The organism is Marinifaba aquimaris (genome assembly GCF_013328345.1).
Classification (GTDB): domain Bacteria; phylum Pseudomonadota; class Gammaproteobacteria; order Enterobacterales; family Alteromonadaceae; genus Marinifaba; species Marinifaba aquimaris.
Map to the genome: position 1 here is coordinate 1 of NZ_JABULX010000025.1, position 57671 is coordinate 57671.

A 57671-nucleotide genomic window follows, 5' to 3' on the forward strand; every position below is an offset into this window, starting at 1 on the left:
ACAAGCTCTACTGACAGATAGCTTGGTTATGTTTTTTTCTTCAATAACGCGTTGCGTTGCTTTTTTGTGATACGTACTCCGAAATCTTTATCAAGTACATCGACTATCGTTTCAAAGAATTGTGCTTTTATCTTGGTATCTTCTAGCTCTTTTTCGAGGGCTTTGATTTTTTGCTCGGGTGTTAAATCATTGGGTTTAGACATAAGGGGAAGCTCATTCATATGATTGGGAGTACCTTTACTCCAATCTAGTTGACCATATCGGCGAAGCCAAGTTAAAACGGTTGAAGCACCTTGAATACCGTAGTGGTCTTGCGCTTGTTTGTAAGTACATTCGCCTTTTTCTACTTTATCAACGACGGATAATTTAAAGGCAAGTGAATAATCTTTTTGTGTACGCTTAGTTATTGGTTTCATTATCTTCTCCAAATTGAAGTTGGAAAAGTGTCAACCTTATTCAGGACGGGTCAATACAATCAAAAAAGGCTGCTCATCGCAGCCTTTTTTAATTGTATTACTGTACAGGCTCTAAACCTTTTTCCCTATTCATCACTGCATCGGCTAAAGCAAAACCACTGTCAATCCATTGCTTTGCTTCCTCTGCGGTAAACTTTTTGCTTGCCCAAGCTGATGCTTGTTCCAAACTAAAGCCTAAATCTACCCATGACTTTGCCAGTTCAGGCGTAAAACCTACCTTACTCCAATTGAGTATTTGTTGTTGCGCTATAAAACCGTATTCTTGCCAGGATTTAACATCAGGCTGAGACAAATCCGCATTCGTATATGCGCTCACATCTTCAACATTAACCCCGATGTCTTTCCAACTTTTAGCTGATTGTGGAGTGAATTTGAGTTTATGCCAGTCTAATACTTCCAGTTGGTCTTTTATTCCCGCTTCATGCCAAGCTTTAACTAAAGTTTGAGTTAAACCTGATTTATTATAGCGATCGACTTCTTCAACTGAAGCACCTAGCGATTTCCATTGTGCAATTTCGCTTTGTGACATACCTTCCCAAGAGGGCGTACTACCACAAGCCGTGATCAAAAAAACACTCAATACAATAGCGATAACTTTCATTTGTGCGTCCTTATTTTTGTTAGATTTTACAAACTACTTTTAAATACTAGCCAAAAAAGCGGCTTTCGCTAGCTCACTTTTAAGCCTAGCACTATGAATTGCTTTAGCTTTTTTGCAGATATAAAAAAACCAGCCAAAGGCTGGTTTTCAATACGTTGACTGAAATGAAAAGTTTACTCTTCAACTAACTCTTCTTCGTCATCTTCAGTGATAACAGGTTTGGTAAGCAGTTGTTGACGAATTTGCATTTCAATTTCATCAGCAATGTGAGTATTTTCGACTAAGAACTTACTGCAGTTTGCTTTACCTTGACCAATACGCTCGCCGTTATAGCTATACCAAGCACCTGACTTTTCTACAAGTCCTTGCTTCACACCTAAGTCAAGTAACTCACCCGCTTTCGAGATACCCGTACCATACATGATTTGGAACTCAGCTTGCTTAAACGGTGGTGCAACTTTGTTTTTCACTACTTTGACACGCGTTTCACTACCAACAACTTCATCGCCTTCTTTAACTGCACCGATACGGCGAATATCTAAACGAACAGAAGAATAGAATTTAAGTGCATTACCACCCGTTGTTGTTTCAGGGTTACCAAACATCACACCAATCTTCATACGAATTTGGTTAATGAATATACACAAGGTGTTCGACTTCTTGATGTTAGCCGTTAACTTACGCAATGCTTGTGACATTAATCGCGCTTGAAGACCAACGTGAGAATCCCCCATGTCACCTTCAATTTCAGCTTTTGGTGTTAAAGCGGCAACTGAGTCAACAATGATTACATCAACTGCGGCAGAGCGTACTAACATGTCGGCAATTTCTAATGCTTGCTCACCTGTATCAGGCTGAGAAACAAGTAAATCATTAACGTTAACACCTAATCTTTCTGCATAAATAGGGTCAAGCGCGTGCTCAGCATCAACGAACGCACATGTTTTACCCATTTTCTGCGCTTGCGCTATTGTTTGAAGGGTTAAAGTTGTTTTACCTGATGATTCTGGGCCGTAAATTTCTACGATACGACCACATGGTAAACCGCCAATGCCTAAGGCGATATCCAAACCTAGCGAGCCTGTAGAGATGCTTTCAATATCAAGTGATGTATTATCACCTAATTTCATAATTGAACCTTTACCAAATTGACGTTCAATCTGACCTAGTGCAGCATCAAGTGCTTTTTGTTTGTTATCGCTCATTGTGAACTCCGTGTGGATGTGAAACCTGAAAAATTCTCTGTTAGTAACAGTGCAAACATCAAAAACACTGTATTAATTAACAGTTAGTATACTGTAAGGTTTTACAGTATCAAGGAAAAACTTAAATTAATTTATCTTTAGATAAGCTCAATAATACTTTTTAAAGCAAATTCAATAGCTTGATTACGAACCGATGCTCTATCGCCTTTAAAAACACGCTCAGCAAAATGCAGTTCTTCTCCAACTTTAAAAGCAAAATGGACTAAACCAACTGGTTTAGTCGCAGTTGCACCGCCAGGGCCAGCAATACCACTTGTGGCAATACCGACTTGAGCACCTGCACTTAAACAGGCACCAGTTACCATTTCAGCTACAGTCGCTTGGCTTACTGCACCATTTTGTTCAAGTGTTTGAGCTTTTACCTGTGCGAGCTTTTGCTTGGTATCATTGGCATAAGTTACTAAACCTTGATTGAAATAAGCAGAGCTCCCCGCAATTTCAGTAATGGCATAAGCAATCCCACCACCAGTACAGGATTCAACAGTTGTGATAGTTTGGTTATTTTCGATGAGTTTTTTCCCAAGACGGGTGGATAAACTTTGAATAGAAGACCAAGGTATTTGCATTGTCTGATTATCTGAACAATTGAATAACCATAAGATGAGGCTGAGTTGAGCTTTTTCAAGTAAAAAGCCTGAGAGTTTTTACTTCTCAGGCTGTTAATCTCAACACCAAATTAATTGGCTTTAAACCATTTTTGTTGGTATCCCCTTTGATGATATTTATCAGTCTTAGGTAATGACCAAATACTGTTGTTTTGTCCTAACAAAGCTCTTTTTAGTGCCTTTTGTCTCAGCCAATAGAAAAAACTCGCGAATAACAAAGCAATCAGATCAAAACTTATATGGGCGATATCTAATTGGTGATCTAATCCTGCAATCAACAGCGAAGCTAAAGACGTAAAGGGGATGGCCAAACAAGCTAAAAATAACAATTTCAGCAGACCAATGGCGCTTCGCGCTGCACCTTTATAAAAGCTGTATAAAATACACAGCGCAAAACAGCTGTAGTAAATAGTCAGGTAATGACTATTGATTTGTTGGCTAAACAGATACAACCATTTAGTACTGATGAGACAAAGCATAACCGCTAATATCGAGCCCAAGCATACGCTAACCGTTAAGTTTGCCATCACCTTAGTGGACGTTTTTAGCGTACCTGATTTTGCTTGCTTTTTTTGTCGCTTATCCAGCCAAAGTAAATTGCCTGAATAAAACAAATAAGCCCCCAGTAAACCAAATACAAAGTACATCCAGCGACCAAAATCACCCGCATAATTACCAAAGTGTAAAGCAAAGAAGCTATTTACTATTGGGCCATATTCGGAGTTTGGCTCAGTAAAGACACTGGTGTAACCGACTTCGAAAGTAAAGGGGTGCATATAAATGTAATCTGAGTACCCTCCCCTTTGCATTTGTCCCGCTTTTGTGGCCTCTATTGCCAGTGAAGGCGTAGCCGAATTTAAATCGGAAAAGGCTAATGACTGAATTTGATAGCCGGGCGCAATTTTAGCGACGTGTGCGATATAATCTTCAACTTTAGGTAACGATTCGAGTCGATAAACCGCCTCAGTTTGTTCTGTTCGTTCAAATAAAGGTTTATCGCCATATACCTGAGCTAGGCCACCGTAAAGTACGTCGTGAAAAGCAAAAACGACAGCGGTCCAAGCAATAATGACGTGAAAAGGAAAGCTCATCACCCCAACTAAATTATGACTGTCTAACCAAAAACGGCTTGCGCCTTTATCTGCTCGGACAGAAAAAAGTGATTTAGTTAAAGTGGGCAATAAAAAAATTAACCCCGACACGAGTGCCAGAAAATACAAAAATGCGGCTACACCCAAGATCAGTACGCCGAGATCTTCATGCCCTACACTGCCAGGAATACCCGCTGTTCGATGGAGCTGGTCAATTAATGTTCCCAATTCATTAGTACTAGTCGAATGTACAATCAGTTCACCATCCGTATCTAAGCTAGCATGCATTAACTGATCATCTAATCGAATACCTCGGCCGCCGCCTTTTTCAAACCAAGTTAACGGAGATTTATCCGGATCAAACTGCAAAGTAAAACCAATTCGAGCTTTTTCATATTGCTCAGTGGTTCGCTCAATCAATGACTGCCACTGGCTCTGTTCAATTTGTGCTAAATGCTGATAACTTGGTGTTGCCCAATGTTCAATAACGGGTTTAAACATCGTCAGTGCACCAGCGTAAAAGCCGATGAACAGCACTAAGCCAGCAACAATACCTGTCCATGTATGAAGACTTTGATAAGTGCGTAATACATCACTTCTTACTTTCATGACACGCCCCCTAATACAAAGAACAAACCGTAAGCCAATGCATTTGCCAAAAGCATGTATTTAAAAGCAGCCTGAGCCGTTTTAAATAAATAGATAAAAGGTAAAATCAACATCCAAAGCGCAGCGACCATCCACATATTAAATTGCACTTTGACATCGGCATCGATACCACCAGGGCCAAACCAGGCAAAACTGGCAATCAAGCCATAAGCCAATGTCAATCCGAGGAATAAACCGATAAGCGTTTTTCGCCACCAATGAGGCTGAATTTTGTCAGCTTGCTGTAACCTTGCCATCACACTCTCCTATTTTGAAAAATGAAATTAGCAGTGGGTAGCACAATCAAGCTTAAGCTGGTCAGTAACAACCAAGCAAAAAAAGCAGGGGCAGTTGAATAAACGCCAAAATACATCACTAGCGAGACACAAGAAAACACCACACCGACTATGGTCCATTTTGTTGAAAGTGAGCTTTTGAGAATTTGCTGATTTTTATGAGAAAGGTAAATGAGAAGTGCGCCGAAAAAACCAAGAACGGACGCCAAAAATACTGCTGACAACGGTTTAACCCCCTAACTAACTATTAATTGTAGTTCACCGCAAAAACAGTAAATAACAATGATTATCAATTGCAATATCATTTATATTAAGTAGAATGCGCCGCGCTTTCTACCCTTTTACGTCAAATAACCAAAATATAAGGTCCAATCATGAAAACAATGCAGTTAAGCAAACCCCGCTTACTGACCTCTCTTATCGCTTGTGCCATCTCATCTCCTGCACTTGCCGATGATAATCAAATCAAATCGATTGAAGTAATCACTGTTATGGGTGAAAAAATCGAAAAAAGTTTAAAAGACACGACTTCTTCGGTATCTGTTATCAGCGAAGAATTATTATCAAACGGTCAATACCAATCACTTTCAGCAGCCGTTTCAGAAATTCCTAATGTCGTTGTGACATCAGGTGCAGTTGCCAATATTCGTGGTGTATCAGGTAATGGCTCTGCAACGGGCTTTGGCTCATTTACAGGCGGTGCTAAAGCACGAGTTTCAACTATCGTTGATGGTGTAGCTGAACCTTTTGTTGCCGATTTAACTGGTGACACCGGTCTTTGGGATATCGAACAAGTTGAGGTTTTCAGAGGTCCACAATCGACCATTAATGGCCGCAACAGCATGGGTGGTATCATCTTTGTTAAAACAAAAGATCCAACATTCGATTGGACAGGTGCTGCACGCTTAGGTTATCGCGATGAAAGTCGTTATATCGACTCTGCATTTGCTTTATCTGGCCCTGTTTTAGATGATGAGTTGGCATTTCGTGTCAGCGGTGAAGTCATAGATGGCGAAACCTTTAGTGAAGGTTTAGAGTTTGACTCTAACCCAACTAGCTTAGATTTGAATGAAATTAAAACAGAGCGCTTTCGCTCTAAATTATTATGGGAAAGCTCAGCAATTGAAGGCTTGTCTGTTTTAGCTAGCTTCTCTCATAATAACCAAAAAGGTGACACAGGTCGCCAATACTTCTTGGGCCAATCAACAGATAAATTTGTCCCAACGTTCCAACGTTATATCACGACTATTTCCAATACCTCATCAATTAAATTCGACTACGTTATTAATGATGCTTATTCAGTCGATGTATTAGTTGCTCACATGAATTACAGCTGGGGCTTTGACTCATACGAAGCGAATGCCGAAGAGCTACAAGTGGTCGATATGCAAGATGACAGTGATACCTTTGATGCTAAATTTAACTTTGGTTTAAATTCTGAAGTATTAAAAGGTTTTGTTGGCATTGCATACTACGAGCGCGAGCAAGACTTTTTGAGTATTGGTTCTTATCCATACGGTGGTGATGATACCAGTAAATCTACCGCCATTTATGGTGAGGCTTCGTACGCCTTAGATGAGCAATGGAAAATCATTGCTGGTGGTCGTATTCAAAAAGAAGAGCAGAAACGTAATTTTGAAGCTCAATTTGGCCCTATGTACATCAACGAAGATTTAGATAACGACAATACCGTTAATCTACCTAAGTTAGTCGTCCAGTATGCCATAACACCAGATACGACCTTAGCATTAAGTGCACGTCGTGGCTACAACGCAGGTGGTGGTGACTTAACATGGCCAGAAAACATCTATTACTACTATGACGAAGAAACAGTCAATACATACGAGCTCAGTGCTCGAAGTAGCTTTGATGACATCAACTTAAGTGCTAATGCGTTTTACAATAACTTTGCCGGTTATCAAGCATCTGATAAAAACAGAGCAATTAAAAACATTGATAAAGCCGTCACTTATGGTTTAGAGCTTGAAGCAAACACCATGTTAGGCAACAACTGGCAGGCTCGTACCGCACTGGGTTTATTAGAAAGTGAAATCAAAGAAGTCGATGAGAACTTTGGTGACATTAAAGGTAATGAGTTGAATGCGGCCCCGAATTTAACGGCAAGTATTGGTGTAACTTACTGGTTTAACGGTGATTTACAGTTTGCGGTTGATACTACCTATGTTGGTGAGTTTTACGCAGATATCCAAAACTTAGAAAGCCAGCAAGCGGGTGATTACTCTACCACACGCTTTAGCGCAGATTATGTCTTCAACAATTGGCGTATCGCTGCGTTTGTAAATAACGTTTTTGATGATGACACAATGACAGTTAAACAAGAACCTTCACAAAGAAACCCTGAAGGCTATTTTGCTATTTTAGACCCTCGTAACATGGGTGTTTCAGTGACATATAATTTCTAATTTTTTGGGTGTTTGAATTTAAACACATGTAAAAATTTGCAACCGAAAAAGCGACTTAGCACAAAGCTAAGTCGCTTTTTTATTACTTATCCAACAAACAGACTTATATAAGTAAGATTAAGACTTAACAGCAGCGGGGATCATTGCGATAATTCTGTTTTGCTTTTACCCGATAGTTTTTACGGAACGTCTTTTTTATTTTTATGAGCCCAGATATTTACTCAGAACAAAGTCTTAGCCAGCATACTCCTATGATGCAGCAATACCTTCGCATCAAATCTGAATTTCGCGATACCCTTGTCCTTTATCGCATGGGGGATTTTTATGAGTTATTTTTTGATGATGCAAAACGCGCCTCTGAGCTCATTGAAATATCGCTGACACACAGAGGGAAAACAGCTGGTCAGCCTATTCCTATGGCTGGCGTTCCATACCATGCCATTGAAAACTATCTCGCCAAACTGGTACAACTAGGTGAATCCGTCGCTATTTGTGAGCAAGTTGGAGACCCAGCTACCAGTAAAGGGCCTGTCGAGCGAAAAGTAACACGAGTTATCACGCCTGGTACTGTCAGTGATGAAGCCTTATTACAAGAGCGAAAAGACAACTTGCTCGTGGCGGTATCACATGCCAATAACCAATTTGGTGTAGCATGTGTTGAGATCAGTACAGGCCGATTTGAACTTGCTCAAGTCAACTCTGATGAAGCGTTTTCAACGTTGTTAGAGCAGCTATCACCGAGTGAACTACTGTACCCTGAAAGCTTTGAAAAGCTCGATTTATTACAAGCATACTCTACCAATAAACGCCGTCCAGATTGGGATTTTGAATTAACATCTGCTCAGCAACAGTTGTGCCGTCAGTTTAATGTCAAAGATTTAGTTGGCTTTGGTTTAGATAGCAAAAAACAAAGCTTAGCCATCACCGCAGCAGGCTGTGTTTTACAATATTTAAAAGAAACACAAAAAGCAGCCTTACCTCACCTACAGAACCTAAGATTACTAAGACTCGATCGCAATTTAGCGTTAGATGCCATTACGATAAAAAACCTAGAATTAACTCAAACCTTATCTGGTCAAAAAGATACCGCGTTAATTTCAGTTATCGATAAAACGGCAACGGCTATGGGTAGCCGTTTATTACAAAGGTATATCGTACAGCCAAGTCGACAGCTCAGCGAATTGAATTTGCGGTTAGACTTGATTGAATCGTTAATAGAGTCAGGCCTTTATAACGAACTTTATGACGAGTTAAGACAGCTTGGTGATATTGAGCGTATCATTTCACGTATCGCGATGCGAAGTGCAAGGCCAAGGGACTTTTCTAGATTGAGAAATGCGCTCAACGTTATCCCTAACATCAAAGTAACCTTAGCCGATAGTGATTTTGCGTGCCTAAAAAATTATAGCCAAGCGATCGAATATTTTGAGCAACTTCACCTGTTACTGAAAAAAGCAGTGGTTGAAAACCCACCTGTTGTCGTTAGAGACGGCGGTGTCATTGCACCTGGGTACAATGAAGAGCTTGATGAATTAAGAAAACTCAGCCAAGGCGCTCGTGATGTCTTAGATCAAATCGAGCAAAGAGAAAAAGAGCGCACTGGTTTAAATACTCTAAAAGTGGGCTATAACAAAGTGCACGGTTTTTACATTGAAATAAGCCGAGCACAATCAATTGATGCCCCTACAGAATATGTCAGAAGGCAGACACTGAAAAATGCAGAGCGCTTTATCACACCCGAGTTAAAAGAACTAGAAGATAAAGTACTCAGTAGTCAAAGCATGTCATTAGCACTTGAAAAGCGTTTATATGATGAATTATTTGACCTTTTCTCACCTCAAATTGGTGCTCTGCAAATTTGCTCACAACGCTTAGCCAAACTCGATGTAGTTAACAACCTAGCTGAACGAGCAGATACACTCAATTACGTACGGCCAGAGTTTTCTGACCAAGCAGGTCTTTCAATAGAAGCAGGTCGCCACCCTGTTGTAGAAGCACTTTCGAGTGAACCTTTTATAGCCAACCCAGTTCATTTTGACAGTAATCGTCGTATGCTCGTGATTACGGGGCCTAATATGGGTGGTAAATCAACATATATGAGGCAAATTGCGTTAATTACATTAATGGCGCATATGGGCAGTTTTGTTCCAGCACAAAGCGCTAAAATAGGTCCAATCGATCGCATTTTTACCCGTATCGGCGCATCGGATGATCTAGCCTCGGGCCGCTCTACTTTTATGGTCGAAATGACAGAAACAGCCAATATTCTCAATAATGCCACTCAGAACAGTTTAGTATTAATGGATGAGATAGGTCGTGGTACAAGTACTTATGATGGCCTTTCACTCGCTTGGGCATGCGCAGAGAATTTAGCTAATAAAATCAAAGCACTTACTTTATTTGCCACTCACTATTTTGAATTAACTAAGCTTGCAGATGAATTGAAAACAGTCGCTAATGTGCACTTAGATGCAATTGAACACGGCGATACAATCTCTTTTATGCACGCAGTTCAGGAAGGTTCAGCTAACCGATCTTATGGTATTCAAGTTGCTGCTTTAGCGGGTGTACCTAAAAATATTATTGCACAAGCTAAATACAAACTTGATCACCTAGAGTCTCAAAGCTTTGCTGAAAAATCAGAAAATGAGCCAGTGCAAGGTACGTTATCTTTAAGCAGACCTAAACCGCACCCAGTCGTTGATAAGCTAGCAATAATCGACCCAGATGCTTTAACTCCCAGACAAGCTTTGGATATTTTGTACCACTTAAAATCAGAAATGGATTAACCGTTACGATCAAAAAAGCCCAATTCACATTGGGCTTTTTTATTGAAGTTAAGTTGTGTTTTAACGTACTTCTAGTTGGAAAAGAGACTCAATTGATAAACCTTCATGAGTCAGCACTTCGCGTAAACGCTTGAGTGCTTCAACTTGAATTTGACGAACACGCTCGCGTGTTAGGCCAATTTCTTTTCCTACATCTTCAAGTGTTGAAGCTTCATAACCTAATAAGCCAAAGCGTCTTGCTAACACTTCACGCTGTTTAGGGTTTAACTCTTCTAACCAATGAACAATGCTGTGTTTAATATCATCATCTTGCAGGTTTTCTTCCGGGCCTGAGCCTTTCTCATCTGCAATGATATCAAGTAAAGCTTTTTCTGAATCACCACCAATCGGTGTATCAACAGATGTGATCTTCTCGTTGAGGCGCAGCATTTTGCTGACTTCTGCAACAGGCTTATCAAGCTTTTCTGCAATTTCTTCGGCTGTTGGTTCATGGTCGAGCTTTTGAGCAAGCTCTCGTGAAGTACGTAAATAAACGTTTAACTCTTTTACTACGTGAATTGGTAAACGAATTGTACGTGTTTGGTTCATGATGGCACGTTCAATGGTTTGACGTATCCACCAAGTTGCATAGGTTGAGAAGCGGAATCCGCGTTCGGGGTCAAATTTTTCAACCGCACGAATTAAGCCTAAATTACCTTCTTCGATTAAATCAAGTAAGGCTAAGCCACGATTGTTATAGCGTCGAGCAATCTTAACGACTAAGCGTAAGTTACTCTCAATCATTCGTTTGCGGCTAGCTTCACATCCTTTTAAAGCTTTGCGAGCAAAATAAACTTCCTCTTCAGCAGTTAACAATGGTGAAAAACCAATTTCACCGAGATATAGCTGAGTTGCATCGAGGTTTTTATTGAACTCTTCTTGCGTTAAGTTCTCGTCTTTTGCTTCTTCTTCAGCAACTGCTTCAAGCGCTGCATCAGTAGCAACTTCAGCAACTGCAACATCGTTGTCAGCGTTAAGATCTTGAACTACATCATTTTTTTCAGTGCTTTTTTTACGACCCATAATGTTCTCCCCTGCGAATCGTATAAAAGAGCGTACATCACAACTTTGCCACTTACATGCTTATAATTGTAAAATATTGTAAGTCGACAAAATACGATAACGCCTTTCTACCAATGCCGACCTCAGACCATTTAGCATGTACCTAAGGCCAGAAATTGACTAGCGCTTAGGCAAGAACTTCAATGGATCTAAGGTATTTCCCCTGTACCTAACTTCAAAATGTAGCTTGACACCATTGGTGTCAGTGCTACCCATATCAGCGATATGTTGTCCTGCTTTTATCCATTGTTGCTCTCTCACTCGAATCTTATCGTTGTGCGCGTAAGCACTTAAATAATCATCAGAGTGTTTGATAATAATCAGTTTGCCGTAACCTCTAAGCGCATCACCCGCATAAACGACTTTACCTTCAGCAGCTGCTGTGACTTTATCACCGCGATTACCACCGAAATCGAGCCCTTTATTTCCTAACTCTTTGTTAGAAAAGCGAGCAATGATTTTGCCCTTAGAAGGCCATTGCCAAACAATCCGTCCTGAGTTTCCAGACTGTTTCTGACTACTATTTGCACGATACTCTTGTATTTTCGGCTTCTCAAGCGGTTTCTTGATAGGTTTATTAGATGGATTCGATTTAACTGTTTTTCTCTTATTACTTCTGCTCTTAACTGTTTGATTTTTAGTGGTTTTCAAGCTTAGCTTTTGGCCAATACTTAAAATGTAAGGAGGTGTGATTTTATTGACTTTAGCCAGTTTTTGGTAATCAACTCCAGCCTGAAATGCGATTGAAAAAAGAGTATCTCCTTTTTTAACCGTATATTGAGACTGTTTCAGAGAGCCTTTTTCAAAGTCGTGAATTGATTTACCGCGATAGACTTTTTCAACAGGTGCGGGGGTATGAGGAGTATCTGCACAAGCGCTCAATCCAGCAGCAAGCAGACAAAGCAAAACAGCTCGCCAGATACTCATAATATTAGCTGACCTAAACGCTTTGCTCGTTTTCTGCCATACGCTTAGAAACCCACTCTAAACCCAGTACAAGTACTAAGCCTAAAACAGCGCAAGCAATGACAGCCGACAGTTGGTTCGCTTGTCCGGTAATTTCAGTAAAGCGAGCGGGCAAGACGTTAGCTTGCTCCAAAGGTACGGTTTCACCATGGCGATTAACGACACTGGTTAAAACCTCTTTCCAAGGCCAAGTCACATTTAATGAGCCAACGAGAAAGCCAACTAATAATGCGATAGTTACTTGGTGATATTTTTCTAAAAGCCAAGACAGGAATCTAGAAAAAACTAGTAATCCACTGATACAACCTGCACCGAAACTTGCTAATGCAATAAAGTTAAGATCATTTATAGCCGCTAAAAAGACTGGGTATAGACCAACAAGCAGTAAAATAAAGCTACCGGATATACCAGGGAGGATCATGGCACAGATAGCCACAAAACCGCCTAAAAATAACATCCACCAGTCACCAGGCAACTGTGTGGGTTTAGCGACAGAAATAAAGACCACAAAAGCAGTACCGACAATAAAAGCCAAGTAATCGGTTATTCGCCAGCGTTCTTGCTGTTTAACGAGCAGAACAACAGACGCAGCAATTAAGCCTGAAAAGAAGCCCCATATTAGTAACGGCTCATTGGTCAATGCAATGGTGATCAGGGCCGCAAAAGTTTTTAAACTGAGTAGAATGCCGCCAAATACAGCAAGTAAGAAAAAACCATTGATATGTGCCCAAGCAGCAGAAAAACCTTGTTTGAACAAAATTTGTAGCGCTTCAGGGCCAATCTTTTTCAATGAGCCAAGTAGCTCATCGTATATACCGGTAATGAAGGCAATCGTTCCACCAGAAACACCAGGAACAACATCAGCTGCTCCCATCGCCATTCCCTTTGCCGTCAGTAAGGCATATTCTTTTTTTGTTCTTTTAGTTGTCATGATTATTATTCTTTTGCGCTGTTAGTCCAAATCACCAGGGACGAGGGGTACAAACTTCACATTTGCAATATCAGTACTGCTGAAGCTGTCGCCTTGTTTTTTAATTAGTTTGAGCATTTGTTGATCCTCCCCGACTGGAATGACCAAGATGCCACCATCAGATAGCTGGTTGAGTAATTCTTCTGGTACAGATGCTGCAGCTGCCGTGACTATAATGGCGGAATAAGGTGCTTTACTCTTCCAACCTTTCCAACCATCTCCATGTTTCATTGAAACATTGTGCAAATCAATCTGCTGCAAACGACGACGCGCCTGAAACTGTAAAGATTTAATGCGCTCAACGGTATATACGTGATCGTAAAGCTGAGCCAAAATGGCTGTTTGGTAGCCTGATCCAGTCCCTATTTCCAATACGGACTGGGCCTGACCTTGCTCTAGCAGTAGCTCAGTCATATGGGCCACTACCACAGGTTGCGATATTGTTTGACCTTTACCAATGGGTAAAGCTGTATTTTCAAAAGCTTTATGCGCTAAAGCGGGTTCGACAAAACTTTGTCTTGGCGTATTGGCGATGGCTTGTAATACCTTTGTATTACTGATGCCTTGTTGCTGAATTAAGCTCGCTAACTGCTGACCACTTCGCGAAGCAGAGTTGGACATATTCATCTTATAACACTACGTCTTCTATCCATTGGCCTAATACTGACATACTTTTATAAGCAGTCATATCTACCGTTAATGGTGTAATTGAAACATACCCTTGTTCAATAGCATCGAAATCCGTGCCTTCGCCACTATCAGCAATATCACCTATTGCACCATACCAGTAAATGGTTTTACCAAAAGGATCTTGCTGTGCAGTCATGGTTTCAGCACGGTGTCGTGCGCCACACCGGGTTATTCTTATTCCTTTTAATGCCTGATAAGGAAGATCGGGCACATTGATATTAATTATTTGATCATTGCCAAGCGGCAACGACTTTATATTGGCTAGTAATTTACTCAACACTTTAGCAGCCGTTGAAAAATGCGTTTTACCCACCAGTGATATCGCTATGGCTGGCAGGCCCATAAAGCGCCCTTCAATGGCTGCAGCAACGGTCCCAGAATAGACGACATCGTCACCTAAATTACCACCGTGATTAATGCCAGCAATCACAATATCAGGTTCAGATACCAAAAACTGGTTTATGCCAATATGTACACAATCTGTGGGTGTACCATTGACTGAGTGTATATGAGGTTCAATTTCATTCGCCCGCAAAGGGTTAACCAAAGTTAAACTACTACTGGCCCCACTACAATTTCTGTCAGGCGCAATTAAATCAACATGATGGTCTTGTTTAAGTTCAGCAAATAAGGTGCGAATGCCTGTTGCATTAACACCATCATCGTTACTTAACAAAATTCTCATCTGTGTTTCTCTTATTATGTTGAGGTTTTAGCCAAACCTGAAACGTCTTGGTAATCAGCAATTTCACGTAAAATCGACGTGGCAAAACAACCCGTCGGCAAGGCAAACTTAATGATGGTTTGCTCATTTTCGATACGCCATTTGAAAGGCTCTGGCTTTAATATAAGGTTACGCCTCTCTTGCCTTAATCTTAAATCAATTAAGCCTTTAGCTAAATCCTGATGTTTATCCACTACGTTATGTTCTAACTGAGCAACTTGACCAGAAGATTTCAGTTCTCCTTCACCCCACATAGGCGCACTCAGTTGAATATCACCAAAAGCATATCTGGCTAAAATATCTTCATTAATCTCATCTTGAGCAAAGTGAGAGTTGCTTCCCGCGAGAATGAACACATCACCGTCTAATGGTTTAATTAAATCCTGATTAATACGTTCATTAATGACTTCGTTAAATATTAAAGAACGAGCTGCAGAGATATACATACCGCGTTTTTTCTTATCTCGAACCTTAAACTTACCGGCAAAAAGTTCTCGCGCTTTGTCGATATTTTTGCCTTGATGACCAAAGCGTTGTTCACCGAAATAATTGGGAACCCCCAATGCTTGAACTTTAAGTAACCTTTGCTCAAGCGCGTCTTTTTGAGCATCATCTAGCGATGGATGAAGCAGTTTGATTTCAAATAAGTTGGCTTTGTGAGTGCCCGTTTTTAACTTTCTGCCATGGCGAGCCATTTTTAATACCTTGGCGCCAGGGATATCGATATGCTTAGGTAATGGTTTTTTAATTGGATAAGGAACAGCAAACCACTGCTGAGTAATGGCATGGCGATCTTTTTGACCAGAAGTAGCAACAACTTTAGCTTCAATTCCCAATGCCTTGGCTATTTGTTGTGATACAAAGCCTGTGTTTTGGCCGTCTTTTTCTACCCATAACCAAAGGTGTTCACCCTCACCTGAAGGCTCAAACCCCATTACTTCAACTACTTTAAAATCAGCATTTTGGCTGCGAATTTTAGCTGTTAATTCTGGTTTACCGTGTAAGTAAGCAAGATTTTCATTGACCGACATTTAGCTAGTTACCTTTTCCAATAACACAACAGCTTCAACTGCGATGCCTTCTTTTCTTCCCGTAAAGCCCAATTTTTCAGTGGTGGTCGCTTTTACATTGATTTGTTCAATATCTGCACCCAAGTCACTGGATAGCAACTCTCTCATCGGCAATAGATGGGGTGCCATTTTGGGTGCCTGAGCAATAATGGTGACATCAGCGTTACCAAGTTTGAAGCCTCTTTCTGTCGCCAATGACCATACATGTCTAAGTAAAATGCGTGAATCAATATTTTCGTATTCATCATCAGTATCTGGAAAGTGGTTACCTATGTCACCCAGTGCTAATGCACCTAAAATTGCATCACATAACGCATGAATAGCAACGTCTCCATCTGAATGCGCTAAAAAGCCTTGTTCATAGTCAATTTTAATACCAGCCATCACAATCGGGCCTTGACCACCAAACTTGTGAACATCAAAGCCATGTCCAATTCTTATATTCATGCTATTGCCTGCTTAGTTAAAAAGAATTCAGCCAGTGCTAAATCTTCAGGTTGAGTGACTTTTAAATTACAAGGGTCTGCAGAAACAAGCTGTACTAAATGACCTGCTGCTTCTATCGCTGATGCTTCATCTGTGATTACTACTCCAGATTGCAAACCACTTTGAATGGCATGAATAAGCGCAGTTAATTCAAACATTTGTGGCGTTAATGCATGCCAAAGGTGAGCTCTATCGACAGTCGTCAACACTTGAGTTTGTTGTTGACTGTCTGCGCGCTTCATCGTGTCACGAACCGGGACGGCAAGTAATCCACCTGCTTGCTCAGCATTTACTTGCTCTATCAGTTTTTTGATGTCTTGCTTGGGAACACAAGGACGAGCTGCATCGTGTACAAGCGCCCAACAAGCTTGGTTATCGACATGGGATTCTGCAAATTTTAAACCCGCCAATACAGAATCAACACGTTCTGCACCACCGTGACAAACAGACACTCGCTCTTGATGTTTATTGAGAAACTCACCGAGTAAATCATCTAAGTAAGCATCACCTTTTGATACGACTAACACTAAGTGCTCAATTTCATCAACAGATAACAAACGTTCAAGTGTATGCTCTAAAATAGTTTTACCATTGAGCATTAAATATTGTTTTGGCTGGTTAGCCGCCATTCGTTTACCTACTCCTGCGGCAGGCACGATGGCATAGATAGGATCAGACATTTACTTTGTAGGAATAATTCGGTAGAAAATTTCGCCTTCGCGGATCAAGCCGAGTTCGTTACGAGCTCTTTCTTCAATTGATTCAGAGCCAAGTCTTAAATCATCAATATCCGCTTTCATTAATTTATTGCGCTGTAATAAAGCTGCATTCTCTGCTTTTACTTGGCTTAGCTTTTCATTTAATAACACATAGTCGCTTAAAGAGTTTTCGCCAAACCACAAACGGTACTGCAATAAACAAAAAATAATAATAAGGGCAAGCCTAAGTATAGCCACAATGAAATTAAGAACGAGTGAACAATGGCTCTACTATAGCCTAATTTGTTAACCAGTTGTACCAATGCGCACCGAACTCATACGTCATTTATTTTATTAGATTACTTTACAAACCCCATTAAATTAATGATAATCATTCTCATTAGCAATTAATGATTTTAAATTTATGCAAACATGGCAAGACCTAATGTTAAAAGGCAATGACTGTTTTAACGAAAGTAATTGGCAAGATGCCGAGCTTTATTATCAATCTGTTATTAATATGCTGGATGACCAATTGCGTATCGAACCTAAATGTGTAGAGGCAATACAAGGTTGGATTTGCGGTTATCAAAATTTATCAACGTTATTTGCTCAACAAGGACGACTTGAGTTAGCACAAAAGTGTTTACTCATTCCGCATCATTCAATGCTTTATATGGCAAAAGACGCATCGGGCGACCCTGATAGGCAAGTCATAGCCATGCAAGCGCTTAAAATTACATTGATGCCACTTATCGAGTTTGCGCAAAAATATCCTACTTGTAATAGCTGTTACGACGACTTAATTGAACAGTACCAGCTGTTATATGTACCCTCGCAACACTTGCATTAAACCCATGTCTTTTTTCATTTTTGGGAATTAAATATGAATGCCATTTTAGAGAAGTTACTTTTTGTTATTGTCACGATGACTTGGGCTGTTTCAAGCTGGGCCCACCCTGGTCACGATCATCATTCATTTTGGTCAGACTTCATTCATTTTGCTTGGTTAGCGCCCGCTTTAATCGTTGTTATCTGTTTAATTTCATTGTTCAGAAGAACAAGCAGCTCTAAAGGTTAGCAAATAATATGCACACATTAATCAAAAAATTAGACACGCTATTTAAATTCTCTACCGTAAAAGCACATTGTGATATTCCATGCAAAATTTATGACCCAAGTGAAGCGCAAATAGCAGTGTTAACTATGATTCGATTAGTAGATTTGCTCAATGAGTTAAGCGAAAAAGAATCACTTAGTATTAATCAAAAAGCTCAATTTACTCGCTTAATTATGCAAAAAGAAGAGCATGGTTTAAAAGTAAAAGAGGCTATTCGTGTCATTTGGGGTGATTACTTTAAACAACCGCAGTTTGATCAATTTCCAGAGATTCATGAGCTTTCCCATAGCATCATGTTAGCGGCATCATCGGCAAAACAGCACGTCGATAAAGCAGCATGTTTAAATTTACTCAACAAAGTGAACCATTTCGCTGAGATCTTCTGGGCGACAAAAGGGATTGAAACCTACACAGCTACGTGCCCTTACCCACCGAGTCAGCCTGTTATCTATCCTAAATTATCAGTGTAGAGGTAAATATGATGTTAGGTATTAGTATTAATCGTGTACAAGGACACAGTATGTCTCCTGCACTTCCTGATAATAGTTATGCTATCTTTCATCGTTTTTTTCGCGTGCAGAATTTAAAAGTAAAAGATGTGGTTAAAGTTGAGCACCCTAAATTTGGGTTACTGGTCAAACGAATTAAGTTTATTGACCGCAATGGATTTATTTGGCTAGAAGGGCTAGATCCACACAGTATTTCTAGTATGGAAATGGGACCGATTAAGTCACAGCACATTCTTGCAAAGCTCGCTAAAGTGTTTGCCCCAGTTATACAAATCAAAACACAGCTTCAATAACAAATACAAAAAGGCTTAACTGATATGCGTTAAGCCTTTTACCATTTAATATTAGTTATTTTCTCGATTCAGCTAGGCCATAACGATAAGCTAGCCCAGCAATTTCATTACCGTATTCTTCCATTTTTTCATGACCTTGATAATCATCAGTCACGTTAATTTGGAGAATAATGCCAACTTCGGTATGTGGGTTGTAATCAAAATAAGTAAATACCCCCGGATCACCGCCACTGTGACCAATAAAGCTGCCTGTCGTTACCCAAAATAAGCCTTGAGTAGATACTTCTGTATACGCATCCGTTTTCGATGAGAACATAGACTCAACCGTTTCTTCTTCAAGAATCTGCACACCGTTATATTCTCCATCATTTACTAGCATTAGCATTAGTTTAGCTAAATCGGCCGTACTTGACATTAAAGCTCCGTCGTAAACGGTTGGATAGCTATAAGCTGGTAATTCATAGTTAATTAGCTCTTTGTCTTGATCATATCGCAGTGATAATACTCTGCCCTGTTGATTAAAATAATTAGGATCAAAACTCGAATTCATCATATCCAGTGGTAAAAATAAACTTTGTTCTATGTACGCAGCCATATCAATATTGAGCGCTTGCTCTACACTGTACGCAGCTAACCCCGCACCAACATTGGTATAAACTTGCCTTTGACCAAATTCAAAATCACTCGACTGATAAAAGTTTTCAGCTCGGTAGAGATCACTACCAGGAGTAAAGTAAGCAGTTAAAAAAGGTTCAAGTTCGGTATAAACAGCATTATCACACTGTCCTTCCCCCATTAATAACTCAAGTAACGACAAATGCCCTTCAAGTGTATAGTAATTACACAGATAGCTGTTTGAATCGATAATCCAACTCGTATGAGTGACTAAATGATTAAGGGTAAGTGTTTGCTCTGGATAACTTGGGTTAATAACATAGAAAGGTAAATTCATATCAGCTAATGGCATATCGAGTGACAACCTATCTTGCTCAATTAATTTTGCAATAGCGGTACCGACAACCCCTTTAGTTGTTGAGCCTAAGGTAAAGGCAGTATCTTTGGTGACTGGAATTTGATTTTCGATATCAGCATAACCAAAACCTTGTTGATAGATGACCTCTGTTGGAGTAACCACTGATATTGCCAAGCCAGGAATATTAGCCTGCTGCATGACTTGCTCAATTTCCTGTTCCATTTCATTTTTTGAAATTGTTAAATGAGTATTAGTGTCCGTATCATTTAACACATATTCAATGATGGTATCTTGGCTAAAGTGTAAATCCCTAAAAGAATATAAAGGTAAGTGAACATCAGGTATCACGCCTATTGCTTCTAGCTTTTCTCCTTGGGCGCCTAAATAAACCTCATTTGATAAGCCGATTTCCCAACCATTGGGCATGATAACATCTTGAATATCAGAGAAAATACCTTGAGTAGGCTCTCCTAAGTAGTTTACATGTTCTAATGCACTCATGGCCAAAGTAAAAACCTCACCTGCACTATAGGTTTCTTGACCAGCAACTAAATAAATAGGTTTACTGTATGCATTAGGCTGACTTTTAATTTCAATGACTTCAGGGGTTCCCTGCCCTTGAGAGTTATCATAGTACTTACTACCAACGACTTTGTCTTGATTGGTAAAGTATCCTGCGATAGCTAATGACAATGAATCGAAACCACCATCGTTGAACCTAACATCGACAATGATTGCTTTAGTATCTTCAAAATCACTTAACACCTGTGGCATAACCCGCTCAACAAGCGCTACATCGCTAGCATAATCTAAATTGCCTTTTTCTAGCTCAGTGCGGGATAGCCCCATCATTCTGTCGATCGCAAAATAACCTACTTCATTGTTGATCTTGCCCCAAATGATTTGATCAGAGTCAGGGTCTTGTTTTATCGATTCTGGAATTAAATAGCCTATTGCAGCACTTTGATGGGACTCTTTAAGTTGTTCTCTGTATTGTTCAAAATTCTCTGTACTTACACCCATTCGCATTAACTCGGCATTCATGCCAGACAACTTTTGACCGAAGACTTCAAACTCTAGTTCACCATTACCCGTTAAACTGACATGAGCATCTTCAAAATCGAGAATGATATCTGATAAAATTTCAGCTAATTGCTCCGAAGTGGTTTGCTCGGTCACCAAGGGCGAATAGGTATCGTAAACTGCTTGCCAATCGATACCTCTGCGTTCAAAAAAAGCATAGTAGTCGTTAAATGCATGCCAGAAAAATTCGAAATTTTCACGGCTAGTCGCAGCTTCTGTCAGTAAGTTGGTTTCACAACTCTCGGGTAAATCAGCCCGTTTATTCATAACCACACTGCCGCCATAAATTAACTGTTCTCCATCATCAGACAAAGACAGATCATCAGCAAAATCAGGTTCATCAATTAAGGAAATTTGTGCTGTTTTTAGGCAACCATATTGATTGAAGTAATAAGAAGACAGCGATTGCTCTGAGATTTTATGAATTTCACCATAGCCTTCACGATACCAATTACCGGTAAAAGGGCTCTGCTTTACAACGGGCTCAGGATCTTTGTTGACAATCTTTGGTTTTTTACTATCACTACCACAGGCCGCTAATTGGCTTGCGAAGATAGCCGCTAAAATGAGATTTTTCTTTTTACACCACATAAATACATCCTTTGTTTGTACTTGATTAGTGGTTAAAGAGTAATAAGAGTTGTGTTTTAAATACGTAGCACTGTGTAGCTCAGTGTATCGGTTTGTAACGGTTAACGTTTTAGAATAAAGGTTGGTTTAGATGTTTCCAGTTGATCACACTCGTTAATAAAAGCTCTCTTAATGAGAGGGCTCGCTGAAATGTTCTATCACTGGCAATCCATTGATGTCCGCAACAAGCAGCACTAATTATATCTTTGGTCGATTTAAACGCTTTTTTTTGTTGATGCAATCCAAGCTGCTCACCAAACTCAGATTGACTTTGTTCACACTGCTTACCTGAAAAATAAAACCAACCTTGTTCGTTTAAATGAAAACGTTGGTCTTTGTTATTAATTTCATCGACACTGTCTAAACGAAATTGAGTGACGCCTTTTTCAACAATACACACAGGTAAAACTAAGCCCAAACAGACATATTTAGCTAACCAAGCTTGGTTTTCTTGTTCGGTAATTTTATCAGCCGGATGAATTTTTTTTTGTTTGGCCGACCAAGTGCCGTTTTGTGTATCTAACTCTAGCGGATTGTCCAAAGAAATTAGCGACTCAGCCGCTCGTTTAATATAAAACGGTAAGCTCGCCATACGTTTAGCCAACTGTTCAGCAGGTAACTTACAATCGGTGAGTAGTTTAAGCTCTCTTTCATAAAAAACGTTACACAGCTGCGAATAATTAAGCAGCTTATCACTTTCTTCACTTAAGTCTTGCTGTGTAGTTAAGTCAGTCAACAAAGGCACCTTTTGTTATTTCTTTAGAAAACTGAATCGATTGAATTGAGTGTGTATCTATCGAGTATAAAAAAAAACCTGCGGTGAATTCAATCACCACAGGTTTTTTAATTTTAAAAACTAAATTGTTTAATTTAGCTGAGTATCAATTACTGACCTTTAACAGCAGAACGGCCAGCAAATACTGCGCCTTCGCCTAAAGCTTCTTCGATACGTAATAATTGGTTGTATTTAGCAACACGGTCAGAACGGCTCATTGAACCTGTTTTGATTTGACCAGCAGCTGTACCTACCGCTAAATCAGCGATAGTTGCATCTTCAGTTTCACCAGAGCGGTGAGAGATAACAGCCGTGTAACCAGCATCTTTAGCCATTTGGATCGCGTCTAACGTCTCAGTTAAAGAACCGATTTGGTTGAACTTGATTAAGATAGAGTTAGCGATACCTTTGTCGATACCTTCTTTTAAGATCTTAGTGTTAGTTACGAATAAATCATCACCAACGATTTGGATTTTGTCGCCTAAGATCTTAGTTTGGTATGCGAAACCATCCCAATCAGACTCGTCTAAACCATCTTCGATTGAAACGATTGGGTATTCGTCACATAACGTAGATAAGAAATCAGAGAACTCGTTAGACGTGAACGTCTTACCTTCGCCTTTTAAGTTATAGATGTTGTTTTCTTTTTCATAGAATTCAGAAGCAGCACAGTCTAATGCTAATGTGATGTCTTTATCGATTTCATAACCAGCAGCTTTAATTGCTTCTGCAATTACTTCTAATGCTTCTGCATTAGATTTAAGATCTGGTGCAAAACCACCTTCATCACCAACAGCCGTGTTGTAACCACGTGCGTTTAATACTTTCTTTAAGTTATGGAAAACTTCAGCACCCATTTGGATAGCTTGCTTGAATGTTTTCGCGCCAACTGGTTGGATCATGAATTCTTGGATATCAACGTTGTTATCAGCGTGCTCACCACCGTTGATGATGTTCATCATAGGTAATGGTAAAGAGTATTGACCTGAAGTACCGTTGATGTCAGCAATGTGCTCGTATAATTCAACGCCTTTTTCAGCTGCAGCTGCTTTAGCTACCGCTAAAGATACTGCTAATACAGCGTTTGCACCTAAGTTTGATTTAAAATCTGTACCGTCTAAATCAATCATTACTTGGTCGATTGCACGTTGCTCTAGTGCTTCTTTACCGATTAATGCTTCAGCAATTGGACCATTTACGTTAGCTACCGCTTTTTCTACGCCTTTACCTAAGTAACGACCTTTGTCGCCGTCACGTAATTCTAACGCTTCACGAGAACCTGTAGATGCACCTGAAGGTGCTGCTGCACGGCCTTTCGCGCCACTTTCTAATACTACATCTGCTTCAACAGTTGGGTTACCACGTGAATCGATAATTTCACGACCAATAATCTTAACGATAGATGACATGTTTTTTCCTTCCAATATAAATACAGATGCACCTATCTAGGTGCATCTAAAAATAAATTATTTGTTTTTTAACTCGTTAGCCGCGGCTACAAAGCCTTGGAATAACGGGTGACCATCACGAGGGGTCGAAGTAAATTCTGGGTGGAACTGACCAGCAATAAACCAAGGGTGAGATGGGATTTCAATCATCTCCACTAATTTTTTATCTGTTGATAAACCAGAGAATACAAGACCCGCTTGTTCTAATTTATCACGATACGCATTATTTACTTCATAACGATGACGATGGCGCTCATGGATTTCTAGAGAACCGTATGCCTCAGCCGCTTTTGTTCCTTCGATAAGATGACAAAGCTGAGAACCTAAGCGCATTGTACCGCCTAAATCAGAGTTCTCATCACGCGCTTCAACTTCGCCTGATTGGTCTTGCCACTCAGTAATTAAGCCAACGACTGGGTGCGGTGTGTCAGGATTGAATTCAGTCGAGTTAGCATCTTCAAGCTTAGCAACATTTCGTGCGAACTCGATTAATGCCATTTGCATACCTAAACAAATGCCTAAATAAGGTACTTTGTTTTCACGTGCGTATTGCGCTGCAATCATTTTACCTTGCGTACCACGCTCACCAAAGCCGCCTGGGACTAAAATCGCATCTAAGCCTTCAAATTTTTCAACACCTTTTGCTTCCACTTCTTGTGAATCAACGTATTTGATGTTGACCGTTACACGGTTTTTAAGGCCGGCATGTTTTAACGCTTCATTTACTGACTTGTATGCATCTGGTAATTCAACATATTTACCAACCATACCAATTGTCACTTCGCCAACAGGGTTTGACTCTTCGTAAAGTACTTGTTCCCAATCAGATAAATCGGCTTCAGGCGCTTCAATATGGAAACGACGGCAGATTAAATCGTCTAAACCTTGAGATTTTAATAATGCTGGAATGCGATAGATGCTGTTCACATCTGGCATTGAGATAACCGCTTTCTCTTCAACGTTAGTGAAAAGTGCAATCTTAGAACGCTCATTCGCAGGAATTGCGCGATCTGAACGACAAACCAAGATATCTGGCTGAATACCGATTGAACGTAAATCTTTAACTGAGTGCTGAGTAGGTTTAGTTTTCACTTCACCGGCTGCTGCTAAGTAAGGCACAAGTGTTAAGTGCATGTACATAGCGCGCTCGCGTCCTAACTCAACGGCTAGTTGGCGAATAGACTCAAGGAAAGGTTGTGACTCAATATCACCAACCGTACCACCGATTTCGACAATAGCGACATCATGGCCATCGCCACACTCTAGTACGCGACGTTTGATATCGTTGGTGATGTGAGGAATAACCTGAATGGTGGCACCTAGGTAATCACCACGACGCTCACGACGAAGTACGTCTTCAAATACACGACCTTGAGTAAAGTTGTTACCCTTGGTCATTTTAGTATTGATGAAACGCTCATAGTGACCTAAATCTAAATCGGTTTCAGCGCCGTCTTCTGTTACGAAAACCTCACCATGCTGAATAGGACTCATTGTACCCGGATCAACATTGATGTAAGGGTCGAGCTTCATGATTGTGACATTGAGGCCACGAGCTTCAAGAATTGCAGCAAGAGATGCTGCGGCAATGCCTTTACCTAGCGAAGATACAACACCGCCAGTAACGAAGATATAACTAGTCGTCATTTAGAAACCTGAACTTAAGATTTAAGGGAATTTTTGACTTTTCAGACGGGTGGAAATTGTAGCAAAGATGCGATTTACAAACAAATTTTATCTGACGAATTGGGCGTTCTATCGAGGATTAATTTTGTACAAAACGCCGCTATTTGCTCACAATTGATGACACAAGTGTTTATTCTGCGTTTTTAACGCGTTGCCAAAGCACTTCCATTTCATCGAGCTTCATATTTTCTAGACCGTCATTTTCTTCATGCGCCATCATTTCAACCTGGCGAAACCGTCTTTCAAATTTGTTATTTGCACTGCGTAAAACCGCTTCAGGATCTAATTTGAGCTTTCTAGTTAAGTTAACCATGGCAAACATTAAATCGCCCAGCTCTTCAGCTAATTTGTCTTTATTTACATCAACAGCTGTAAGTTCGTCTTCGACTTCAAATACTTCTTCTTTGACTTTGACAAATGCACCATGAGCATCAGCCCAATCAAAACCAACACTTGCACAACGCTTTTGAATTTTATTGGCCCTAGAAAGTGCTGGTAAAACGCGTGGGATATCCTCGAGCACACTTAAGTTAACTTGTTCAGTTTTCTCTTCTCGCTCTTTTTGTTTTTCCTTTTCCCAATTCGCTTTAATTTCCTCATCTGTTGCTAAAGCTAAATCGCCAAAGACATGTGGATGGCGGCGAACCAGCTTTTCACAAATACTCTCAACCACTTGTTCAAATTCAAAACGGCCCTCTTCTTGGGCTAACTGGCAATAAAAAATAACCTGAAATAGTAAATCACCTAACTCGCCTTTTAATTCAGCATAGTCCTCTCGTTCAATCGCATCAGCCACTTCATATGCTTCTTCTAATGTATACGGAACAATGGTTTTATAATTTTGTTTTAAATCCCAAGGGCACCCAGTTTCAGGCGTTCTAAGTGCCTGCATTATTTGAATTAATGATTCGATGTTGTACGGTGGTTTCATATTTATAATTTGATTACTTTAAACGCTCAGCGCTAAATACACCCGGTACTTGTTGCAGGCGGTTCAATACCCTATCAAGCGAGCCGAGGTTATTAACTTCAATATCTAAATCTAAATGAGCTTGCTGAGTTTTATCATTAGTTTGAGTATTCACGGCGTGAACCGAGATTTTTTCATTTACCAATACGGTAGATACATCTCTCAACAAGCCACTTCTATCTGGCGCCATTACACGAATTACGATGCGATAGCCACCTTGTTGTGTTTCTCCCCACTCCACATCAACAGCGCGTTGTGGGTTTTGTTTGAGCTGGTTGTATAATTGATCACAATCGATTCTGTGAACTGCAATACCTTTACCTTGAGTGATGTAACCCTGAATCGCATCACCAGGTAGTGGCTGACAACACTTTGCCATGTAACTGAGTAAGTTACCTACCCCTTGTACCACTACAGCCGATTCTTTATTGTCTGAACCTCTTGGTGCACGGTTAAAGGTTTTAGGATTAATTTCTTGTTGTTGCTGTTTGTGTTCAAGACTTTGAATAAAATTAATCACTTGGCCAATACGCAAATCCCCGCCGCCAATAGCAACGAGTAAGTCATCCAAATGATTCATATTGAAGCGTTTTATAGCAGGCTTAACCTGTTCAAACTTCAAGTCGAATTTATCCAGCTCTTGGTCGAGTATCTGTCTTCCCGCTTCGAGGTTTTTATCCCTATCTTGTAATTTGAACCAGTGGTGAACCTTACTTTTCGCACGACTGGTTTTTAAGTAACCTAAACTTGGATTTAACCAATCTCGTGAAGGGTTAGGTTCTTTACTGGTTAAAATTTCAACCTGATCACCACTCTGTAGGGTGTAAGTAAACGGCACAATTTTGTCGAACACTTTTGCACCAATACAAGAGTGGCCGACATTACTGTGAATGTAATAAGCAAAATCTAACGGCGTTGCACCTTGAGGTAAGTCAATTACTTGGCCACGCGGCGTGAATACATAAACTCGTTCTTCAAATACCTGACTTCTTAACTCATCAACGAGTTCATCAGAATTTGAGACATCTTCTTGCCATTGCAGTAACTTTCGCAGCCAGTTAATTTTTTCTTGGCCACTGTCTTTTCCACCGGTTGTCCCCTCTTTGTAACGCCAGTGCGCAGCAACGCCAAGCTCTGCATCTTGATGCATTTGCTGAGTGCGAATTTGCACTTCAATGGTTTTCCCTTCAGGTCCAACAACGACTGTGTGAATAGATTGATAACCGTTCGCTTTTGGCGTAGCAATGTAGTCAGAGAACTCTTTGCTTATCGCACTCCATTTTGTATGTACCGCACCTAAAGCCGCGTAACAAGCCGGTACGGTATCAACCAAAATACGCAATGCACGAATATCGAATAAACTATCGAATGACAGCTTCTTTTGCTGCATTTTTTTGTAAATGCTGTAAATGTGTTTCGGTCGCCCAATGACTTCACCGACCACTTGCATTCCATCTAATTGCTGTTGTAGCTGCTCAACCACATCTTCGATGTAAGCTTGTCGGGTAACGCGCTTCTCATCCAACATTTTTGCAATTTGTTTGTAGGTTTGAGGATGCAAGAAGCGAAACGCATAATCTTCTATTTCCCATTTGAGCTGACCTATCCCCAAACGATTAGCCAATGGCGCATAAATACTCGCTGCTTCTTTTGCGGTAAGAACCCGGGTCTCTTCATCAGCATCTTTAACGCGTCTCAATTCCAGAATACAAACGGCAAGCTTGATTACAATCGCACGGACATCTTCAACCATAGCCAATAACATGCGGCGAACATTATCAACTTGATCACCATCAATGCCGGTACCCGCTTGGTTTTGAAGAATACGAATCGCATCCATCTTATCAACGCCGAGCATTAGCTTTAAAACATCTAAACCGAAATCTTTTTCAACAGCAGTTGGGGAAATGAGCTTTTCTAACCAAAACGGATAAAGACTGGCTGCGGTTAATGTCTCAGCATCCATGTTCAAGGTTGCTAAGATTTCAATCATCTCTCGACTTTCTTTGAGAATATTGGGGTGCGCACTAACGCCACTGCAATACTCAGTCACCTTCTTGACAGCATCGAGCCGAGTTTCATCAACCAAAGCCAGTTGATTTAACCACGTTTGATAATCAAATAATTGAATTTCCTTGTTATGCGACTGCCTAACCGTAACCATGCCTATTCCTAAAAACGTTTTAGTGGGTTGTTAAAACGTAAAAAACGAAAAAAGAATTCTAACCCGATTTAGTTAGAGCGTTCAAACAGGGCTAAAGTTTCAATGTGCGAAGTATGTGGGAACATATCGAGCACACAAACCTTTTTGACCTGATAGCCTGCCTCGAGCAATAACTTACCATCTCTAGCGAGTGAGTTTGGATTACAAGACACGTAAAGCACTCTGCTCGCTTGCCAGTGTTTTGCAGTTTGACAAACAGCTTCAGCACCGGCTCTTGCTGGGTCGAGCACTATAACATTAGCTGACTTTAAGATAGATAGGTCTATTTCGTTAAATAAGTCAGCATGCAAAAACGCTGCGTTTGATAACAAATTTAACTCTGCATTGGCCTTAGCTTTACTGACCATGGCTTGACTACCTTCAATCCCAGTTACACTTTTTGCACGTTTGGCCATGGGTAAAGTGAAGTTGCCCAAACCGGAAAATAAATCAACGACCGTATCGTCTTTACTTATTGCTAACCATTCAAGAGATTTAGCAACCAGTTTGCCATTTATACTTGGGTTCACCTGAGTAAAATCATCTAAAGCGAAATCGATTGTGACTTCATCTACTTGATAATTGAGTTCTGGCTCTGCGCTTAACCACAAGTAATTGTTGCCATCATTTATGGCTAATGCCCAGCTATTTTCTTTTGCCAACTCGGTTAAGACCTGTTTATCACGTTTAGATAAATCAGCCATAGCGCGAATAGCCACCACAGGCTGTTTGCTAATTTGGTTCAAGTCGATATGACTGATATGCGCTTTACCCTCTAATTGTTTAACCGTTGAGGTCAGCTCACTAAGCCCTGTAAAGAGACTTTTTGCGATAACCGAACATGAATCAATATCCACCAAACGCTTAGAGTTATTTTGTCGAAAACCAATTAATAATGTATTTTTTTGCTTGTCGTAAAAAGCAGCAAGTCTTGCTCGATGGCGGTAGTGAAACGGTTCTGCATGGATGGGGTCTTGCCAATTAAGTGAACCTTGCCAACCCGCTTTATGCAATAGCCCCGTCACCATTTCTTGTTTTGCTGTCAGCTGTGAAAGATGGGTTAAATGTTGTAACTGACAACCACCACACTGTTCAAAGTACTGGCACTGAGGTTTAACCCTATTAGGGCTAGCTTCAATTAACTTTGTCATTTTCGCTTCTGCGAGCGAGGATTTTTGATTGACGACTTTAGCAACAACCGTTTCATCAGGTAGCGCTCCCTGAACAAAATAGACTTTGCCTTTTTCTCTAGCGACACCACGACCTTGGTAGTCGATGCCCTCTATCGAAAGTTTGACTGTACCTAATTTTTTCTGCTGTGCTTTTTTAGCGGCTTGCGCTTTGAATATTTTAACCATGACAAACTTAATTGAATAAAACTACGAGTTTGGTAATCTGGGCGCGAGCAGAATAATAATAAATATCATAATGCAAAACAGACAGCTTAAAGATTGGGTTTTATTACTGACTCTAGTGCCGACCTTAGTGATCACCAGCCTGATTGCCGGTTATTTTACCGCGAGTCGCTATTTAGAGCTAGATAAGAGTATTGAGCAACAGGCAAAACAAATTATCGAGCCACTTGCTTTAGCTGTACAAGTGTATTTAAAACAAGGCCAAGAAGCAGAGTTACTCAACCTGCTAAACCAAACTCAAGTTAAATTTAACCCACATATAAAAAGCATCGCTATTTATTCTGCCGATCACCGGCTCATTGCTACCAGCCATTATCAAAATTCGGTTAGCTTACTAAGAGCAAGTAGCGCAGATGGTTTGTTGCATTCAACCACAATCCAACACTTTGAAGAATTCAGTATTTTACGTACCCCGCTTTGGAATGAACTAATTGATGGCCCTGTTGGAGCGAATAAAAAACTCAACTACATTGCACTGCAATATCAAAATGCAGCGATTCAAGACCAACAAAAATACCTATTCATAACCGCGTTTTTTATCTTGATGCTTTCAGGCCTAGCCTGCTTGGGCTTTTGCGTAGTGGTGATCAAAAAAGTAACCACTCCTGTTAACGAGATGATCATGGCGGTAAAGACCATTGAAAAAGGTCGAGGAAATCCACTCATTCGAAAACAATATTTAGGTGAGTTAGATGCATTAAGGCAAGGCATTGGCGATTTGGCCAGTGTACTTTCACAAAGTCAGGATGATCTTCAGCTTAGTATTGATCAAGCAACAGCGGATTTGAGGCAGACACTTGAGCAAATCGAAATTCAAAACGTTGAACTCGATATTGCAAAGCGACGTGCAATGGAAGCCAACCGAATCAAATCGGAGTTTTTGGCTAACATGAGTCATGAACTAAGAACGCCATTAAATGGTGTAATTGGTTTTACTCGCCAGCTCCTTAAGACACCGTTAAATGCCAATCAAACCGATTACCTACAAACCATTGAAAGCTCAGCTAATAACTTACTATTGATTATCAATGATATTTTAGACTTCTCTAAGCTTGAAGCTGGCCGTATGACCATAGAGAAGATCCCTTATTCACTTCGTGATTGTATTGAGGAAACCTACTGCTTATTGGCGCCGGGGGCACACGAAAAAGGCCTGACCATTTCGCTTAAAATCGAAAAAACGACGCCTGACAACCTAGTTGGCGATGCAATGCGCATCCAACAAGTACTCACCAATTTAATCGGTAATGCAATCAAGTTTACTGAGCGAGGCTCAATCTGTATCGATGTCAGCCCTATCGACTCGGCTTATCAACAAGCGGGGATTAAAATTGATGTCAAAGATACTGGTATTGGCATTTCAGCTGATCAGCAAAACTCACTATTCCAAGCCTTCGGCCAAGGGGATTCCAGTATCACTCGACGTTATGGTGGTACAGGTTTAGGTTTAGTTATCTCTAAACGCCTAGCTAAAGAAATGGACGGTGACATCAAGGTCAATAGTGAGAAAGCCCAAGGTTCGATATTCAGTTTCAGCTTTAAAAATGAAATTAACCCCGTTCCTATAGCTAGCTCGATAACAGGCTTGTCATTACCAAACCAATTGCAAAATAAGAATGTGGTGATTTTTGATAGCTTCATCCACTCTCGAATTGCCATAGCCGAAATGCTATCTGATTGGAACTTGAATGTTTGTTACTACCCAATAAGCCATCACGATACTCCACTAGCGTTATCAACTTATGACTTTGCCATCATTAACTTGAACAGCAATAAAAGCGCTGATGCATCGCCTGAGTTAATCCAGGTTATTGAAAAAATTGAGAAAATCACTCATCAAATTCGTTTTATTTGTAATGATAAAAACCACCCTGTTTTTAACCATTACCCGCAAGTCATTCAGATTTCACAACCTGTGACGCGATCGAAACTCGCCCAATTACTATCATCGAACAACCCAGTTGTTCCACAAAACACGCAAGCGTCAGTGCTCAACGCCAATAACGAGCAACTACAAGAGAACGCAAAACAGGTTAAATCAAACAAACATAATCGCTTCTTATTAGTAGATGACAACAGCGCTAACCTGAAATTACTAAAAGCTTTAGTTGAAAATGAATCAACCCAAATTAGCCTAGCTGAAGATGGCTTACAAGCCTATGAAATGGCGCAATACCAAGATTTTGACGCCATTTTAATGGATATCCAAATGCCAATAATGGATGGTTTAACGGCTTGTCAAAAAATAAAACAAATGGGGAAAAATACGGACACGCCCATTTTTGCAGTCACCGCCCATGCTTCAAAAAGTGAAAAGGAGCGGATTATGCAATTAGGCTTTAACGCATACCTAACCAAGCCCATTGATGAAGAAAAGCTGCATCAAATGCTAGCTAATCACTTAAGCGGCTACACAAAAAATGAAGCCGTGGTAGAGTCTCAAATAGAGACTAAGCAGGCGGAGCCTAAAACGGAATCAACGCTTAGTATTATTGACTGGGATTTGGCGTTAAAAAGAGCAAATAACAAACCAGAGCTAGCTTTAGAAATGATCACTATGCTGCTCGATTCATTAGATCACTCAGAACAGGCCATCGAACTGGCGCTAAAAGAACAAAACGTAGATGATTTAATTCAAGCCGTACACAAACTTCACGGAGCGAGCTGCTATTCAGGCATACCCAAAATACAAAAGTGTTGCCATGAGATCGAAGCAAGCCTCAAGCAAAACGGTCAAATTGCCGATATAGAACCCGAGTGTTTCGAATTATTGGATTTACTTCCACAACTAAAACAAGAAGCTCGAACACTTTTATAAAAACAACAATTCTTTAACCGTTCAATAGAGCAGTAACATTTTGAATACAAATATACCCTTTTTCGTCTATATTTTTCCCTAAACATGTATAACAATTAAAAGCAAACGACCAAATACACTTTCCAATTGTTAAGAAACCTTAACTTGTGAAAAGTAACTCATTTAAAATTTATGAAAGATGTGACCTGAAAACCATGAATCAGCTTGAACAAATTGCTAAGAAAATTAAAGGGAAGCAAATAATTAGCTATGATTTGGATTATTTTATCGATTCTGCCTACAACCTCGAAGACTGCGTGGACTTTCTACCAAAATTTGACCAGCCATATGCAGGTAGCCCAGAGCAGAAATACGAACACGTTTTCGATCGCTCATTAAAATTGGTACCCGGAGCCGCGATATTTGCTTGCCACGAAGAGCTGCCCAATATGGTTACCGAAAAGAAAACTAAGTCAAAAGTGTTTGTTTTGACCTATCACACTAACTTAAACAGCTACAACCTCAGCCATAAAAATCAAAACTTGAGAAATAAACTTAGCTTTTCGGGCATCTGCTCAGAGCAACCTGAAATTTTAAGCACAGAAGCTGGAATTCAAAAAAATGTAGTGTTAGTAATGAACGAAGAAGGCTTAAATAACCTCGCTAAGTTAACTAACTTTCCTGAGCAAAAAGTCCAACACCTGCTAAAAATGCTAGATAGGCATAAATATTTTTTCCACCAATACTCGATCCCACTGACATTTAAGACTCGATTCGATGAGCTGATCAAATTGATCAAACCCAATACAACACCCAACTTGTTGGTGTTAAGTGCCAACTTCTTCAGTTTAATTTCTGAAGCATTTGATTTACTCAGTAATAGCGATATCGATAAAGAGCAAGCCAGTGCAATAAGAAGTGCGAACTTAGCGATGAGTGCAAAAACCTTCATTGATGATTACGCTAATATGGTGAAAAACGCGCAACAGCTTGCTGAAATGCTCAATACGAGTGTATCAACTTTACAGCGCCAATTTAAGGCGGCCTATAACACATCAATTGGCCAATATATCAAAGAAGCGAGATTAGAAACGGCCAGTGATTTGTTAAAGCAAGATATGAGTATCGATGAAGTCAGCCAGTTACTAGGTTACAGCTATCGCAGTGCTTTTGAGCGCGCCTATAAAAATTATTTTGGTGTATCACCAGGTAAAGTAAGTTCAAATTCTCTGTAATAAAAAAATCCAGCATTACGCTGGATTTTTTCTTTAAGACGCCGTTGCTACCCTTTGATGATAGTTTTGATTGACTAAACCTCGACAACTTAAATAACCAAGAATTGCCAATAACACCGCACTAATAATTGGTGTATACAACCAATAAGCTAAATGCCAACTCCAAGTCATTTGCAATACATGTGTTTGTAATGCCCATAGTGCAAGTTCACTGCTGGCTGTTGCAAATAGTCCCGCTAATGCTCCTAGTAGTGCAAATTCAAAAATAGTACTGCGTTTAATCACTTTTGATTTAGCCCCCAAACATGTCAGAACATGGAACTCTTTAGCTCGTTCTGCCAAGCTTGCTTGAATCTGAGTAGCGAGTACTAAACTAGCCGCCAAGATAACGAGGTAAAAGATAAATTCCACAGCAAGTGCAGCTTGCTGAGAAATCGTTCTGACCTGCTCCAACATCGCTCTAACATCGATAATTCGCGCACTTGGGTATTGCTGCATGACTTGGTTTAACTCTGCCTGTTTATCTATCGGCAAGTGGAAGCTTGCGATATAGCTTGTCGGTATATTGGAAAATACCTGAGGAGATACAATAATGAAAAAGTTAGCATTGAATGTTTGCCAGTTTACTTTTCGAATACTGCTTACCCTAGCTAAATAAACCTGCCCTGAAAAATCAAAGGCTAATGTATCGCCTAATTTGATATTCATACGCTTAGCTAACTTTTCTTCGATTGAAGCCAATGGCAAATCGTTATCTTCACTAAACCACTGCCCCTCTACAATCGTATTTTCTTTTGGCAGTATCAGTGTTGAGGTTAAGTTTAATTCTCTACCAATGGCCGAGCGTTGCTCTTCTTCTTCCTTAGTTTGCTGCGAATCATCAAGTAACTTGTCTTGTAACGTTTCATTGTTAACCGAAACTAGACGACTGCGATAAATTGGGTATAAATCACCCAATTCAACGCCTTTAGTTTTGAACTGTTCGGCGAAGTCATCTTTTTGATGATGCGCTAAATTAGCGACAAAATAGTTCGGTGTACCTGGTTTTAGCTGAGCTAGCCATTGTTCAAACAAATCACCTTTCAGTAACAATGCAATCAACATTAATTGTATGGCTAAAGTAAAAGCGACTAACGCAAAGCTATTAGCTTGCGATCGTTGATGCAATCGAGCGATAGCTAGTTTTAAAGCACCACCTTTGACAAAGCTCAATCGCCTTAATAACTTTAACCCAGCAAGTGCAATCACGTATAAAACAGCGGCAGTACCCGCTGATGAAACAAATAAAATACAAGCGAGCTTAAAATCTTGGCTGTACAACCACATCAACCCCCATATCACCAATGCAGTGGAGCTTACTTGTACAAACATTTTTAATTTTTGACCCGATAATTGCTGACGCAGTATCCGAAGGGGCGGGATAGTAAATAATCGGAACAAAGGTAGCATCAAGAAAAAGCCACCACATAACAAGCCAGTAGCTATGGCCAAGATCCAAGGTTTAGCACTCGTTTCAGGCAGATTATTGGGCAGTACATCAGCAAGAAAATAAAATACCCCTGCCTGAGCAATTAAGCCAACTAGCAAACCGGCCAAAATACCCACCACTAAAATCAAACTCGCTTGTGTGATAAATATCTTTTTAATTTGTTGGCTTTGCGCGCCAAAGGTTTTCAAAATAGCAACAAGGTCATAATGTCTTTGGGCATATCTTTTTGCTGCAACTCCAATAGCGGTTGCAGCTAACACAACACTAAGCAAACTGGCCAATAAGAAGTAACGCTGAGCGCGTGCCAATGAGGCACCAACAGGGCTATTATCTTCTTCGACAGTATACCAACTGAATTGATCAACATTGAGCTGAGGCTTAAGCCAGTCGTAATAGCGATTGAGCTCATCCGATGTACCGGCAATGTAGTCTCGATAGTTAACTCGAGAACCAGGCTGAATAATATTTGTGCTTGGTACGTCTGTAACGTGCATCAATACTTCGGGAGATTGGCCAAACACACTTAAGGTTTTATCAGGCGATGCCGCCAGAATACGACTCGCGATAAACTCACTGTCACCAATTTCAACAATATCACCGAGTGATAAATTGAGCTGTTGAAAAAGCTTAGCTTCTAGCCAAACCTCTCCGGGTTTAAGTTTGTCTCGGGTTGAGAAAGGCTCAGAAAAAACAGTATCCGCGAGTAAAACGTCACCTTTTAACGGATATAAATCATCAATGGCTTTAATTGAAGCAAGCTTTAATTCCCCATCGAAGTAAATCATTGAGCTGAACCGAATTTGTTCAGAATGCGTTAACTTAAATTGCGTCTCTGCTTTTAATGAATCAGGGATAGGTCTTGATGAAGAGAGTACTCTATCGGCAGCTAAAAACTGGCTGCTTTGTTCAACCAGCGCCAAACGCACTTTTTCACTGAATAATGTCAGAGAAAATACCGATGCGACCGCCAGTAAAATAGAGGCTAATATTAAATTTAACTCGCCTTTTTTTGCTTCGCGAAGCAAAAACCTAAATGCCATTTTAAACCAAGGGGTTGTAGTCATTTTACTCTTACCCTCGGTTCGATTTTGAAGGCTTGTCACCATTGATTGCTTCAGCTATCACACCGCCGTGAATATGTAATTTACGGGCACATAAATCAGCTAATTTGAGGTCGTGTGTTACTAATACGAGCGTCGTTCCAAACTCTTTGTTTAAATCAAACAATAGGTTTTGTACCTTTTTACCATTTTCTAGGTCTAGGTTACCTGTCGGCTCATCAGCAAATAAAATGTCTGGTTTGCATGCAAATGCTCTGGCAATTGCCACGCGTTGTTGTTCACCACCAGATAGTTGGTTAGGAAAGTGCGACAGTCGATTGTTTAACCCCACTGAATCAAGTAACGCCTTAGCTTGCTCGGTTGCATTATCGATTCCCGCTAACTCCATAGGCAGTGTCACATTCTCAAGTGCCGTTAAACTCTGAACTAGCATAAAAGATTGGAAAATAAAGCCAATGTGCTGAGCCCTAACTTGTGCTCGCTGATCTTCCGACATTTTGTGTATCGGATTTGAAGCGAGATATATCTCCCCTTCACTTGGTAAATCCAACCCAGCAAGCAAACTGAGTAATGTTGATTTACCTGAGCCTGAAGCCCCCAAAATAGCTAAGGTTTCTTTAGGATAAATAGCAAAGCTTGCAGGGCGTAAGATGTTGAGTTCTTCATCATTTAGCTTTACTGTCTTAGCAACTTGTTTGACTTCAATAACGGGCAGATTAGCTGGTACAAATGTCATGAAACACCTTTATTCAAGATTTATTACTGCATTTTTTATGTTAGTAACCTTTTCTACTCATAGCGTACAGCCAGAAACGACTAAAGAAAAACTTTTAGTGTTAGGTGACAGCTTAAGTGCCGCCTACGGTATGCAAGCTGACCAGGGCTGGGTAAGTTTGCTATCTAAAAAATGGCAAACTGCAAGTCATGCAATTGAAGTTGTCAACGCCAGTGTGAGTGGTGAAACAACAACAGGCGCACTCGCTCGTTTACCCGATATTTTACGTCAGCACCAACCTGACTGGATCATCATTGAGCTAGGAGGTAATGATGGCTTACAAGGTAAATCAATTAAACAACTGAAACAAAACTTAACGCAGCTCGTTGAGGTTAGCCAAAAAATGGGGGCGAGTCCTATTTTATTTGAAATTCAGATCCCTCCCAACTACGGCAAGCGTTATACCCAAGCTTTTACCGCCAGCTTCAGCCAAGTAGCGAATGAAAAAGCGATACCATTAGTACCTTTTTTCCTTTCAGATATCGCGATTAAACCTGAATTGATGCAAAAAGATGGTATACACCCTAATGAAAAGGCTCAACCTGAAATAGCAGATAAGCTTAGTGAGGTACTTCTTGAATTATTGGGTATTAAGAAAAACGCTAGTTAACCTAGTTACTTCCTTTCAGACACAAAAAAGCCAATCCGAAGATTGGCTTTTTTTATTGTCAAAGACAGTTCGTATTAGTCTTCTAATAAGATGCGTAACATGCGACGTAATGGCTCTGCTGCACCCCATAATAATTGGTCACCAACAGAGAAAGCTGATAAGTACTCAGGACCCATTCCCATTTTACGTAAACGACCTACAGGCACATCTAAAGTTCCTGTAACAGCAGCTGGTGATAACTGGTTAATCGTTGCTTCTTTTTCGTTAGGCACCACTTTAGCCCACTGATTATGCTTAGCTAACATATCAGTGATCTCATCCATTGGGATGTCTTGCTTTAATTTAATCGTGAAAGCTTGTGAGTGACAACGCATTGTACCAATACGTACACATAAACCTTCAACCGGGATCACAATACCATCGTGACCTAAAATTTTGTTTGTTTCTGCGCCAGCTTTCCACTCTTCACGCGATTGACCATTACCTAAATCAGAATCAATCCAAGGGATTAAGCTACCAGCTAATGGCACAACAAAGTTGTCTTTTGGCATACCATCGCTGTTAAGTGTTGTTGTGATCTTACGGTCGATATCTAAGATAGCGCTAGCAGGGTTAGCTAACTCATCTGCTACAGAGTCACGTAAGTAACCCATGCCAGAGATAAGCTCACGCATATGCTTAGCACCGCCACCAGAGGCAGCTTGGTAAGTCATAGATGAAATCCAATCGATAGCATTATTTTCGAATAAGCCACCTAAACCCATCATCATCAAACTAACAGTACAGTTACCACCGACAAAGTTCTTAACACCTTTAGCTAAACCGTCTTTGATAACATTGCTATTAACTGGGTCTAAAATAATTAACGCGTCATCGTCCATACGAAGTGAACTTGCAGCATCAATCCAGTAACCATCCCAGCCTGAAGCACGTAATTCAGGGAAAACAGCCTTAGTATAGTCGCCGCCTTGACAAGAGATAATGACATCCATTTTCTTCAGTTCATTGATGTCTTTAGCATCAAGTAAGACACCTGCGTCTTTACCGAAGTTAGGAGCAGCTTGACCTGCTTGTGATGTAGTGAAGAATACTGGCTCGATTAAGTCGAAGTCTTTTTCTTCAACCATACGATCCATTAGCACAGAACCAACCATGCCACGCCAGCCAACTAAACCAACCTTTTTCATTTCTCTTCCTCAAGCTTTATAGCGATTATTATTCTTAGCTAGTTGAGCAAATAAACTCTACTCAAACTAGTGGTATTCGTTTAATAGCCAAGGATTATAGGGGAATTAACAAGTCTGTGCTATGCCTGTTTGCTAGTACTTATAACTGGCCGTTTTGCATTTTTTCTAACCAAACCGATTCGGCCATGATATCGGCGTTTGATTCAATTCGATCTAACCAAGTTTTGCCAATCAAGTGATCAAATTCATGCAAGAAGATACGTGCAAGGAAGCCAAACCATTCAGCTAGATGTACATGGCCTTTAATGTCTTGATAGCTGATTTTCACCTGAGTTTGACGAGATACCAAACCTCGAATGCCTGGTACACTTAAACACCCTTCCCAAGCTTTTTCTGTTGCCCCAGAAAGCTCAAGAATCTTTGGGTTAATCATCAACAGTGGCTCCATATTTGGTGCATCTGGATATCTAGGGTTAGACTTTGAAGCTATGTACATAATAGCTCTGTGATCAAAAACTTGAGGAGCGGCTATCCCAATACCATTCGCTTCAAGCATTGTCTGCAGTAAACTTTCACTAAAAGAGATTAGTGACTTATCCGTAAAATCAGTCACTTCTTGAGCAGGCGTTTTTAAAACTTGCTCGCCTACTTGGGCTATTTTCATTTATAAACAAACCTTCAAATAAAAAAGCGCACCTAAATGTGCGCTTTTAAAAAAATCATGATGTTTAGTCGAATTAAACATCATCACCCAAATCAACGGTAACGCCATCCAAAAAGCCTGTACTTCTGGTTTCATTACTCTTGAGTTTAATTTTAAGTCTAAGGTCATTAGGTGAATCGGCATGATGCAGTGCATCTGAGAAGTTAATACGTCCTTGCTGATACAACTCGAACAAGGCACCATCGAAGGTGATCATCCCCTGCTCTTTTGACTTATCCATCACCTCTTTAATACCGCCAATGTCTCCACGGGCAATCATATCGGCAATCAGTGGTGAATTGAGCATAACCTCAATCGCTGCCACCCGGCCTTCCCCGTCTTTAGTCGGAACAAGTTGCTGAGCAACAATGGCACGTAAATTCAACGAAAGGTCGAATAATAACTTCTCTTTCATGTCCTTAGGAACAAGGTGCATAATACGGTCAATTGCTTGATTGGCATTATTTGCGTGCAACGTAGCAACACATAAATGACCTGTTTCAGCAAATGACAACGCGTATTCCATGATTTCACGTGAACGAATTTCACCAATCATAATGACATCTGGTGCTTGTCGTAAAGAGCTTTTAAGCGCCGCTTCAAACGACTCTGTATCGGTACCAACTTCACGCTGATTAACAATCGACTTTTCATGATCATGGACAAATTCAATAGGATCTTCAATTGTCAAAATATGACCACGTGAGTTGCGGTTGCGATAACCCAATAACGCCGCTAATGCAGTCGATTTACCAGTACCGGTTGCACCAACATAAAGAAATAAACCACGTTTTGCCATGATCACTTCTTTGAGTACGTTCGGTAAACCTAAATCATCTACATCTGGAATTTCTGTGTTGATACGGCGAATAACCATACCAACTGATTCACGCTGAATAAAAGCACTGCAACGGAAACGGCCAACTTTTGGTATGGCCACTGCGTAGTTACATTCGTTAGTTGCCAAAAATTCGTGCTCTAAACGATCAGTCATTGAATCAATGGCTAATTCACGGCAGCGATCGGCTGTTAAATTATCGTGATCAAGCGGTACCAACTCACCGTTAATTTTGGCGCTAATCGGACGACCTGCGGTAACAAAAAGGTCAGAACCGTTTTTGTTACACATGTCTTGTAAGTAGGGTTCGAGCAACATGATTACATGCCCCCGCCAAAGGTTTGTTTATTCGCTGCTTTAGCCATAGCGGCTTGACGACTCACGACCCCTTGGTTTACCAAATTCATTAAACATTGATCCATTGTCTGCATACCATGTGCCATACCGGTTTGAATAGCAGAGTACATTTGTGCAACTTTATCTTCGCGAATCAAGTTACGAATAGCAGGTGTCCCTACCATAATCTCATGTGCTGCAACTCGTCCACCACCTGATTTTTTCAGTAAGGTTTGTGATATTACAGCCTGTAATGATTCAGATAACATAGAGCGAACCATTGGTTTTTCTGCTGCAGGGAACACATCAATAATACGGTCAATGGTCTTAGGTGCAGAAGTGGTATGCAGGGTACCGAATACCAAGTGACCCGTTTCAGCAGCTGTCATTGCTAGGCGAATCGTTTCAAGGTCACGCATCTCACCAACTAAGATAACATCAGGGTCTTCACGAAGCGCTGATCTAAGTGCGTTGTTGAACGACTTGGTATCCCTGTGAACTTCCCTTTGGTTAATCAAACTGAGTTGGTTTTGATGAACAAATTCAATTGGGTCTTCAATCGTCAAAATGTGGTGGTGTTTGGTTTCGTTGATGTAGTTGATCATCGCCGCTAATGTTGTCGATTTACCCGACCCCGTGGGACCCGTTACCAACACCAAACCACGAGGCTTATCGGCCAAATCTCTGAAAATATCAGGTGTGTTTAATTGCTCTAAACTCAGAACATCGGTAGGGATTGTACGAAATACCGCACTTGGGCCACGATTTTGAACAAACGCATTAACCCTGAAACGGGCTAAATTAGGGACTTCGAAAGAAAAGTCAGATTCTAAAGTTTCTTCGTATTCTTTTCGTTGCTTATCATTCATAATATCGTAGATAAGCTGGTGAACTTGCTTGTGGTCTAAAGGCGGTATGTTAATTTTACGAACTTCACCGTCAACGCGAATCATAGGTGAAACACCAGAAGATAAATGCAGGTCAGATGCGTTGTGGTCAACGCTGAAGGCTAGTAACTCGGTAATATCCATAGGTTTATATACTCCGAACCATTGTAAATATGAATAAAATAGCAGAAAGACTCGAGATCGCACAGCAACATATCACGAATGCAGCAACAAAGTCACAAAGAAAAACTAATGAAATTCAGTTACTTGCTGTAAGTAAAACCAAACCATTTGAAGACATTGAACAAGCTTATCAAGCAGGTCAAAGGCAATTTGGTGAAAACTATGTGCAAGAAGGTGTTGATAAGGTTAATTTTTTTTCAAAGTACCCAGATATTGAATGGCACTTTATTGGTCCATTACAGTCAAACAAAACGAAATTAGTTGCAGAACATTTCGATTGGATGCAAACCTTGTCCAGAGAGAAAATAGCAAAAAGATTGAACGAGCAAAGAAGCCCAGAGTTAGCACCTTTAAATGTTTGTATTCAGGTCAATGTTTCACAAGAAGATTCTAAATCAGGGATCAGCATTGAAGAAGTATTACCCCTTGCCAGTATTATTGCTCAATTACCTCGGTTAAATCTAAGAGGACTGATGGCCATTCCTGAAAAAACCGATGAGCCCGCAAAACAAGCGGCCAGCTTTGCAGCCCTTAATACTTGTTTTTGTCAGTTAAAAGACAAATATCCCCAAGTAGACACCCTATCTATGGGAATGAGTCAAGATTTAGAACAGGCCATTGCAAATGGTTCAACGATGGTCAGAATAGGCACAGCTATTTTTGGTGCAAGAAATTAAACAACAATAAGTAGAACGAATGAATAATAGAAAAATTGCTTTTATCGGCGCAGGTAACATGACTCGAAGCATCATAGGTGGCCTTATTAAAAATGGTTATGATGCCAAAGCTATTTTTGCTGCCAACCCCTCTCTACCAAAACTCGATGCGCTCAAGTCCGATTTTGGTATCGAAACAAGCCAAAGTAACCAAGAAGTAGCAAAACAAGCTGATGTGATTGTATTAGCCGTTAAACCGCAAATGATGGCAGATATGTTAGCCAAACTAATTGAAAGCGGTATCGACTTATCAAGCAAACTGTTTATTTCAATTGCCGCGGGCATTTTGGTTGACCGATTACAAAACATGCTAGGTGGGGAAAATAACACGTTTAAAATCATCAGAACGATGCCAAATACGCCTTCATTACTGGGTTTAGGGTTAACAGGCTTATATGCGCCAAGCAATATTGCTCAACAAGATAAAGACTTTGCTAACGACATGATGAATGCCGTAGGTAAAAGTATTTGGGTTCAAGATGAAGCGGGCATAGATAAAATTATTGCCGTTGCAGGTAGTGCGCCGGCTTATTTTTTCCTATTTATGGAGTCAATTGAGCAAGAAGCTATCAACTTAGGTTTTAGCCAAGAAGATGCAAGAGCAATTGTCCAGCAGGTTGCTTTAGGTTCAGCTCAAATGGTTTGTCAAAACCCTGAGCTAGCGATCAGCCAACTGCGAGAGAATGTCACATCTAAAGGTGGTACAACAGCTGAAGCTATTCGAACCTATGAAGAAAGTGAATTGAGACAAATTAGCCAAAAAGCGATGCAAGCAGCCATTGCCAGAGCAGAAGAAATGGCTAAGCTAATATAACCCAAACATATAAACATTAATATTTTGTATTTCTACAAGGCTACTAAAACAAGGAAAAGCCATGAACGCGCTACACTTTTTAATTGAGACGCTTTTCGGCCTCTACCTCATGGTCGTGCTATTGAGAGTTTGGCTTCAACTGGTAAGAGCCGACTTTTACAACCCATTCTCACAATTTGTGGTCAAAGCCACTAACCCATTAGTTGTTCCTTTGAGAAGGATAATCCCTGGCTTTGGCGGCTTGGATTTAGCGAGTGTAATCCTTGCGTTGGTAATCGGCATTCTTAAGTACTTTGTATTAAGCATTGTGCTTTCACAAAACATTCCCGCTCTCGCGATGGTGATATTTGGTGCAGTCAGTGTACTAAAAGAAGCCTTCCAATTGGTCTTTTGGATTTTAGTTATCCGAGCAATTTTAAGCTGGTTTAGCCAAGGTCAAAACCCGATGGAATACGTTTTAATGCAATTAACTGAACCTTTGTTAAAACCAATCAGAAAAATCCTGCCTCAGATGGGCGGTTTAGACTCGTCTATTTTGATTTTGCTCATTGGCCTACAGTTCGTTAATTACTTAATTATCGATATGTTTGGTCGCTTCTAAAAGCGAGACGACCTCTTAACTGGTGCTAAATTCCAGTTAAGAGGGCTAATCCATATACACTCTAAAAACGTTTAACGACTATTTCCTAATCTCTATTTTCAAGACGTATATCTTTCTAAAAAGGCATCAAGATGAAACGACTTTTTTTTACTTTTTTGTGCGTAATTAGCTTTACCAGCTTTAAAACCATCGCGGCCGATAACCCTCATGTAACCTTATCGGGCGATTGGGAAATTCATCACATCTCTTTTCCATCCACTTTTATCAAACCGGATATAGCCCAAGCGGCTGGCATTTCACGCTCGGCTAATTTAGCGCTAGTTAATATCAGTGTGTTAGACGCTAAAAGCAAAACACCACAAAAAATGCTGGTTACCGGTTATGCTAGAAACCTGCTTGGGCAAAAGAAAGAAATGGAATTTATTGAAGTCGATGAAGGCGATGCAATTTACTACTTAGGTCAAGCTCATTATCGCAACGAAGAAACACTGACTTTTACTGTCACGGTTCGCAATTCGGATAATCGCCAAGCACAGGTCGAATTCAAAAATAAATTTTATGTAGATTAATCGCTCTGCACTTGATTTTTATAGGTTTTTGTCCTTTTTTTAATAACAGCACAATTAAAAAAAACAAATAGATTTTGCTATACCAGTTTTAGCTAAACTTTAACAATAAAGGTCTATCGTCTTTATTTGCTTTGGCATAGACTGAATCTAATGAATGGACTTACCTATAATTAAATGGGGTTAAAAATGAAAAGATTTTCTGCAATCACAGCTGCTTCACTCCTAGCTTTCTCTGGCGCTTCTTATGCAAATGTCGATGAGATCCCTGACGTAGAAACAGACAAAGGCTCTGGTTTCCACGGTATCGTTGGTTTAGGTGCAATGAATGCGCCTGAATACGTTGGTGGTAGCGAAAATGAAACTATCGCGGTTCCTTTAATCAACGTGAACTATAACGATACTTTTTACTTTAAATTCAACCGTGCAGGTTGGAAGTTTTGGAAGCCGAGTGAAAAATTCTTCCTTGGTCTAGAGCTTGGCCGTCGTGCTGGCTGGGAAAAAGAAGACTTAGAATCAAGTTTTGACAACATTGAAAACATCAGCTCACCTCAGTTAGAAGAGCGTGACGCTATTGTGTTAGCCGGTATCAACGCAGGTTACAAATCAGGTCGTTTTAATGCAGAAATCTCTATTTTAGGCGGTTCAGCTGATGAAAACGTTAACGACGTTGAGCCAGGTGGCGAAGTAGTTGTACGTGCATCTTACACTTTTATCGCCAATGAAAAATTCACACTTTCAGCAGCCGCTAAAGTTGAGTCATTAAGCGAAGATACGGTTGAGTACTTATATGGTACACCAACTTATAAAGGTGACTCTACAACGAATGCAACTATTGCATTAGTTGGTACATATAACTTAAACAAAAGCTGGGTCATCATGGCAGCAGCTGGTGGCACGAGTTTAGGTGATGAGATTGCAGACAGCCCATTGGTTGCTGATGATTCTCAATCAATTGCACTTCTAGGTGCAGCTTACAAGTTCTAAAGGCGAGTTAATTACGACCTTTATAAAAAAGCCCAGTTACTTGTAATTGGGCTTTTTTGTACCAAAAAAATAACTAAAAAGAATAATGATATGAAAGCACAATTGATAGGCTTATTGAGCGCAGTCATGCTTGCTGCCTGTGCTAGCCAAACCGAGCAACAGCAAGCTGCTCAAATGAATAAACAAGTTTGCGATTTACCTTACACTACCTACCAAGCTACTGTTACAGGACACTGCCAAGTACCTAAAGCCGTCTTACCGCAGGATATAGAGCGAGACGAAATGGTTTTAGAAATGCGTCCGTACGAACAAATACCTGAAGTATTTTTCTATAATAAAGGCTTAAAGTACGCTGCGGTGACACAAGAGCAGCCTGCCCCATTAGTTTTCTCAATTGCAGGAACGGGGGGATCCTACGATGGCAGTAAAATGCGAAACTTGGAAAAAGGCTTTTATCAACAAGGCTACCATGTTATTTCATTATCATCGCCGACCTTTTCAAACTTCATTGTTAATGCATCAACAGGTGAAGACCACTTCCCGGGCTTTTTAGAAAAAGATGCTGAGATTCTGTATGAAGTTCTAGAAAAAACCTTAGCTCAAGTCAAAGCGGAAAAAGAAATTGAAGTCACGGAGTTTTACTTAACCGGTTATTCCCTAGGTGGAGCACATTCAGCATATCTTGCTAAATTAGACCAAGAGCGAAAACAGTTTAACTTCAAGAAGGTACTCTTAGTTAATCCGCCTGTTAGTCTATACAACTCAGTATCTGTGTTAGATGGTTACCTAGATATTGATGATGGCGATGTCGCTAAACGCGATCGTTTAAATGCAACGTTTGAAAATATCATTGATAGATTCTCGGATGCTTATGCATCGATGGAATCTGCTAGCTTTACTCAAGATTCAATCTATCAATTATTTGGCCAATCGAACTTAACGGAAGACGAGCTGAAACTGCTTATTGGTACATCATTTAGGATGTCGTCAGCTGAAATGATTTACGCCATTGATACCACATTCAACTACGGTGCGGTTATCTATAAAGACCACGAAATCAGTAAATATGAAAATAACTTCCACTCTTTTGTTCGCGCTTCGAGAAAAGGCTTCCTGAACTATTTCGACCGTGCAATTGTCGCCCATTACACCAAAGAAGATCCCAACCTAACACGAGATGAACTGATTGAGCGTTTGAGTTTAAAAGCGATTGAAGACTTTCTTGTACAAGCAGATAACGTATCGGTTGTGACAAATGCTGACGATATTATTTTAGCCGACGGTGAAGTTGAATATTTACAATCTGTATTTAAAGATAGAGCAAAAATATTCCCTCAAGGTGGGCATTGCGGCAATATGGATCGAAAAGATTTCGTCGCTTACATCAATAAATATTTCGCTAAATAGAGGAGCAAGAAAATGAAAACAAAAAGTTTGCTCAAAGCACTATCTGCGCTGGTTTTAGCCTATGGTTTAACAGCTTGTAGCGCAACACCAGAAATAGAGCCTCATGCGCAAGAGCCCTCTTGGCCAACGTCTGAAGAAGAAATGGCGCATACGATGACCAATCAGATATCTGATCCGTGGCAAGGCTTCAACCGCCGAATGTACTATTTCAACCACACAGTAGATGAAAACATACTCCTGCCGTTAGTTTCTGGTTATAAAGCAATTACTCCTGATCCGGTTGAACAAGGTGTCAGTAATTTCTTCTCAAACTTAGGCGAGATTCCTATTTTCTTAAATGCTGCATTACAGCTTAAACCTAAACCAGCTTTTGAAACCTTAGGCCGCTTTGCTGTCAATACAACCATAGGTTTAGCGGGTTTATTTGACCCAGCTACCCATATGGGGCTAGATAAGCAAAATGAAGACTTTGGTCAAACCTTAGGCCATTATGGTGTATCGCCTGGCCCCTACTTAGTTCTACCATTTTTAGGTCCATCAAACTTACGTGATGCGTTTGGCGGTATTGTAGATATGGCGGCATACAATGCAGCGGTGAATGAGCTAGGCTTAAAAGACAGTGAAGAATTATTCATGAATTTTGTTAAAGCCTTAGATACTCGCAAAAATATCAACTTTAGATATTACGCTTCAGGCTCTGCATTTGAGTATGACACAATCAAATTACTCTATACCAAATACAGAGAAATCCAAATCGAACGTTAATCAGTTCCAATCCTAAAAAATAAAGCTCCAAATGGAGCTTTATTTTTTCAACAAATTGATTTAGCTCAATTTCCTAAATAAATTATCAAAATTCATCATTTCTTAATTGGTAACATTTTAAAAGCTTCACTAGGCTGAAATACATCAAAATCGATTGAAGTTGATTAGAAATGTCAGACGTTGAAGATACTAAAAAATACGAACGCAATGCTTTTTTATTTATCACTGTCGTTCTATTCCCTGCCATTAGCCTAGCGTTAATGGGTAGCTATGGTTTTGTCATATGGATGAGTCAAATCATTCTTAGGCCGCCAGGTGCATAGTGGATGCTAGATCGGACCAAGCGAAACTTACTAAATAGACATAGAAGGGAAGATGTCGTAGTTCGTCCCCCTTGGAGTGATCTCGAAGAAAAATTCCTTGATAAATGCCAACACTGTAATGCCTGCATTGAACAATGTGAAACACAAATTATTGTAATCGGCGAAGGTGGTTCTCCTGAAATTGATTTCAATCTAGGTGAATGTACCGAATGTAAAGAGTGTCTAGACGCTTGTGAACCGAGAGCGTTAGATATTAACAACCCAAAATCCCAACATATTTTTACGATAAAACAAGACTGTTTAGCACATAACGCAATCTACTGTCAGTCATGTAAAGATGAGTGTGAAGCGGGAGCAATCCAGTTTTCATTTAGTCGAGGGGCAATACCTGTACCGTCCTTAAACAACACTCAATGCACTGACTGTGGAGCTTGTATCTCGGTTTGTCCGAGCCAGTCAATAATAACAACCAAGAAAGAATCGGAGTTGGAGCATGTCTGAATACCATGTTGCGAGTTACATTGCGTATGCCTTTCCTAAGCATTTGACGCAAGTAAAGAGCACCATTGATGCTTTTGAGTTTGCCGAGGTACATGGCGACGATGACAATGGCCGCATCATAGTGACCGTAGAAGGAAGCAGCACACAAGATTTAGTCGATGGATTTAGAGCACTAGAAAGCATTCCCCATATGTTAAGTGTCTCCCCTATCCACCACGAATATATTGAAGAATCAGCCTGATGTAGCAAAACCACATTAGCCACGGAGAAAAATAATGCAATTAGATAGACGTCAGTTTTAAAGGCGAGTGCCGCTTCAGTCGCCGCGATTCCATTATCTGGTTACGCCAGCAATTTAATCACTTCAAGCGAGATCACCAAATTAACTTGGGATAAGGCAAAATGTCGTTTTTGTGGTACGGGGTGCAGTATCAATGTGGCAACTAAAGACGGTCGCGTTGTTGCTACTCATGGTGATATTAAATCCCCTGTTAATCGAGGCTTAAACTGTGTTAAGGGCTACTTCTTATCTAAAATCTTATACGGTGAAGATCGTCTCACTCAGCCTATGCTAAGAATGAAAAATGGCAAATATGCAAAAGATGGCGATTTTACACCTGTCTCTTGGGACACTGCATTTGATGTCATGGCTGAAAAATTCAAAAAAACCTTAAAAGAAAAAGGTCCTGAAGCAATCGGCATGTTTGGTTCTGGCCAATGGACAGTCATGGAAGGTTATGCCGCAGTCAAGTTGATGAAAGCGGGCTTTAGAAGTAACAATATCGAGCCCAATGCCAGACACTGTATGGCTTCTGCTGTTGTTGGTTTTCTGCGTACTTTCGGCATTGATGAACCCATGGGTTGCTATGATGACATAGAAGCAGCCGATGAGTTCTTCTTATGGGGCTCCAACATGGCTGAGATGCATCCGATTCTTTGGACGCGTGTTACCGATAGACGCCTAAGTAAACCTGAAGTCAAAGTGACAGTACTTTCTACTTTTGAACACAGAAGTTTTGAGTTAGCTGATAACCCGATGATTTTTGAGCCGCAAACAGATTTAGCTATTTTAAATTTCATCGCCAACTACATCATACAAAACGACAAAGTTAACTGGGATTTTGTCAACAAACATACTAATTTCCGCCGCGGCCAAACAGATATTGGTTATGGCTTAAGAGATAGCCACCCGAAAGAAAAAGCAGCAAAAAATGCAGCGAATGCGGGTGACTCAACGCCAATGTCATTTGATGAATTTAAAGGCTTTGTCAGCGAGTATGACGTCAAATCAGTAAGCCAACTTTCAAAAGTGCCAGAAGATAAGTTAATCAAGATGGCTCAAGCTTATGCTGATCCTAATCGCAAAGTGACGTCTTTCTGGACAATGGGGTTCAATCAACACACCCGTGGTGTTTGGTGTAACAACCTTATTTACAATATTCACTTACTCACCGGTAAAATTGCTACACCAGGTAACAGCCCTTTCTCACTAACAGGCCAACCATCTGCATGTGGTACTGCTCGAGAGGTGGGGACCTTTGCCCACCGTTTGCCAGCAGATATGGTTGTTAACAATCCAAAACACCGAAAAGTTGCCGAAAAAATTTGGAAAGTACCAGCAGGGACAATTGTTCCTAAACCTGGCTATCACGCCGTACTTCACAACCGAAAGTTAAAAGACGGTGAAATAAATGCCTACTGGGTGCAATGTAACAATAACATGCAGGCAGCGGCCAATATCAACGAGGAAGGTTTTCCAGGTTACCGTAACCCCGATAACTTTATTGTCGTCACTGATGCTTACCCTACAGTAACAGCACAAGCTGCTGACTTAATTTTACCTCCAGCTATGTGGGTTGAGAAAGAAGGGGCTTATGGTAATGCAGAACGAAGAACACAAGCTTGGTACCAGCAAGTTAAAGCACCAGGTGAAGCCAGATCAGATATGTGGCAACTGATGGAGTTTGCTAAACGCTTTAAAGTAGATGAAGTATGGCCTGCAGAGTTACTTGCAAAGTCACCTAACCTCAAAGGTAAAACCCTATACGAAGTACTCTACAAAAATGGCAATGTCGATAAGTTCCCTCTATCAGAAGTGCCAAAAGACAAACTCAATGACGATGCAAAAGACTTTGGTTTTTATGTTCAAAAAGGTTTATTCGAAGAATATGCAACTTTTGGTCGCGGTAAAGCCCACGATTTAGCGCCGTACGATGTATATCACCAAGTACGAGGCTTACGCTGGCCTGTTGTTGATGGTAAAGAAACCTTATGGCGCTATCGCGAAGGTGCTGATCCATATGTCAAAGAAGGTAAAAGCTTCGAGTTTTATGGTAAACCCGATGGCAAAGCAATCATTTTTGCCTTGCCTTACGAGGCACCAGCAGAAGTACCCGATAAAAACTACGACTTATGGCTTTCAACAGGACGCGTACTTGAACACTGGCACTCAGGTTCAATGACCATGCGTGTTCCAGAGCTTTATAAATCAATTCCTCATGCCTTGGTTTACATGCCCCCAGAAGATGCGAAAAAACGCAATCTTCGAAGAGGAGAAGAAGTAAAACTGGTTTCAAGAAGAGGTGAGATACGTATAAAAGTAGAAACCCGTGGTCGAAACAAGCCGCCAGAAGGCTTGGTTTATGTCCCTTGGTTTGATGCAGCTCGTCTAATAAACAAAGTGACATTAGATGCAACGGATCCGCTATCTAAACAAACGGATTTTAAAAAGTGTGCAGTAAGAATTGAGAAGGTATAAGACGATGAAGACAAAAATAGTTTTAAGCTTAGTTACTGTTTTAGCCTTGGTTTTTACCGTCTCTGCGGATCCAATCAACCAAATTCGCAAAGCCGAAATAGACACCACTACAGAAGCACCCAATATTGCAAAAATGGTTAATGACGATGTTAAAAAGGGGCGAAACTACCCTATGCAGCCGCCATTAATTCCTCACAACATAAGAGATTATGAAGTCGATTTAAAAGTTAATAAATGCCTATCATGCCATGCCAGAAAGCGTACAGAAGAGACGCAAGCATCAATGATAAGCGTCACGCATTACATGGATAGAGACGGGAACTTCCTTGCTGAAGTATCACCTCGTCGCTATTTTTGTAACCAATGTCATGTGCCCCAAGCTGACTTGAGTGAACCAATAAAAAATACTTTCGTTGATTTAGATAAGGTTCTGAATAAGAAGTCGGAGAAATAGCAGATGAAAGAATGGTTTCGAAAATACCTGAAAGTGTTAACACGCCCTAGCGTGCACTACAGTCTTGGCTTTCTAACTTTAGGAGGTTTCTTGGCAGGGATTATTTTCTGGGGGGGATTCAATACTGCCCTTGAGGCAACGAATACAGAAGAGTTCTGTATTGGCTGCCATGAAATGGAAAATAATGTTTATCAAGAGATGAAAACCACTATCCACTACACTAACCGATCTGGTGTACGTGCAACATGCCCTGACTGCCATGTTCCTCACAACTGGACAGACAAAATGGCGCGAAAGATGCAGGCATCCAAGGAAGTGTGGGGCAAGATTTTTGGCACAATCAATACTCGAGAGAAGTTTGAAGCACAGCGTAGACGCTTAGCTGAACACGAGTGGGATCGCCTCAAAGCCAACGACTCACTTGAGTGTAGGAACTGCCATAACTTTGAATATATGGATTTTACTGCTCAAAGTGATCGAGCAGCATCTATGCACAGTACTTATTTAGAAAAAGGCGAAAAAACCTGTATCGATTGCCATAAAGGTATTGCGCACGAGTTACCAGATATGAAAGGTGTAGAAGGCTGGTAGCTAACAAATAGTCTTAAGTGGCAAGCATCTATATCTCGCCTATACTTTCCCTAAGAGATAGTAATAGGCGAGTTATTACTTATTCATTTAACACTACTAAGAAAAAAACAATGAATACTATTGCCCAATATTGCACCCTTATAACGTTGACCTGCCTTAGCTTTGCCAGTATCTCAGCACCACCAAACCCATCTCCTTGGCAAAAAGCGAAATTACAGGGCGCAAGTTACCGAGCAATAGGTCAAGAACCCGCCTGGCAACTTGAGGTTTACCACAAACAAAAACTGATATTAGTGACTAACTACGGAGAGAAGCGTACCGTATTTACCCAGCTAGAAATCATCTCTAGCCCAGAGAAAAAACAGACGCGTATTTCAGCACTCAACCCCTACCCTATTACCGTCCAAATCAAAGGCGAAAAATGTGTTGATACCATGTCAGGCCAAGAGTACTCATCAACAACAAAAGTCATATCTCACAGCAACACTTTTAAAGGTTGCGGTAAAGCACTGCATTAAATTAAAGCGCTTAACCGTTTTCAAAGTGAGGGTTATTTTTCCATAGCGAGCGATCTTGCTCAGTTGCTGATTCATTACATTCTGCAAATAGGAAGTATTCATTACCCATCAAGGATTCATCTAGCTTTATATAGCCTTTACTACAAAAACCTTCTTTTTCTAGGTACTGCTCTGCCAGTGCTTGATATGACTCCAATAGCTTTTCTTCAGAGCGACTATTTCGTTTTTTAGGGTTGCTTCGAGGTGGCTCTTTTTTTACTTGGTTATTGGGATTTTCGATTGAACGTTTAATTTGTTTGTTCAAAGCAAAAATAGGAGATGCACTGTATTTAAACCACTTACTGCCATCATCATTTATCTGCGTCAGAAATTGCTGACGGTATTGTTGAGGATCTTTTTTTCCAGCGCAGCCAATGAGTATTGATGATGCTAATAAAAATAAAAGTATTCGCATAATTGAAGATTTTTTTCTTTAGCTTACATACTGAACAATTAAAAAGCCAAATAAAAATCTTTGCATAATCGTTTATAATCCTCTGAATATTGACCGTCAGTTTGATGAATAATTAATTCCTCCACCAACGTTTTTTTACTTTCAGAGCCTTTACCTTTGGTGAACCTCATCAAACAGCGTTTATAAGCCTTTTTGCTATTTGCTTTGACATTAAGTTGCACAATTAATTGTAAGCCGACGGCTCTTGCTGCTGATTCAAAAACATTAGCTTGTGAAAAAGGTAACACCAGCTCGAAGGTGCCTTCACTATTTAGTAACCTAGCCACTAATTGTGCTAATTGTTGGAAATTTAATTCACTTTGTTGTCTGGCCTTTAGCCTTTGGTCGTCAGTAATTTGGGCTATTGACTGACCTAACTCAAAAAAAGGCGGGTTTGATACAATCAAATCAAACCCATCTGGTGAGGTAAATTGCTTAGCATCAATTAACTCTACTTTGATATGATTATGCCAAGGACTATTTTGACTGTTTAACTCGGCTTGTTTAGCAGCGTATTTATCAATTTCTAGAGCAGTAACTGTAAATGAACGCCTCTGACTGGCTAATCGTTGAGCAAGCATTAAACTCACCAAACCAGAGCCTGCGCCTATATCCAATACTTGGTAGGACGCATTAGGTTGCTCAAGTGCAAGTTGACACCAAGCACCTAACATAATGCCATCAGTCCCTACTTTCATGGCACATTGGCTATCATCAATAAAAAATGATTTAAACTGAAAACTCATAAATTACTCAGCTAAATATCCACCGCCACCGGGTGTTTCAATTTTCAAACGTTCACCATTACTCACTTTAAAACTACTGCGACTGGGCTTTTCAATGAACTGATCATCACAGGTTATGTGAAGGTTTTTTCCAACCTGCCCATCACCACCACCCGATAACCCTTTGGGTGCAATAATTCGCGAGTTAGATAGTACACTCACTTCCATATCTTTTAAGAATAAAAGCTCCCTTATTAAACCGTTCCCGCCAACATATTGACCCCGACCACCGGAATGTGAGCGAATTCCAAATTGCTGTAGTAATACTGGGTATTGCTGCTCTAAAACTTCAATGTCAGTTAACCTTGAATTCGTCATATGAGAATGAACAGCATCACAGCCAGCAAATGGCTTGTTTTGATTATCAATACCGGCACCTGTACCACCTGCTAGCGTTTCATAATATTGGTAATCATCATCACCAAAAGTGAAGTTATTCATGGTTGTTTGTGATGCAGCAGTTCTCCCTAATGCCAATAACAAACAAGAAACAATAGCTTGAGAAACTTCAACGTTACCCGCGACTACAGCAGCTGGTGACACTGGTGCCAATAACGAACCTTCTCTAAGTCTAATGGTGATGGGCCTTAAACAGCCGGCGTTCAATGGAATAGCATTATCGACGAGACATCTAAATACATAGATAACAGCGGCAAAAGTAACTGACTGCGGTGCATTGAAATTAGCAACATCTTGATCTGAGCTTTGACTAAAATCCAAGACAACCGTTTTGCTTTGCTGATCCACCTGCACATCAACATCTATATAAGCTTGGTTATCCAACGGTAAGTTAAAGTGACCACTTTTCAATTTACTAATGGCGTTTCTCACAGCAAGCTCGGCATTGTCTTGTACCGCTTGCATCACAGTGTGTACATTATTAACGCCATATTTCTCAGTCAGGTCAACTAGCGCTTGAGCGCCCTGTTTATTTGCTGCTAACTGTGCACTTAGGTCAGCTAAATTTTGGGTAAAATTTCTTGCAGGATAAGTGGCCTGCATGAATAGCTGTTCCAACAATGACACATCAAACTGGCCCTCACTGGCAATTTTTTCCCCTTCAAATAACAAACCTTCTTGCTCAATAGATTGACTATTTGCAGGCATTGAACCTGGCGTGATCCCACCCACATCAGCGTGATGAGCTCTAGATGCAACAAAAAAATCGGCCTTACTTGAACCTTGGCTAAATACAGGGCTAATCAAAGTTAAGTCTGGTAGGTGCGTACCACCGTGATATGGAGAATTGAGGAGATAAGCCTCCCCTGCTTTAAATTCATTGCGCTGCTTTTTTATCAAGCTCTTAACAGAGTGTGACATTGAACCTAAGTGAACAGGAACATGAGGAGCATTGGCAACTAGCTCTCCATTTTGGTCAAATAGCGCGCAGGAAAAATCCATGCGCTCACGAATATTTACCGAGTGTGCCGTTTTTGCCAACGTCACCCCCATTTGCTCAGCAATCGACATAAACAAGTTATTAAAGACTTCCAAGCGGATCGGGGTTAAATCAAATTGTTTTGTTAAACTAACACTCAATTTCCTAACAGGCGTCAATGCAAGCTGAGCTTGAGCAATAACTTCAGCTTGCCAACCATCTTCAACAACATTAGTGCCTGTTTTTTCTACAATAATTGCAGGTCCTACCACAACGTCACCTAACTTCAATTGGTGGCGATATACTGTTTGAGTAGGCTTGAATCGACCTTGAGTATAAATGCTGATTTCATCCCCAACATCAGTATTCTCAACGGGTTCTACCCTTGTGGTTCTTGCTGTTTGAGTATTGAGTAACTTAACTTGTACGACAACAGCATCTAGCAATAAGCCTTGCTCACTGCGATAGCCAAATTCCTTGATGTGTTTATCTTCAAAGGCTTGTGCAAGTTGTTTAAGAATAAAGTCATTTGATGAGGTTTGCCAATCTTGGTCTGTTGGCCAATCAATCTCAATTCTAATCTCAGCACCTTGATATTTAACCAAAGCAATAATTTTGCTCTGAACAGGCAAAGTGCCATTGCCTTCACCTTTTAATGTATCGATTAATGCTTTGTTTTGTTCGAAAAAATCACTTTTAACTTGTTGATAAAAAGCATCAACATCTTGTTTTATTTCTGCCAATTCACAAGTGACTAAAGGCGTTTGTAACGTCTTTTCTTTTAATAAAACCTGGTCAGCTAACCCAATACCATAAGCAGATAAAACACCAGCATATGGATGAATTAATACTCTTTGAATACCAAGTTGCTCGGCAATTAAGCAAGCATGCTGCCCGCCTGCACCACCAAACGATACCAGGCTGTAATCATCGAGTTGATAACCTCTTGCCGAGGATATCTTTTTAACGGCATTAGCCATGCTATCTACTGCAATTTCAATAAAGCCAGCGGCAATAGCCTCTATAGTTAACTCGATATTATCGAGTTTAAGTGTGTCTTGAACCTGCTTAATCTTATCTAGAGATGCTGATTTATCTAATGCTTGATCAGCATATTCACCAAACACTTTCGGAAACAATTCCGGGTGAAGTTTACCCAAAATTAAGTTGCAATCAGTAACCGTTAAAGGTCCACCGTTTCGATAGCAAGCAGGCCCTGGATAGGCTCCTGCCGACTCTGGGCCAACTTGTAAGCGGCCATCTTGGTAATAACAAATTGAGCCACCACCTGCTGCAACCGTATGAATATGCATCATGGGTACAGCTAATTTAATACCCGCGACTTGCGTATCAAATACCCGTTCAAAGTCACTGTTACCATTATCATTTGCATAGTGAGAGACATCAGTAGAGGTTCCACCCATGTCAAAGCCGACAACTTTATCAAAGCCTATTTGCTGAGCACTTTTAACTGCACCGACAATCCCTCCCGCAGGGCCTGAGAGAATGGCATCTTTGCCGCAAAATTGACTACCTTTAGCTAAACCGCCATTTGATTGCATAAAGTAAAGAGGCACATCAGGTAATTGCTCCGCAATAAAATCAACATAACGTCTCATCACAGGTGTTAAATACGCATCAACAACGGTTGTATCGCCACGAGGTACATATTTTATTGTAGGGGAAACTTGATGTGATACTGAAACCTGAGAAAACCCAGCTTCTTTGGCTAACAGTTCAAGCGCTAATTCATGCTGAGGGTTTTTCCATGCATGGACTAATACAATAGCCACTGCATTGATGCCAGTTTCTCTGAGCGCTTTTAACGAAAACCGAGCCTGTTCAACATCTAACTTGGCCAGCACTTCACCATCGGCATTAATGCGCTCATTAATTTCCACCACTTGGC

The 57671-nt window shown here is 40.4% G+C and carries 53 protein-coding genes and 1 pseudogene (1 of these 54 running past the window's edge); 23 read left to right on the forward strand and 31 right to left on the reverse strand.

From position 1 onward, the window contains the following. Nucleotides 1–29: 29 nt before the first annotated feature. The 6 genes and pseudogenes from HR060_RS14400 to HR060_RS14425 form a co-directional block, all read right to left on the reverse strand. Nucleotides 30–416: pseudogene (locus HR060_RS14400) on the reverse strand (IS3 family transposase); the annotation flags it as partial. Between the two features lie 97 nt (nt 417–513). Beyond that, a complete protein-coding gene (locus HR060_RS14405) occupies nt 514–1077 on the reverse strand; it encodes a hypothetical protein (protein WP_174201000.1) in 564 nt (187 codons plus the stop codon). 173 nt (nt 1078–1250) lie between these two features. Then, a complete protein-coding gene (gene recA / locus HR060_RS14410; protein ID WP_174201001.1) occupies nt 1251–2282 on the reverse strand; it encodes a recombinase RecA in 1032 nt (343 codons plus the stop codon). A 137-nt stretch (nt 2283–2419) separates the two neighbouring features. Next, complete coding sequence (locus tag HR060_RS14415) at nt 2420–2908, reverse strand: CinA family protein (RefSeq protein WP_174201002.1); 489 nt, start codon at nt 2906–2908, stop codon at nt 2420–2422. Nucleotides 2909–3018: 110 nt separating this feature from the next. Continuing rightward, the gene (locus HR060_RS14420) at nt 3019–4647 is read right to left on the reverse strand and encodes a PepSY-associated TM helix domain-containing protein (RefSeq protein ID WP_174201003.1); all 1629 of its coding nucleotides are present in this window, start codon (nt 4645–4647) and stop codon (nt 3019–3021) included. Then, nucleotides 4644–4943: a hypothetical protein gene (locus HR060_RS14425; RefSeq protein ID WP_174201004.1), complete on the reverse strand. Its 300-nt coding sequence runs from the start codon at nt 4941–4943 to the stop codon at nt 4644–4646. Before HR060_RS14425 ends, HR060_RS14420 begins: the two co-directional genes overlap by 4 nt. A 413-nt stretch (nt 4944–5356) precedes the next feature. Between HR060_RS14425 and HR060_RS14430 the strand changes: the two genes are divergently transcribed. Together HR060_RS14430 and mutS are read left to right on the forward strand one after the other, a co-directional pair. Next, nucleotides 5357–7405 carry a TonB-dependent receptor gene (locus HR060_RS14430; RefSeq protein ID WP_174201005.1) on the forward strand — a complete coding sequence of 683 codons (2049 nt, stop codon included), beginning with the start codon at nt 5357–5359 and terminating at the stop codon, nt 7403–7405. 203 nt (nt 7406–7608) lie between these two features. Beyond that, nucleotides 7609–10194 carry a DNA mismatch repair protein MutS gene (gene mutS, locus HR060_RS14435; RefSeq protein ID WP_174201006.1) on the forward strand — a complete coding sequence of 862 codons (2586 nt, stop codon included), beginning with the start codon at nt 7609–7611 and terminating at the stop codon, nt 10192–10194. 60 nt (nt 10195–10254) lie between these two features. On the opposite strand, the gene rpoS is transcribed toward mutS, so the two are convergent. The 9 genes from rpoS to ftsB form a co-directional block, all read right to left on the reverse strand. Continuing rightward, nucleotides 10255–11256, reverse strand: a complete 1002-nt coding sequence (gene rpoS, locus HR060_RS14440) for an RNA polymerase sigma factor RpoS (protein WP_174201007.1) — start codon at nt 11254–11256, stop codon at nt 10255–10257. 159 nt (nt 11257–11415) lie between these two features. Next, nucleotides 11416–12222 (reverse strand): peptidoglycan DD-metalloendopeptidase family protein, encoded by an 807-nt coding sequence (locus tag HR060_RS14445; protein WP_174201008.1) that lies wholly within the window; start codon nt 12220–12222, stop codon nt 11416–11418. Nucleotides 12223–12235: 13 nt separating this feature from the next. Continuing rightward, the gene (locus tag HR060_RS14450; protein WP_174201009.1) at nt 12236–13192 is read right to left on the reverse strand and encodes a DUF368 domain-containing protein; all 957 of its coding nucleotides are present in this window, start codon (nt 13190–13192) and stop codon (nt 12236–12238) included. 21 nt (nt 13193–13213) lie between these two features. Continuing rightward, nucleotides 13214–13852 carry a protein-L-isoaspartate(D-aspartate) O-methyltransferase gene (locus HR060_RS14455; RefSeq protein WP_174201010.1) on the reverse strand — a complete coding sequence of 213 codons (639 nt, stop codon included), beginning with the start codon at nt 13850–13852 and terminating at the stop codon, nt 13214–13216. Nucleotides 13853–13859: 7 nt separating this feature from the next. Continuing rightward, nucleotides 13860–14606, reverse strand: coding sequence for a 5'/3'-nucleotidase SurE (gene surE / locus HR060_RS14460; RefSeq protein WP_174201011.1), 747 nt, complete (start codon nt 14604–14606; stop codon nt 13860–13862). 14 nt (nt 14607–14620) lie between these two features. After that, on the reverse strand, nt 14621–15676 hold the full coding sequence (gene truD / locus HR060_RS14465) for a tRNA pseudouridine(13) synthase TruD (protein WP_174201012.1): 1056 nt from the start codon (nt 15674–15676) through the stop codon (nt 14621–14623). Then, nucleotides 15677–16156: a 2-C-methyl-D-erythritol 2,4-cyclodiphosphate synthase gene (gene ispF / locus HR060_RS14470; RefSeq protein WP_174201058.1), complete on the reverse strand. Its 480-nt coding sequence runs from the start codon at nt 16154–16156 to the stop codon at nt 15677–15679. It abuts the gene before it with no gap. A gap of 2 nt (nt 16157–16158) precedes the next feature. Further along, on the reverse strand, nt 16159–16881 hold the full coding sequence (gene ispD, locus HR060_RS14475; protein ID WP_174201013.1) for a 2-C-methyl-D-erythritol 4-phosphate cytidylyltransferase: 723 nt from the start codon (nt 16879–16881) through the stop codon (nt 16159–16161). Further along, nucleotides 16882–17157: a cell division protein FtsB gene (gene ftsB / locus HR060_RS14480; RefSeq protein ID WP_174201014.1), complete on the reverse strand. Its 276-nt coding sequence runs from the start codon at nt 17155–17157 to the stop codon at nt 16882–16884. 166 nt (nt 17158–17323) lie between these two features. Here ftsB and HR060_RS14485 point away from each other — a divergent pair, with 166 nt between their 5' ends. From HR060_RS14485 to HR060_RS14500, 4 genes are read left to right on the forward strand one after another with little or no spacing between them, the layout of a single operon-like run. Next, nucleotides 17324–17752: a hypothetical protein gene (locus tag HR060_RS14485; protein ID WP_174201015.1), complete on the forward strand. Its 429-nt coding sequence runs from the start codon at nt 17324–17326 to the stop codon at nt 17750–17752. A gap of 33 nt (nt 17753–17785) precedes the next feature. After that, a complete protein-coding gene (locus tag HR060_RS14490) occupies nt 17786–17980 on the forward strand; it encodes a hypothetical protein (protein ID WP_174200999.1) in 195 nt (64 codons plus the stop codon). Nucleotides 17981–17988: 8 nt separating this feature from the next. Beyond that, nucleotides 17989–18489, forward strand: coding sequence for a superoxide dismutase, Ni (sodN, locus tag HR060_RS14495; protein WP_174201016.1), 501 nt, complete (start codon nt 17989–17991; stop codon nt 18487–18489). A gap of 8 nt (nt 18490–18497) precedes the next feature. Continuing rightward, nucleotides 18498–18821 (forward strand): S24 family peptidase, encoded by a 324-nt coding sequence (locus HR060_RS14500; protein ID WP_174201017.1) that lies wholly within the window; start codon nt 18498–18500, stop codon nt 18819–18821. A gap of 55 nt (nt 18822–18876) precedes the next feature. Here the strand turns inward: HR060_RS14500 and HR060_RS14505 are convergent, their stop codons facing one another. From HR060_RS14505 to rlmD, 7 genes are all read right to left on the reverse strand, one after another. Then, entirely contained in the window at nt 18877–21468 is a 2592-nt protein-coding gene (locus HR060_RS14505) for a serine hydrolase (protein ID WP_174201018.1), read from the reverse strand. A gap of 109 nt (nt 21469–21577) precedes the next feature. After that, complete coding sequence (locus tag HR060_RS14510) at nt 21578–22252, reverse strand: hypothetical protein (protein WP_425487463.1); 675 nt, start codon at nt 22250–22252, stop codon at nt 21578–21580. A gap of 140 nt (nt 22253–22392) precedes the next feature. After that, a complete protein-coding gene (eno, locus tag HR060_RS14515) occupies nt 22393–23691 on the reverse strand; it encodes a phosphopyruvate hydratase (RefSeq protein ID WP_174201020.1) in 1299 nt (432 codons plus the stop codon). 57 nt (nt 23692–23748) lie between these two features. Then, nucleotides 23749–25377, reverse strand: coding sequence for a CTP synthase (pyrG, locus tag HR060_RS14520; RefSeq protein WP_174201021.1), 1629 nt, complete (start codon nt 25375–25377; stop codon nt 23749–23751). A gap of 169 nt (nt 25378–25546) precedes the next feature. Next, the gene (gene mazG, locus HR060_RS14525) at nt 25547–26347 is read right to left on the reverse strand and encodes a nucleoside triphosphate pyrophosphohydrolase (protein WP_174201022.1); all 801 of its coding nucleotides are present in this window, start codon (nt 26345–26347) and stop codon (nt 25547–25549) included. Between the two features lie 13 nt (nt 26348–26360). Further along, nucleotides 26361–28550, reverse strand: coding sequence for a GTP diphosphokinase (relA, locus tag HR060_RS14530; RefSeq protein ID WP_174201023.1), 2190 nt, complete (start codon nt 28548–28550; stop codon nt 26361–26363). Nucleotides 28551–28618: 68 nt separating this feature from the next. Then, a complete protein-coding gene (rlmD, locus tag HR060_RS14535; protein WP_174201024.1) occupies nt 28619–29947 on the reverse strand; it encodes a 23S rRNA (uracil(1939)-C(5))-methyltransferase RlmD in 1329 nt (442 codons plus the stop codon). 70 nt (nt 29948–30017) lie between these two features. Between rlmD and barA the strand changes: the two genes are divergently transcribed. Then, the gene (gene barA, locus HR060_RS14540) at nt 30018–32822 is read left to right on the forward strand and encodes a two-component sensor histidine kinase BarA (protein ID WP_174201025.1); all 2805 of its coding nucleotides are present in this window, start codon (nt 30018–30020) and stop codon (nt 32820–32822) included. A gap of 194 nt (nt 32823–33016) precedes the next feature. Further along, nucleotides 33017–34036, forward strand: coding sequence for a helix-turn-helix domain-containing protein (locus tag HR060_RS14545; protein ID WP_174201026.1), 1020 nt, complete (start codon nt 33017–33019; stop codon nt 34034–34036). 33 nt (nt 34037–34069) lie between these two features. On the opposite strand, the gene HR060_RS14550 is transcribed toward HR060_RS14545, so the two are convergent. Continuing rightward, nucleotides 34070–36589, reverse strand: coding sequence for an ABC transporter permease (locus tag HR060_RS14550; RefSeq protein ID WP_174201027.1), 2520 nt, complete (start codon nt 36587–36589; stop codon nt 34070–34072). A 7-nt stretch (nt 36590–36596) separates the two neighbouring features. Continuing rightward, a complete protein-coding gene (locus HR060_RS14555) occupies nt 36597–37322 on the reverse strand; it encodes an ABC transporter ATP-binding protein (protein ID WP_174201028.1) in 726 nt (241 codons plus the stop codon). A gap of 37 nt (nt 37323–37359) precedes the next feature. Here HR060_RS14555 and HR060_RS14560 point away from each other — a divergent pair, with 37 nt between their 5' ends. Further along, complete coding sequence (locus tag HR060_RS14560; protein WP_246283186.1) at nt 37360–37971, forward strand: arylesterase; 612 nt, start codon at nt 37360–37362, stop codon at nt 37969–37971. A gap of 74 nt (nt 37972–38045) precedes the next feature. Here the strand turns inward: HR060_RS14560 and asd are convergent, their stop codons facing one another. The 4 genes from asd to HR060_RS14580 all read right to left on the reverse strand — a co-directional run bounded on the left by asd (nt 38046) and on the right by HR060_RS14580 (nt 42066). Then, nucleotides 38046–39158: an aspartate-semialdehyde dehydrogenase gene (gene asd / locus HR060_RS14565; protein WP_174201030.1), complete on the reverse strand. Its 1113-nt coding sequence runs from the start codon at nt 39156–39158 to the stop codon at nt 38046–38048. Between the two features lie 139 nt (nt 39159–39297). Further along, on the reverse strand, nt 39298–39822 hold the full coding sequence (gene def / locus HR060_RS14570) for a peptide deformylase (protein WP_174201031.1): 525 nt from the start codon (nt 39820–39822) through the stop codon (nt 39298–39300). Between the two features lie 73 nt (nt 39823–39895). Further along, nucleotides 39896–41017 (reverse strand): PilT/PilU family type 4a pilus ATPase, encoded by a 1122-nt coding sequence (locus HR060_RS14575; protein WP_174201032.1) that lies wholly within the window; start codon nt 41015–41017, stop codon nt 39896–39898. Nucleotides 41018–41019: 2 nt separating this feature from the next. Then, nucleotides 41020–42066: a type IV pilus twitching motility protein PilT gene (locus HR060_RS14580; protein ID WP_174201033.1), complete on the reverse strand. Its 1047-nt coding sequence runs from the start codon at nt 42064–42066 to the stop codon at nt 41020–41022. Between the two features lie 29 nt (nt 42067–42095). Between HR060_RS14580 and HR060_RS14585 the strand changes: the two genes are divergently transcribed. From HR060_RS14585 to HR060_RS14650, 14 genes are all read left to right on the forward strand, one after another. Next, nucleotides 42096–42782: a YggS family pyridoxal phosphate-dependent enzyme gene (locus tag HR060_RS14585; RefSeq protein WP_174201034.1), complete on the forward strand. Its 687-nt coding sequence runs from the start codon at nt 42096–42098 to the stop codon at nt 42780–42782. A 19-nt stretch (nt 42783–42801) separates the two neighbouring features. After that, nucleotides 42802–43635 (forward strand): pyrroline-5-carboxylate reductase, encoded by an 834-nt coding sequence (gene proC, locus HR060_RS14590; protein ID WP_174201035.1) that lies wholly within the window; start codon nt 42802–42804, stop codon nt 43633–43635. A gap of 61 nt (nt 43636–43696) precedes the next feature. Then, nucleotides 43697–44236, forward strand: coding sequence for a YggT family protein (locus HR060_RS14595; protein WP_174201036.1), 540 nt, complete (start codon nt 43697–43699; stop codon nt 44234–44236). A 131-nt stretch (nt 44237–44367) separates the two neighbouring features. After that, nucleotides 44368–44805 (forward strand): DUF4426 domain-containing protein, encoded by a 438-nt coding sequence (locus HR060_RS14600; protein WP_174201037.1) that lies wholly within the window; start codon nt 44368–44370, stop codon nt 44803–44805. A gap of 186 nt (nt 44806–44991) precedes the next feature. Next, complete coding sequence (locus HR060_RS14605; RefSeq protein ID WP_174201038.1) at nt 44992–45789, forward strand: MipA/OmpV family protein; 798 nt, start codon at nt 44992–44994, stop codon at nt 45787–45789. A gap of 90 nt (nt 45790–45879) precedes the next feature. After that, nucleotides 45880–47196, forward strand: coding sequence for an alpha/beta hydrolase (locus HR060_RS14610; protein WP_174201039.1), 1317 nt, complete (start codon nt 45880–45882; stop codon nt 47194–47196). 12 nt (nt 47197–47208) lie between these two features. After that, on the forward strand, nt 47209–47961 hold the full coding sequence (locus HR060_RS14615; RefSeq protein WP_174201040.1) for an MlaA family lipoprotein: 753 nt from the start codon (nt 47209–47211) through the stop codon (nt 47959–47961). 170 nt (nt 47962–48131) lie between these two features. Beyond that, nucleotides 48132–48284 carry a periplasmic nitrate reductase, NapE protein gene (locus HR060_RS14620; protein ID WP_174201041.1) on the forward strand — a complete coding sequence of 51 codons (153 nt, stop codon included), beginning with the start codon at nt 48132–48134 and terminating at the stop codon, nt 48282–48284. A gap of 3 nt (nt 48285–48287) precedes the next feature. After that, entirely contained in the window at nt 48288–48785 is a 498-nt protein-coding gene (locus tag HR060_RS14625) for a ferredoxin-type protein NapF (RefSeq protein ID WP_174201042.1), read from the forward strand. Continuing rightward, a complete protein-coding gene (locus HR060_RS14630) occupies nt 48778–49026 on the forward strand; it encodes a chaperone NapD (protein WP_174201043.1) in 249 nt (82 codons plus the stop codon). Before HR060_RS14625 ends, HR060_RS14630 begins: the two co-directional genes overlap by 8 nt. An 87-nt stretch (nt 49027–49113) precedes the next feature. Then, on the forward strand, nt 49114–51543 hold the full coding sequence (napA, locus tag HR060_RS14635) for a nitrate reductase catalytic subunit NapA (protein ID WP_343044248.1): 2430 nt from the start codon (nt 49114–49116) through the stop codon (nt 51541–51543). Nucleotides 51544–51547: 4 nt separating this feature from the next. Further along, nucleotides 51548–51997 carry a nitrate reductase cytochrome c-type subunit gene (locus HR060_RS14640; RefSeq protein ID WP_174201044.1) on the forward strand — a complete coding sequence of 150 codons (450 nt, stop codon included), beginning with the start codon at nt 51548–51550 and terminating at the stop codon, nt 51995–51997. A gap of 3 nt (nt 51998–52000) precedes the next feature. Next, nucleotides 52001–52588, forward strand: coding sequence for a cytochrome c3 family protein (locus HR060_RS14645; RefSeq protein ID WP_174201045.1), 588 nt, complete (start codon nt 52001–52003; stop codon nt 52586–52588). 110 nt (nt 52589–52698) lie between these two features. Continuing rightward, the gene (locus HR060_RS14650) at nt 52699–53106 is read left to right on the forward strand and encodes a hypothetical protein (RefSeq protein WP_174201046.1); all 408 of its coding nucleotides are present in this window, start codon (nt 52699–52701) and stop codon (nt 53104–53106) included. Nucleotides 53107–53116: 10 nt separating this feature from the next. Here the strand turns inward: HR060_RS14650 and HR060_RS14655 are convergent, their stop codons facing one another. The 3 genes in view from HR060_RS14655 to HR060_RS14665 are tightly spaced (at most 38 nt apart) and all read right to left on the reverse strand, a layout consistent with a single transcriptional unit that may run on beyond the window. Next, complete coding sequence (locus tag HR060_RS14655; protein WP_174201047.1) at nt 53117–53560, reverse strand: hypothetical protein; 444 nt, start codon at nt 53558–53560, stop codon at nt 53117–53119. A gap of 38 nt (nt 53561–53598) precedes the next feature. Next, complete coding sequence (locus HR060_RS14660; RefSeq protein WP_174201048.1) at nt 53599–54345, reverse strand: tRNA1(Val) (adenine(37)-N6)-methyltransferase; 747 nt, start codon at nt 54343–54345, stop codon at nt 53599–53601. Between the two features lie 3 nt (nt 54346–54348). Continuing rightward, a protein-coding gene (locus HR060_RS14665; RefSeq protein ID WP_174201049.1) for a hydantoinase B/oxoprolinase family protein crosses the window boundary here: on the reverse strand, nt 54349–57671 show its 3' portion. It continues 364 nt past the right edge of the window; 3323 of the gene's 3687 nt are visible here — the last part of the coding sequence; the start codon falls outside the window, past its right edge — the gene reads right to left on this strand; the stop codon is at nt 54349–54351.

Bases quoted from the DNA above. Each gene is read 5' to 3' on its own strand.
- HR060_RS14405 (WP_174201000.1), bottom strand. From the start codon at position 1,077: ATGAAAGTTATCGCTATTGTATTGAGTGTTTTTTTGATCACGGCTTGT.
- recA (WP_174201001.1), bottom strand. From the start codon at position 2,282: ATGAGCGATAACAAACAAAAAGCACTTGATGCTGCACTAGGTCAGATT.
- HR060_RS14415 (WP_174201002.1), bottom strand. From the start codon at position 2,908: ATGCAAATACCTTGGTCTTCTATTCAAAGTTTATCCACCCGTCTTGGG.
- HR060_RS14420 (WP_174201003.1), bottom strand. From the start codon at position 4,647: ATGAAAGTAAGAAGTGATGTATTACGCACTTATCAAAGTCTTCATACA.
- HR060_RS14425 (WP_174201004.1), bottom strand. From the start codon at position 4,943: ATGGCAAGGTTACAGCAAGCTGACAAAATTCAGCCTCATTGGTGGCGA.
- HR060_RS14430 (WP_174201005.1), top strand. From the start codon at position 5,357: ATGAAAACAATGCAGTTAAGCAAACCCCGCTTACTGACCTCTCTTATC.
- mutS (WP_174201006.1), top strand. From the start codon at position 7,609: ATGAGCCCAGATATTTACTCAGAACAAAGTCTTAGCCAGCATACTCCT.
- rpoS (WP_174201007.1), bottom strand. From the start codon at position 11,256: ATGGGTCGTAAAAAAAGCACTGAAAAAAATGATGTAGTTCAAGATCTT.
- HR060_RS14445 (WP_174201008.1), bottom strand. From the start codon at position 12,222: ATGAGTATCTGGCGAGCTGTTTTGCTTTGTCTGCTTGCTGCTGGATTG.
- HR060_RS14450 (WP_174201009.1), bottom strand. From the start codon at position 13,192: ATGACAACTAAAAGAACAAAAAAAGAATATGCCTTACTGACGGCAAAG.
- HR060_RS14455 (WP_174201010.1), bottom strand. From the start codon at position 13,852: ATGTCCAACTCTGCTTCGCGAAGTGGTCAGCAGTTAGCGAGCTTAATT.
- surE (WP_174201011.1), bottom strand. From the start codon at position 14,606: ATGAGAATTTTGTTAAGTAACGATGATGGTGTTAATGCAACAGGCATT.
- truD (WP_174201012.1), bottom strand. From the start codon at position 15,676: ATGTCGGTCAATGAAAATCTTGCTTACTTACACGGTAAACCAGAATTA.
- ispD (WP_174201013.1), bottom strand. From the start codon at position 16,881: ATGTCTGATCCTATCTATGCCATCGTGCCTGCCGCAGGAGTAGGTAAA.
- HR060_RS14485 (WP_174201015.1), top strand. From the start codon at position 17,324: ATGCAAACATGGCAAGACCTAATGTTAAAAGGCAATGACTGTTTTAAC.
- HR060_RS14490 (WP_174200999.1), top strand. From the start codon at position 17,786: ATGAATGCCATTTTAGAGAAGTTACTTTTTGTTATTGTCACGATGACT.
- sodN (WP_174201016.1), top strand. From the start codon at position 17,989: ATGCACACATTAATCAAAAAATTAGACACGCTATTTAAATTCTCTACC.
- HR060_RS14500 (WP_174201017.1), top strand. From the start codon at position 18,498: ATGATGTTAGGTATTAGTATTAATCGTGTACAAGGACACAGTATGTCT.
- HR060_RS14505 (WP_174201018.1), bottom strand. From the start codon at position 21,468: ATGTGGTGTAAAAAGAAAAATCTCATTTTAGCGGCTATCTTCGCAAGC.
- eno (WP_174201020.1), bottom strand. From the start codon at position 23,691: ATGTCATCTATCGTTAAGATTATTGGTCGTGAAATTATCGATTCACGT.
- pyrG (WP_174201021.1), bottom strand. From the start codon at position 25,377: ATGACGACTAGTTATATCTTCGTTACTGGCGGTGTTGTATCTTCGCTA.
- mazG (WP_174201022.1), bottom strand. From the start codon at position 26,347: ATGAAACCACCGTACAACATCGAATCATTAATTCAAATAATGCAGGCA.
- relA (WP_174201023.1), bottom strand. From the start codon at position 28,550: ATGGTTACGGTTAGGCAGTCGCATAACAAGGAAATTCAATTATTTGAT.
- rlmD (WP_174201024.1), bottom strand. From the start codon at position 29,947: ATGGTTAAAATATTCAAAGCGCAAGCCGCTAAAAAAGCACAGCAGAAA.
- barA (WP_174201025.1), top strand. From the start codon at position 30,018: ATGCAAAACAGACAGCTTAAAGATTGGGTTTTATTACTGACTCTAGTG.
- HR060_RS14545 (WP_174201026.1), top strand. From the start codon at position 33,017: ATGAATCAGCTTGAACAAATTGCTAAGAAAATTAAAGGGAAGCAAATA.
- HR060_RS14550 (WP_174201027.1), bottom strand. From the start codon at position 36,589: ATGACTACAACCCCTTGGTTTAAAATGGCATTTAGGTTTTTGCTTCGC.
- HR060_RS14555 (WP_174201028.1), bottom strand. From the start codon at position 37,322: ATGACATTTGTACCAGCTAATCTGCCCGTTATTGAAGTCAAACAAGTT.
- HR060_RS14560 (WP_246283186.1), top strand. From the start codon at position 37,360: ATGTTAGTAACCTTTTCTACTCATAGCGTACAGCCAGAAACGACTAAA.
- asd (WP_174201030.1), bottom strand. From the start codon at position 39,158: ATGAAAAAGGTTGGTTTAGTTGGCTGGCGTGGCATGGTTGGTTCTGTG.
- def (WP_174201031.1), bottom strand. From the start codon at position 39,822: ATGAAAATAGCCCAAGTAGGCGAGCAAGTTTTAAAAACGCCTGCTCAA.
- HR060_RS14575 (WP_174201032.1), bottom strand. From the start codon at position 41,017: ATGTTGCTCGAACCCTACTTACAAGACATGTGTAACAAAAACGGTTCT.
- HR060_RS14580 (WP_174201033.1), bottom strand. From the start codon at position 42,066: ATGGATATTACCGAGTTACTAGCCTTCAGCGTTGACCACAACGCATCT.
- HR060_RS14585 (WP_174201034.1), top strand. From the start codon at position 42,096: ATGAATAAAATAGCAGAAAGACTCGAGATCGCACAGCAACATATCACG.
- proC (WP_174201035.1), top strand. From the start codon at position 42,802: ATGAATAATAGAAAAATTGCTTTTATCGGCGCAGGTAACATGACTCGA.
- HR060_RS14595 (WP_174201036.1), top strand. From the start codon at position 43,697: ATGAACGCGCTACACTTTTTAATTGAGACGCTTTTCGGCCTCTACCTC.
- HR060_RS14600 (WP_174201037.1), top strand. From the start codon at position 44,368: ATGAAACGACTTTTTTTTACTTTTTTGTGCGTAATTAGCTTTACCAGC.
- HR060_RS14605 (WP_174201038.1), top strand. From the start codon at position 44,992: ATGAAAAGATTTTCTGCAATCACAGCTGCTTCACTCCTAGCTTTCTCT.
- HR060_RS14610 (WP_174201039.1), top strand. From the start codon at position 45,880: ATGAAAGCACAATTGATAGGCTTATTGAGCGCAGTCATGCTTGCTGCC.
- HR060_RS14615 (WP_174201040.1), top strand. From the start codon at position 47,209: ATGAAAACAAAAAGTTTGCTCAAAGCACTATCTGCGCTGGTTTTAGCC.
- HR060_RS14620 (WP_174201041.1), top strand. From the start codon at position 48,132: ATGTCAGACGTTGAAGATACTAAAAAATACGAACGCAATGCTTTTTTA.
- HR060_RS14625 (WP_174201042.1), top strand. From the start codon at position 48,288: ATGCTAGATCGGACCAAGCGAAACTTACTAAATAGACATAGAAGGGAA.
- HR060_RS14630 (WP_174201043.1), top strand. From the start codon at position 48,778: ATGTCTGAATACCATGTTGCGAGTTACATTGCGTATGCCTTTCCTAAG.
- HR060_RS14640 (WP_174201044.1), top strand. From the start codon at position 51,548: ATGAAGACAAAAATAGTTTTAAGCTTAGTTACTGTTTTAGCCTTGGTT.
- HR060_RS14645 (WP_174201045.1), top strand. From the start codon at position 52,001: ATGAAAGAATGGTTTCGAAAATACCTGAAAGTGTTAACACGCCCTAGC.
- HR060_RS14650 (WP_174201046.1), top strand. From the start codon at position 52,699: ATGAATACTATTGCCCAATATTGCACCCTTATAACGTTGACCTGCCTT.
- HR060_RS14655 (WP_174201047.1), bottom strand. From the start codon at position 53,560: ATGCGAATACTTTTATTTTTATTAGCATCATCAATACTCATTGGCTGC.
- HR060_RS14660 (WP_174201048.1), bottom strand. From the start codon at position 54,345: ATGAGTTTTCAGTTTAAATCATTTTTTATTGATGATAGCCAATGTGCC.